Consider the following 56045-nt stretch of genomic DNA (forward strand, 5'->3'; position numbering starts at 1 on the left):
TTGGGGCCGGGCGGGGTCGGCCCGGCCCCCGCGGCGGCGCCCCCCGACGCCGGTCGCCGCCCCGCTCAGTCGGCGGCCCGCCCGGCCAGGGTGCGGTCCAGCCAGTCGTAGATCCGGGCGAAGGCCAGCCGCTGCGCGCCCGCCTGGCAGTGTGCGTCGGCGCCCTCTTCCGCGGTGAAGGTCAGGAGGGTCTTCTCGCAGGTCAGGTGGGAGTACAGGTCCTCCGGCTGCCCCTTGAAGAAGCCGTCGTCCTCGGCGCTGCACACCAGTACCGGGCAGGTGATCCGCTCCGCGATGCCGTCGCGCAGGTGGTAGTCGAGGTAGGCGGCGCAGAACGCGCGCGGGGTGGCCGCGCCCAGCGTGTACATGCCTTGTTCCACACCCCACTTGACGAGGGGGGAGGCGGCCATGGCGGCCTCCAGCGCCGCGTCGATCTCGGGCGCGTACGGGGCCCGCAGGCGCTCCTCGGCCTCCTTGCGGGGCAGCGGGAGGGAGGCGGTGCTGATGTCGCCGAGGTCGTAGACGCCGTCGAGCGCGACGACGGCCGCGATCCGGTGGTCGAAGGCGGCGGCGCGGGGCGCGAGGTAGCCGCCCATGCTGACGCCGAGCACCGCGATGCGCCGCGGGTCCAGCCCGGGCAGCGTCAGGACGTGGTCGAGCACCGGCGTGACGACGTTCTCCCAGTCGGGCCTGAAGGTGAGCCCCTGGCGGTGTCGGGTGCCGGGCTGCCCGGGGCCGTCGAAGACGACGACGGCGTAGCCGCGCTCCACGGCGGCGGCCGCGCCGTAGAAGTGCATCTCCTCGGCGGTGCCGTCGAAGCCGTTGAACATGACGAGGGTGGGCAGCGCGCCGCCCGATCCGTCGGTGCCCGCGGGTCGGTAGAGGTACCCCGGCAGGGTCGTGCCCTCGTACGGGATCTCGATCGGCTCGACGGACGCGGTGAACAGCTCGGCGGCCCGGTGGAAGCACCGGACGGAGGCGTCGTAGGCGTGGCGGATGCGCGGGTCGTCGCCGTTGCCGTGCAGGAAGAACTCCGCGCTGCGGTAGTAGTTCGAGGCGCGCAGGAACGCGTCGCGCGCGCTGACCGCGTGACCGCCTTCGAGAGAGGCGCGGGCTTCGCCGTCGACGCGTTCGGCGGTGGCCAGCCAGTGGTCGTGCCAGCTGTCGTAGTCGCCGGCGGTGATGCGCCCGGCGGTCCCGGCGACCTCGCCGAAGTCGGCTCCGCCGTAGGCGATGTGCCCGAACATCCGCAGGGTTTCGAACCAGAACGTCGGGTGCTCGGGGAAGAAGAGCGGCTTCACGGGGACTCCTAACGCAGTGAATGACTGCTTTTAGAGAACGGTAGGCCCATCCGTCCCCCAAACGCAACCGCTGACTGCGTTAAGCGTTAGGATGGCCGACGTGAACGAGATCGACGCGCCGACCGACCGCGCCCCCGAGCCGGCGTCCCCGGACCGCCCCGCCGCACGCCGCCCCGGCGGGCGCAGCGCCCGGGTCCGCGCCGCCGTCCACCAGGCCGTCACCGACCTCATCGCCGAGCGCGGATACGGCACCTTCGCGGTGGCCGAGGTCGCCGCCCGGGCAGGGGTGGCCGACAGCAGCGTCTACCGCCGCTGGGGAACCCTCGAAGCCCTGCTGATGGACGTGGTCGTCAGCCGCCTGACCGAGCACTCGCCGGTGCCCCGCACCGACAGCCTCGCCGACGACCTGCGCGCCTTCGCGGCCAAGGCCGCCGAGGACGTCTCGGGGCCGGACGGCCTGGCACTCCTGCGGACCGTGGTCACGGTGCTGGCCACCGGCCCGTCCGGCGAGGCCGCCCGCGACCGGTTCCTCGGCGCCCGCGCCGAACAGCTCCAGGCCATGCTCGACCGGGCCCGCGCCCGCGGCGAGGACCCGCCCGAGGTCCTGGACGTGCTCGACGTCGTCCTCGCCCCGATCTACCTGCGCATGCTCTTCGGCGTCGGCCCCCTCACGCCGCAGTACGTCGACACCCTCGTCGACCGCCTGCTCGCGGCGCCCCGACCGCGCTGACCCGGGCCCGTCAGTCCTCGGGAAGGCCCCCAGGAAGGTCCTCGGGGTGCTCCTCGGGGACGACGCGCCCGTCCTCGTCCAGCGTGAGGTGGATGCGGGTGGGCTCCTGGCTGTTGGAGTCGGAGGGCCGCGGCCCCTCCGGCCCGTCGGGCCCCCACCGCAGCAGGCGCCGGGTCCGGGCGATCTGGTAGGCGGTGCCCTGGAACTCCAACCGGTTCACGCGCCCGCCCCGCAGGGCGTCGGCGGCCTGCGCGTACGCGGCCAGCTCCGGCTCCGGCGCACCGGCGGCGACGGCGTCGGCGACCCGGGTCCGCGCGTCCGCGCCCACGTCGGCGTCGACGGGGATGAGCCCCCGCATCCGGGGCCACGCCCAGGTCAGGGTGAAGTCCATCGACTTGCGGGCTTCGTGCGCGCTGACGTGCGGGCCGCTGACCGGCTCCCAGTTACGGGGGCCCGTCTGTTCCACGACGGTGAAGGTCGGCGGCAGCACCAGCACGTCCGGGTGGCTGTCCAGGGCCCGCCGCGAGTCGGCGAGCACGTCCTCGGGGTAGCGCGCCCCGCTGTAGCGCAGGCCGCGCAGGGCCACCTGTTCGAGCGCCCGGGTCGGGGGGACGGGCTCGTCCGGGTCCAGCAGCAGGGCGTCGTCGATGTCCGGCCCCCGGGCGCCCCGGGTCCAGTCGGGCACCAGGGGCTCCGGATCGGTCGGGCGCGGCAGCTCGATCCCGTCCGGCCCCGAGCCCGCGTACTCCTCGGCGCGCACGACCCGGTACCGGGTCCCGCCCGCCTCCAGGTCGTCGACCCGCTCGCGTTCCAACCGGGCCACCGCGGCCAGCAGTTCGCGCCGCTCGGCCCGGTCCTTCGCCTCGTCCTTCGCGCGGAACCAGAGCTTCGAGTTCAGGCTGTCGCGCGCCAACTGGGGACAGGGGTTGATGACCGCGACGACCACCCGCCACCGCGGCCCGTCCTCGGGACCCTGCGCCGCGACCCCGAACAGGGGACCGCGCACGACGACCTCGCCGGCCCGGGCCGCGGCGTCGACCGCATCGGCCTCCACCGCGGCCTCCACCGGCTCCACGGGAACCCGCACCACGATCGGCCGCGCCCCGCCCCGTCCCGCATCCCCATGCTCCATGCCCCCCATCCTGACGACCGGACCCCCGCCCCGCTGCCGATTCCCGGAACCCTCCTCCTCCCGGGTCCGGGGACGGCCGGTTCCGGCCAGAGCGCCGCGCCGCGCGCACGGCCGCGGCCCACGGGTTCAAGCCAACTGCCCGGCACCCCGCCCGACCTGGTCTGGGATGCTGATGCCCGCTCCGGACGCGCTGGAGCGCGCGAGCGGGCGGGGGAGGGAGAGGGACATGACGGTGCTCACGAGCGCGGGCCCGGGCCCGGGCCTTCGCCCGGCAGGTCGGGGAATCGAGGTGACCCGGGTCGGCGTGGCCGGCCGGTGGCGGGTGACCCGGCCCTGGCCCGCCCACCTGCGCCCGATCGTGCACAGCTACGCGGGCTACTGGGAGGGGTCGGTCTCGCCCTTCCGGGTCAGGCTGGTTCCCACGGGCCGGGCCGTCGTCGTGATCAGCCTGGGGGAGCCCTTCGCCCAGATCGGCCGACAGGCGCACGCGAGCCCCTACCACCAGGTGACCGGCTCGCTGGTCGCGGGCCTGGAGAACGGCCCCCGGCTGTGCGACCACCCCGGCGGCCAGGAGGCCATCCGGTTGGAGCTGACCCCCCTGGGCGCGTACCGGCTGTTCGCCCTGCCGATGAGCGAGCTGACCGACCGGGTGGTCGAGCTGGGCGACGTCCTGGGGCCCGAGGCCGCGGTGCTGGTGGAGCGGCTGGCGGCCACCGGCGACTGGGCGACCCGGTTCGACCTGCTGGACCGGGCACTGACGGCCCGGCTGGCGCGCGGCCCGCTGCCCGCACCCGAGGTGAGCCACGCCTGGCACCTGCTGTCCCGCGCGGGCGGCGCGATCCCGGTGGCGCGGATCGCGGCCGAAGTGGGCTGGAGCCAGGGCTACCTCACCCGCCGGTTCACCGAGCAGGTGGGGCTGACGCCCAAGACCTCCGGCCGGGTGCTGCGCTTCCACCGCGCCGTGCGACTGCTCACCCACGAACGCGCCCATCCCGCCGAAGTCAGCGCCGCCTGCGGCTTCTACGACCAGGCCCACCTCAACCGCGAGTTCCGCGTCCTGGGCGGGACCACCCCCGGGCAGCTGGCCGCCGCCCGGGTGACCGAGGGCGCCGTCGCGCTCTGAAGGGGCGCGATCCGCGCGGGCGGCCCAGGTCGGATTCGTCCAAGCCAGGCCCCCCGTGGCTCAGTAGCGTCCCCTGTGTGGCCGACGGGCGCCCCCCGCGGGCGCCCGGGATCCCCTGCCGGCCGTCGCCGGAGGGGACCGAGGGCCACCTGAACCGGTTCCGAAGGGGAGTACTCGATGGAAGACCTGCTGCGCATCCTCGTGTCCGGCGCGCTCACCGGCGGCTTGATCGCCCTGGTGGGGAGCCTCAGCCGACGCAACCGCAGTCGTCGCGAGAACGGAGACCCGAACGGCAGGTGACACAAGTCCCCTCCCGCGGGACGTGTGGCCCTGGAGCATCGGGGTGATCCGGGCTATGTTGGGGGCATGTCTACGTTGTCCCGTCTGTGCTGGTGGCGTTCCTTCTAGGGACGGCCACAGACTGGACACATCCAAGGGCCGTCCATGGGACGGCCCTTTTCGCATGCGCGGTACGTGGCGTGCGGAGCCGGCCGGGTCCCTGGGGAGCGCCCGAAACCGAGCGGCAGGAGCAGACCATGGCAGAAACGACGACGCGGCCGGACCTTCACGAGGAGATCCACGAGATCCGCCGCGACCCCGGCGCGTACCGGGTGTTGACGGGCGACCGGCCGACGGGCCGCCTGCACCTGGGGCACTACTTCGGGACGCTCCGCGGCCGGGTGGAGCTCCAGGACCTCGGGGTGGAGACCTACGTGATCGTCGCCGACTACCAGGTCCTCACCGACCGGGACGTCGCCGAGCGGCTCCAGGAGCACGTGGAGGACCTGGTCCTGGACTACCTCGCGGCGGGGATCGACCCACGGCGCTCCACGATCTTCGCCCACAGCGCGGTCCCGGCCCTCAACCAGCTGCTGCTGCCCTTCCTCTCGCTGGTCTCCGTCGCCGAACTGGGCCGCAACCCCACGGTGAAGGACGAGATCGCGCATTCGAGGCAGGCCGCGGTCAGCGGGTTGATGTTCACCTACCCCGTGCACCAGGCCGCCGACATCCTCTTCTGCAAGGCCAACCTGGTACCGGTCGGCCGCGACCAGCTCCCGCACCTGGAGCTGACCCGGACCGTCGCCCGCCGCTTCAACGACCGCTACGCCACCGTCTTCCCCGAACCGGCGGCGCTGCTGTCGGCCGCGCCGGTCCTGCTGGGAACCGACGGCACCAAGATGAGCAAGTCCCGCGGCAACGCCATCGCCCTGTCCGCCACGGCGGACGAGACCGCCCGGCTGATCAAGGGCGCCAAGACGGACGCGGAACGCCACATCACCTACGACCCCGACGCCCGGCCGGAGGTTTCCAGCCTCCTGCTCCTCGCCGCCCTGTGCCAGGACCGCGCCCCGGAGCAGGTCGCGCAGGAGATCGGCGCCGGCGGATCGGCGGCGTTGAAGCGGACCGTCACCGAGGCCGTGAACGACCACCTCGCACCCATGCGGGCCCGTCGCATCGAACTGTCCCACGATCGCGCACACGTGCGGGCCGTGCTCCGCGAGGGCAACGAACGGGCCCGCGCGCAGGCCGACGCCACCCTCGACGAGGTCCGAAAAGCCATGAATATGGCGTACTGACGGGCTCCGCCGCCCCCGTGCTCGGCCGGATCCATCTGGTCGGTGTCCAGATACCGTCAACGGCGCGCGCAAACCCCCTCCTGGGCAAGATCACTGCATCGAGGTAAATCCCACCGGCTCCGCCGAAGCGGACGGCGGCAGGCCGTTACGGTTCTGAACGGTTCTGGACCCATTGCCGGATATTCATTCCTTTACATCGCTAAGGAAGCCTCGCTGATGACCGTTGACACCGGCCCCGAAGCCCAGGTGGAGCCGCCCCGGCAGTCCAGCCTGGGCACGGCGGCTGCCCGCAACCTCGCCACGACCACCAAGTCCGCCCCGCAGATGCAGGAGATCACCTCCCGCTGGCTGCTGCGGATGCTCCCCTGGGTGGAGACCAAGGGCGGCACGTACCGGGTGAACCGGCGGCTGAGCTACACCGTCGGCGACGGGCGCATCGAGTTCGTCCAGGACGGCGGCAACGTCCGGGTCATCCCCCGCGAGCTGGGCGAACTCGCCCTGCTGCGGGGCTTCGACGACGTGGACGTGCTGACCGCGATCGCCGACCGGTGCGTGCAGCGCGACTTCCGCGCGGGCGAGGTGCTGGCCGAGCGCGGCGCCCCCGCGGAACAGGTCCACCTGATCGCCCACGGCCGGGTCGGTCAGACCTCCGTGGGCCAGTACGGGGACGAGGTGGCCGTCGCGGTACTGGCCGACGGCGAGCAGTTCGGCGAGGCCGCCCTGCTCGACGCGGACGCCGTGTGGGACTCCACCGCCACCGCCGAGACGGCGGGCACCCTGCTCACCCTCTCCCGCGCCGACTTCGCCGCCGTGCTCTCCGTGGCGCCGGCCCTGCAGGCGCACGTACGGCACTTCAGCACGCTCCCCCTGCAACGGCAGAACAAGCACGGCGAGGCCGAGATCGCCATGTCGGCCGGCCACACCGGCGAGGCCGAACTGCCCGGCACCTACGTGGACTACGAACCCCATCCGCGCGAGTACGAACTCTCCCTCGCGCAGACCGTGCTGCGGGTCCACAGCAGGGTCGCCGACCTGTACAACGAGCCGATGAACCAGACCAAGGAGCAACTCCGGCTCACCATCGAGGCGTTGCGGGAGCGCCAGGAGCACGAGCTGCTCAACAACCGGGAGTTCGGCCTGCTCCACAACGCGGCCTTCAAGCAGCGGATCCAGACCCACTCGGGTCCGCCCACCCCGGACGACCTCGACGACCTGCTCTGCCGCCGCCGCGGCTCCAAGTTCTTCCTCGCCCACCCGCGCACGATCGCCGCCATCGGGCGGGAGTGGAACGCGCGCGGGCTCTACCCGGACCACGTGGACCTCGGCGGTCAGCAGGTCCCGGCCTGGCGCGGGGTGCCGATCCTGCCCTGCGGCAAGATCCCGATCACCAAGGAGAACACCAGCTCGATCCTCTGCATGCGCACCGGCGAGGACAACCAGGGCGTCATCGGCCTGCACCAGACGGGCCTGCCGGAGGAGTACGAGCCGGGCCTGTCGGTGCGCTTCATGGGCATCGACGAGCGGTCGATCATCTCCTACCTGGTCACCACCTACTTCTCCGCCGCCATCCTGGTCCCCGACGCCCTCGGCGTCCTGGAGAACGTGCAGATCGCGCGCAGGCGCTAGCCGCGCCGGCCGACCAGTACGACGGAAGCACCCGTCCGACGTCCCCCGAGGGTCGCGGCCGCCCGGGATCCCCGGGCCGCCCCGGACCCTCGCGGGCCGGACCGGCATGCCCGGATCCCGGGCGGCCCCTCCACGTCACCCAAGGAGTTACGGATGCCCGAGCCCGGGCTCTCCCCCCTGCAGTCGAGCCTGCCCGCAGCGGCGGCGCGCTTCGGCGCCCACGTCCTGGCAACCGCCCTGGCGTCCGCGCAGGACCCCCCTGCCGACGCGGTCGACGCGGCGGTCGACGCGCCCGCCGTGCCGACCCCCGCGCAGCCCTCCCTCCCGGGCCCGCCGTCCGTCCCCGGGCTGTTCGCGGGGCCCCCGCCGGTGGACGTACCGGCGCCGGCGCCCGCGGCGGTGTCCGCCCCGGTGGACGTGACCCCGGTCCCGGACGTGCTTGCGGACCCGACCCCGGAGCTCCCCGTGGCCGGACCAGCGGCCGCCCTGGAGCGGCTCCTGCGCGGTCCGAGCGGTCTGGGCACGGCGGGCCTGTACCCGGCGTCGGCGCCGGACGCCCCCGCGCACCCGGAGCCGGTCGCCGGCATCGCGATCCCCGGCCTCTACCACCACCCCGTGCCCGAGCCCGATCCGGCACGCGTGGCGGAGGTCAGCCGCCGGATCAAGGTGTGGGCGCTGGACGAGGTCGACCTCTACCCGGACGAGTGGGAGGACCAGTTCGACGGCTTCTCCGTCGGGCGCTACATGGTCGCCTGCCACCCGGACGCCCCCACGATCGAGCACCTGATGGTCGCCACGCGGCTGATGGTCGCGGAGAACGCGGTCGACGACGTCTACTGCGAGGACCACGGCGGCTCGCCCATCGGCCTCGGCGGCCGGCTCCTGCTGGCCCACACCGCACTCGATCCCCTCCACACGACGAAGGAGTACCAGCCGCAGTGGGCGGACTCCCTCTCGGCGGACGCGCCGCGGCGCGCCTACCGCTCCGCCATGCAGTACCTCCTGGCGCAGTGCACGCCGTCCCAGGCCGACCGGTTCCGGCACGACATGGCCCGGCTGCACATGGGCTACCTCGCCGAGGCGGCCTGGGCCCAGACGGAGCACGTGCCGGAGGTGTGGGAGTACCTGGCGATGCGGCAGTTCAACAACTTCCGCCCCTGTCCGACCATCACGGACACCGTCGGCGGCTACGAACTGCCCGCGGACCTCCATGCGCAGACCGCCATGCAGCGGGTCATCGCACTCGCCGGGAACGCCACCACCATCGTCAACGACCTGTACTCGTACACCAAGGAACTCGCCAGTCCCGGGCGGCACTTGAACCTGCCCGTGGTGATCGCCGACCGCGAGGGCACCTCCGAGCGCGAGGCGTACCTCAAGGCGGTCGAGGTGCACAACGACCTCATGCGCGACTTCGAGTCCGAAGCCGCCGCCCTGGCCGCGGGATGCCCCGCGCCGAGCGTGCTGCGCTTCCTGCGCGGCGTGGCCGCGTGGGTCGACGGCAACCACTACTGGCACCAGACCAACACCTACCGCTACAGCCTGCCCGATTTCTGGTAAGGACGGAACTCTTCATGACCGGTACCGATTTCACCACCGCCACGACCGCGACCTCCGTCAGCGGCTCCGTGTTCATCCCGTCTCCGGCGACCGCCTACCAGGGGGACATCGCCCGTTACTGGGACCACGAGGCCAGGCCCGTGAACCTGCGCCTCGGTGACGTCGACGGCCTGTACCACCACCACTACGGCATCGGCGACGTCGACCACGCCGCCCTCGGGGACACGAGCGACAGCGCGTACGAGAAGCGGCTGATCGCCGAGCTGCACCGGCTGGAGTCGGCGCAGGCCGAGGTCCTGCTGGACAACCTCGGCGCCATCGGTTCCGAGGACACCCTCGTGGACGCCGGCTGCGGCCGCGGCGGCTCGATGGTCATGGCGCACCAACGTTTCGGCTGCAAGGTCGAGGGCGTCACCCTGTCGGCGAAGCAGGCCGAGTTCGGCAACCAGCGCGCCGCCGAACTCGGCATCCAGGACCACGTCCGCGCCCGGGTGTGCAACATGCTCCGCACCCCCTTCGAGACCGGCAGCGCCGCGGCCTCGTGGAACAACGAGTCGAGCATGTACGTCGACCTGGACGACCTCTTCGCCGAGCACTCCCGCGTGCTCCGGGTCGGCGGTCGGTACGTGACGATCACCGGCTGCTGGAACCCGCGCTACGGCCAGCCCTCGAAGTGGGTCTCCCAGATCAACGCCCACTTCGAGTGCAACATCCACTCGCGCCGGGAGTACCTCAAGGCGATGGCCGACAACCGCCTCGTCCCGCAGGCCGTGATCGACCTGACGCCCGAGACCCTCCCGTACTGGGAGCTGCGGGCCACCTCTTCGCTGGTCACCGGCATCGAGGAGGCCTTCATCAACTCCTACCGGGACGGTTCCTTCCAGTACGTCCTGATCGCCGCCGACCGCATCTGAGCGACCCGCGCCCGGCCGGCCGCTCCCGGCCGGGCCACGGCACTAGGCCGTCTCGGCCGGGTGGGCGAGGCGGCCCAGCAGCGTGAGGGCGTCGTCGAGCGGGACCGGGCCGAAGAAGCCCGCGTCCACCTCCTCGACGGCGGCGATCGCGCGCGGCGCCAGTTCGGCGCCGAGGTCGGTCACGTGCAGCCGCTTGGCGCGGCTGTCGGCCGGATCGACCTCGCGGGCGACCAGGTCCTTCTGTTCCAGGGTCCGCAACACCTGCGAGGTCATCTTCACGTCGGTGCCCGCCTGCCGGGCGAGGGCCTGCTGGTTGGGGCGCTCGCCCCGGCCGTTCATCCACCACGTACAGGCGAGCAGCACGAACTGGACGTGCGTCAGGCCCAGCGGAGCCAGGGCCGCCGCGATGCCGCGCTGCCAGCGCAGCGTGGCGTGCCACAGCAGGAAGCCGGGACTCTCGCCGGGCTGCACCGGCCTCAGCCCCGGGCGGCCAGCGCGGTGAGCGCGGCCATCGTCTCGGGCCAGTCGGCGGTGATGCCGGGGCCGATCTGCGGGCCGACCTCGTCGGCGCCCGTACCGGTGATCTCCATCCGGTAGACGATACGGGTCCGCCCCTCGGGGAGCGGAGCGAGGGTGTGGGCCGTGCGCAGGACGAGCCCGCCCACGCGGGCCTCGTCGGTGAAGGACTCGCCGGCGACCAGGTCGGTGACCCGCAGCTCCACGGGACAGTCCCCGGGCGGGGTCATGGTGATCCCGGCCCCGACCGCGAACGGGCCCGCGAAGTCGATCCGCTCTATCCCGCCGTTCCAGGTCCCCCAGTTCGGTACGTCGGCCCAGAGCGCCCAGATCGCTTCGGCGGGGGCGTCGGTGTCCAGGCTGTGCTCGTAGTCCCACATGGGTGTCTCCTCGGACGTCGTCGTGCCGCGTTTTTATCTGTGCACAGACTATCTGCGCGCAGACTATCTGTCGAGAGGTCCGGGCGGTCATCGCGCGGCAGTGGCCGTGACCTGGCCGAACGGCCGATGCGCGGGCACTCGGCGCTCCGGCATCCTCGACGGATCACCCCGTCCCGCCCCCGCCCCGTGAAGGAGGCGCCGTGCTGCACGCCCTCTACCTGCTCGGCATATCCGCCTTCGCGGCCTCCGGCGTGCTGGCCGCGCACCGCGCCAACATGGACCCCTTCGGCGGCTTCGTGCTCGCCTTCGCCGCCAGCATCTCGGGCGGCACCCTACGCGACCTGATCCTCGACCGGCACCCCCTCTACTGGACCCACGACTGGGTGCTCCTCGTACTGATCGCGTCGGTCGCCGCGGCCACCATGCTCTACCTGCGCCGATGGGAACTGCCCCAGCGGACGCTGATGGTGGTCGACGCCGTCGGCCTCGCCGTGGTCACCGTCATCGGGGCGCGCGCCGCCATCGACGCCCACGTCACCCCCGTCGCCGTGCTGATCCTCGCCGTCCTGACCGGGGTCACCGGCGAGGTCGTCCGCGACGTGCTGTGCGGGGAGTTCCCGCCGCTGCTGCTGCGCGAGGAGGTCTACGCGACGGCGGCGCTCGCCGGAGCCGGCTGCTACCTGCTCCTGCACTGGACCGGAGCCTCGGCCACCGTGGCGATCGTGGTCTCGGCGGGCCTGGTCTTCGCGCTCCGGATGGCGGCGGTCTTCGGCGACCTGCACCTGCCCCGCCTCCAGCGCGTCGGCGGCTGATCCGGGCGGCCGATGCGGTCGGCCGATGCGGTCGGCCGCTCCCCGCGGCGGTGACCTCGCCCGCCACGCGGCGTTAGACCCCGTGACGCAGCCACCGATCGAGGGAGAACGCATGCACGAGGCCACCGGCCCCACCCCTGCGCCGACGCGGCGCGCGGCCCTGCGCACGGTCTTCACGGCCGCGGTGGTCGCCGCCACCGCGGCCGCGCTGGCGCCCGTACTGCGCGCGCGGCGCCCGGTGCAGACGGTCACCCCCGCCCCGCTCGCGGAGGAGACGTACCGGGGCCGGCACATCGCGATCGGCCGGACCGGGATCCGGATCGACGGCCGCCCCCTGCACGTCATGCGGCGCGCGGACGGCAGCTACCTCAGCGGGGTCAACCACTTCGAGTCCTTCGCGACGCCCATCGAGTTGGCCCGGGCGGCCGTCGACGAGCTGGGCACCGCCCGGCTGGCGCTCGCGGCCGGCGCCCCGCACCACGGCTGAGACCCGGCACGGCCGGACCGGACGGCCGTACCCGACGGGACCACGGGAAAGGGGAGGACACCGGCGTGTACACCCGGCAGAACCAGAAGAACCTCACCAGCGCGCAGAAGAAGCGGTTCACGGCCGCCGTGCTGGAGCTCAAGCGCAACGGAACCTACGACGCCTTCGTGCGCACCCACGACAAGTACTTCGTGCCGGACCGGGAGCGCAAACTGCGGGTCGGCCACATGTCGCCGTCCTTCTTCCCGTGGCACCGGCGCTACCTGCTGGAGTTCGAGAAGCAGCTGCGGGAGGTGGACTCCGGGGTCTCCATCCCCTACTGGGACTGGACCACCGACACCAGCCCCGTCTCCTCGCTCTGGGCCGAGGACTTCCTCGGCGGCACCGGCCGGGACGGCGACCACCAGGTGATGACCGGCCCCTTCGCCCACGCGGGCGGCAACTGGACGGTCACCGTCGGCGTCACCGAGTCCCGCTTCCTCACCCGCAACCTCGGCCGACCGCAGAACCCCATCACGCTGCCCACCGCCGCCGAACTGAAGACGGCGCTCGACGACCCGGTCTACGACACGGACCCCTGGGACTCCACGGCGCGGGCGGGCGGTTTCCGCAACAAGCTGGAGGGCTGGGCCGCGCCCAAGAGCGAGCGCTGGCGCAACCACAACAAGGTCCACCAGTGGGTCGGCGGGCACATGACCGGCGGCACGGCCCCCAACGACCCGGTGTTCTGGCTGCACCACGCCTTCGTCGACCTGGTCTGGGACCGCTGGCAGCAGCGCCACCCCGGCTCCGGCTACCTGCCCGCGACCCCGCCGCCGGAGTACGACCTCCAGCACGGCCGGGTGATCGCCCTGGACGAGCCGATGCCGCCGTGGGGGATCCCGCCGCGCGAGATGTTGGACCACGTCGGCCTCTACCGCTACGAGGTCTGACCCACCGCCGCGCGTCCCGACACGAAGGAGGGCCCCCGCCTCGGCGGGGGCCCTCCTCACGGCAGTGCCGTCATGCGGTGGCCGGTGATCAGCCGCCGTAGCCGCCCTCGGTGTGGTGGCCGCCGCCCGACGCGTTGACGCAGGTGGAGCCGAACGCCGGGTTCAGCAGGGCGATCACGTTGACGGTGTTGCCGCAGACGTTGACCGGAACGTGGACCGGGACCTGGAGCAGGTTGCCCGAGAGGACACCGGGGGAGCCGACCGCCGCACCGTGCGCTCCGGCATCGGCCGCGGCCAGACCGGCACCGGCGGCCAGGGCGCTACCGGCCGCAGCGGTGACGACGAGTGCCTTCGCGATACGCGACATCAAGATCTCCTACTGAGAAATGGGGTGCCGCAGAATCTGCGGCGTTTGACATGGCGTACAACGCAGCGACCGCCCCGGAGTCACGGCCCGTGCGCCCACCTGGTGGGGTCGGAACTACCCGGACAGCCGTACGGACGCGAAGTAGGCGGTCACGGGCGCGCTCGTCCGGGGCAGGACGTAGGCCACGGGCTGTCCCTTGCAGCCCTCGTCCCGGTACAGCGCGGCCTTCATCCCGGTCTGGTTGACCACGCCCCGCGAACTGCCGCCCTCCGCCGCGTGGCACCCCGCGCGCGCCGGGACCGCATGGGGCTTGTCGTCCTGACCGATGTACTGGAAGTCCGAGCCGGCGGCCTGCGCCGTGCCCGCGGCTCCCGCGGCCGCGGCCAGCAGCAGCACTGGCCCGATGGCCGCCCGGATGGTGTGGTGGATGCGCATGGAGGTCTCGCCCCTCGGGGAACGTCTGGAAACGGGCCGGTGCGGCTGCACCGCACGGGGTCCAACCCGCCCGGACCCCGCCCGGGTCACGCCTTGTCACCCGTAGGTGGCTGTGCGACGGTGCGCCCAGGAGCGGACACAGGAGGACGAGATGAGCGCAGCAGGAGCCCGCCCCAGGGCCACGACCAGGCACGGAGTGGTCGAAGGACGGGCGCGGGGCCGCGTCTTCGCCTTCAAGGGCATCCCCTACGCGGCCGCGCCCGTCGGCGCCCTGCGGTTCGCCGCGCCCGCGCCCCCGGACGCGTGGGACGGCGTGCGCGACGCGGGTGCCCACGGACCGACCGCGCCCAAGGTCCCCTACCCGCAGCGGTTCGCCGCGCTGCTCCCGGATCCCGACGTCCCCGGCGACGACTGCCTGAACCTCAACGTCTGGACGCCCGGGGCGGGGCCCGGCGACCGGCTGCCCGTCATGGTGTGGTTCCACGGCGGCGCCCTGACCCGCGGTTCCACCGCCGTGCCGGTCTACGACGGCTCCGCCTTCGCCCGCGACGGCGTGGTCCTGGTCTCGGCCAACTACCGGCTCGGCGTCCTCGGCTACGGGCTCTTCCCCGACGCCCCCGCCAACCGCGGGCTGCTGGACCAGATCGCCGCCCTGGAATGGGTGCGGGACAACATCGGGGCCTTCGGCGGGGACCCGGACCGGGTGACCGTCTTCGGCGAGTCGGCGGGGGCGATCAGCGTCGGGGCCCTGCTCGCCGCGCCCCGCGCCGAGGGGCTCTTCGCCCGGGCGGTGCTGCAGAGCGGCGCCCCCGAGGTCTACCCCCGCGACCGGGTCCGCCCGATGGTGCGCCGGATGGCCTCCCTGCTCAAGGTGCCCGCCACCGCCGCGGCCTTCACCGCGGTGGAGCCGGACGCCCTGCTCGCCGCCCAGGCCGCGGTGCTGCGCCGCTCCGGGCCGCTGCTGGGCGGGCCCGCCTTCGCCCTGGTCACCGACCCGGGGTCGCTGCCCGAGGACCCGCTCGACGCCGTCGCGGACGGCGCGGCCGCGCGGGAGATACCCCTGCTGGTGGGCTGGACCGCGCAGGAGCACCGGCTGTGGCTGGCCCCCAGCGGGGCGATGCGGCTCTTCGACCAGCTGGGTCCGCTGGCGGTGGCGCTGGCCCGGCACCGCAGCGGCAAGGACCGGCTCGCGGTGCGGGAGCTGCGGGAGAACCTGCCCGGGGTGAGTCCGGCCGACCTGGTGGGCCGGCTGCTCACCGACCAGCTGCTGCGCGATCCGCTGCGGCGCCTGGCCGGGGCCCGCCGACAGGCGCCCAGCTACCTGTACGAGTTCGCCTGGCCGTCCGGCCTGCCGGGGCTCGGCGCCTGCCACGCGCTGGAGCTGGGCTTCGTCTTCGACACCCTCGCCGTGCCCGAGAGCACGTGGCTGGCCGGCCCGGACGCGCCGCAGGCCCTGGCCGACGAGATGCACGCGGCCTGGGTGCGCTTCGCGGTCACCGGCAGCCCGGGCTGGGAGCCCTGGGACGGCAACGGCCCGCCGAGGACGTTCGGCGGGCCGGAGCGCGAGGGCGCGGACGAAGGCGCGGCAGGGGACGCGGGGGAGGTGCGGCGGGAGGCCGCTACTCCACTGGTCCTTCCATGACCTTGCTGATGTACTGGATCGGACCCTCGCCCATGTTGGGCACGTAGGTCTTGGCGTTGTGCTGGCCGCCCGGGATGACGCGCAGGCTCGTGTGGATCGGACCCTTGGTGTAGGTCGCGATGAACTTCTGCACGTCCGGCAGGGTCTTCTTGTTGCTCTCGTTGTCGCCCACCTGGAAGGCCAGGTAGACGTCCGGGCCCTTCTTGGCGATGAGTTCCTTGGCGAGGAGTTCCGGGTTGTTCGCGGCCTTCTCCTGCTCGTGCCCCTTCCAGAGCAGCGAGTCGGGAACGATGTCCGGGCCGGAGGCGATCACGGCCTTGAACTTCTCCGGGTACTTCAGCACGGCCTTGAGGCCCGCGAAGCCTCCGGTGGAGGACCCCATGAAGGCCCAGCCGTCGCGCGACTTGATGGTGCGGAAGTTCTCCCGCATCAGGTCCGGGACGTCGTCGGTGAGCCAGGTGCCCATCTTGGGCTGACCCGGAATGTCGGATCCGTCCCAGTAGGTACCGTTGTCATCGGGCGCCGGGTTCAGCACGGGCATGGCGAGGATGAAGGGCTTGCCCTTGCCCTCCTCGTACCACTTGCTGATGCTCTTCTGGAGGCCGAGGTCGGTGCCCATCCAGTAGTTGTTCGGGAATCCGGCGCCGCCCGGCAGGGCGATCATCACGGGGAAGCCGCTCTTGGCGAACTTCGGGTCGTTGTACTCCTTCGGAGCCCAGACCCAGACCTTGCCCTTGAAGCCGGACTTCTTGCCCGTGATGGTGGTGACGGCCACGTGCGTGCCGTCCGGCAGGGTCATCGAGTTCGCGAAGTCGGCCTTGGGGCCCGTGGGCATCAGTGCCTTGGAGTTGGCCGCCTGCGGGGCGTCGCCGCCCTTGCCGGCGCCCGGGGCGTCCCCGAAGGACACCGCGCTGCCCTTGTCCGTGAACGGCGGTATCTCGAAGTAGGTCATCGCGGCCGCCGCGATGCCCGCGAGCGCGAGCACCGTGCCACCGGCGATCAGCCAGCGCTTGACCTTCGAGGGGCGGCGTTCGGGCTCGGCCTCCGGGGCCACGTGCCCGCAGGTCGGGCACAGTTCGCCGGGCGCCACGCCCTGGTGGCGGTCCTGGCGCCGGTCCTGCTGCTGCCCCTGGTACGGGCCCTGCTGCTGGGCCTGGCCGTACTGGTCCCCGTACTGCTCCTGGCGCGGGTACTGCTGTCGCGGCAACGGCTGGGTGTGCTGTGCCTGCTGGTAGGGCCCGTCGGGTCGCTGGCCCTCGGGCGGGTACGGCTGGTACGGCTGGTACTGCCCGTCGGGCGAATACGACATGTGCGGAGCTCTCCGGCTTTGATGGCTGTTATGGGCCCCGCGCGTGGCGGGAACGGTCCTCTTCCGTTCGAAGGATGAACGACAGAGCCCCCAGGTTCCTAATTTTTCACTTTCTTGATCTCACCTAGGGCACTTCCTTACCCGGCCCCCAGCGTGCAGCGCGCGTTCTTTTTCCGTTGGCCCACGGTCTCTGGCCCCTGCACATGCCCGTCGGTATGGTGCGTCCGCGCCGCCCCCAGAACCCCCTCAGCCGGAGGTACATCCCGTGTTCGGCCTGCCCTTGTCACGGCCCCGCCGCACCACCGCCCTCGCGTCCGCGATCGGCCTCACCGCTGCCTTCGCCGCTCTGTGGACCTCGCTCGGCGCGGCCCAGCCCGCGCACGCGGCCTCGCTGCCGGCCCCGGACCACGTCGTCGTCGTGGTGTTCGAGAACCACGCCTACAACCAGGTCATCGGCAGCTCCAGCGCCCCCTACATCAACTCGCTCAAGACGGGCGGTGCCAACCTCACCCAGTCGTTCGGCGTCACCCACCCGAGCCAGCCCAACTACATGCAGCTCTTCTCGGGCTCCAACCAGGGCGTCACCGACGACAGCTGCTACACCCCCGGCTTCAGCTCCGCGCCCAACCTGGCCTCCGAGCTGATAGCCGCGGGCAAGACCTGGGGCAGCTACAACGAGACCCTGCCCAGCCAGGGCTCCACCACCTGTAGCAGCGGCAAGTACGCCCGCAAGCACAACCCCTGGTTCGGCTTCTCCAACGTCCCGACGAACACGGCCAGGACGATGGCCCAGTTCCCGACGGACTTCACCACCCTGCCCAAGGTCTCCTTCGTCGTCCCGAACCTGTGCAGCGACATGCACGACTGCTCGGTCGGCACCGGGGACACCTGGCTCAAGACCAACCTCAAGGCCTACGCGGACTGGGCCAAGACCCACAACAGCCTGCTCGTCGTCACCTTCGACGAGGACAACCGGCTCGCGGGCAACAAGATCCCGACGGTGCTCTACGGCCAGCCGGTGACCCCCGGCTCCTCCTCCGCCACCACCTACAACCACTACGACGTGCTGCGCACCCTGGAGGGCCTGGCGGGCCTGACCACCCACGCGGGGAACGCCGCCACCGCCCACGACATCACGGGGATCTGGGCGAGCTGACGATGTACGTTGCGGACAGCCGCGGTACCCCCGCGCCCGCCGTGACCACCGAACCGGCCGTCGCCCCGGGCATCCGCCCGGGGCGGCGCGCCGCGCTCGCCCCCACGGTCCTCGCCCTCGGCACGGTCAGCCTGATCACCGACGTCTCCTCCGAGATGGTCACGGCCGTCCTGCCGCTCTACCTCGTCGCCGGACTCGGACTCTCCCCGCTCGGGTTCGGCCTGCTCGACGGCCTCTACAACGGGGTCAGCGCCCTCGTCCGGCTCACCGGCGGCCACCTCGGCGACCGCTGGGGCCGCCACAAACTGCTCGCCGGACTCGGCTACGGGCTCTCCGCGCTCTGCAAGCCGCTGCTGCTGCTCGCGCACACCCTCCCCGCCATCGGCGCGGTGCTCGCGCTCGACCGCACCGGCAAGGGCCTGCGCACCGCCCCGCGCGACGCGCTGATCTCGCTGGCCAGCACCCCCGAGGACCGCGGCCGGTCCTTCGGCGCCCACCGGGCCATGGACACCGCGGGCGCGTTGATCGGACCGGTCCTCGCCTTCGTGATCCTGCGCGGCGCCGCCGACGGCTACGACGCCGTCTTCACCGTCAGCTCCTGCGTGGCCGCCCTCGGCGTCCTCGTCCTGGTGCTGTTCGTGCCCCGCCGCACCGAGGCCGGGCCCGGCGCCGCCGCGGACACCGCCCCGGCGAACGGCGCGGGCGCGCGGCCCCGGCTGCGCGCCTCCCTGTACCTGCTGCGCCGACCCGCGCTGCGCCGGATCAGCCTCTGCGCGCTGCTGCTGGGCCTGTGCACGGTCAGCGACGCCTTCGTCTTCCTGCTGCTCCAGCGCACCACCGGCATCGCCGACCGCTGGTTCGCGCTGCTGCCGCTGGGCACCGCCGCCGCGTTCTTCCTGCTCGCCCTGCCGCTCGGCCGGCTCGCCGACCGGATCGGCCGCCGCCGCGTCTTCCTCGGCGGCCACCTGGCGCTGCTGCTGGCCTACGGGCTCCTGCTGACCGGGGCCGAACAGCCCGCCCTGCCCTACGCCGTCCTGCTGCTGCACGGCGCGTTCTACGCCGCCACCGACGGCGTGCTGATGGCCGCGGCCGCCGACACCGTCCCCGAGGAACACCGCGGCGCGGGCCTGGCCCTCGTCCAGACCGGCCAGGCGCTGGCCCGCTTCGTCTGCTCCCTCGCCTTCGGCGCGGCCTGGACCGCCTGGGGCGCCCGGCCCGCGCTGATCGCCGCCGCCGTCCTGCTCGCCGCCGCCACCGCCGTCTGCGCCCGCCTGCGCCCCGACGACGCCGAAACCGCCGCCGCCACGGCCACCCGCTGACGCGTCCCCACCCGAAAGGCCCCCACCCATGACCCTCCAGCGCCGGATCCTGATCCTGCTCACCGCCGTGCTCGTCCTCGCGGGAGTGGGGATCGTCGCCGTCGTGCGCGCCTCCTCCCGCGCCGACGAGAGGAACCAGGAACAGGCGGGCGGACCGCGGATCACCCCGGGACCGCTCTCGCTGGCCCCGGGCGGCGGGCGGCGGATCGTCTTCCGCAACATGGCCTGGGGGCCGCACCGCGACGAGCTGGCCAGCGTGCCCGCCGACCGGCCGGAGGGCGAGCGCACCGCCTCCGGGGTCTCCTGCCTGCGCTTCTACGCCGCCGCGGGCACCGGGGTCTGCCTGCGCTCCGTCAAGGGCGGGGTCCAGGACAGCTACCGGGCGGTGGTGCTCGACGCCCGCCTCAAGGAGGTCTCCAGCCACCCGCTGGCCGGGATACCGACCCGCGCCCGGGTCTCGCCCGGGGGACACCTGGTGGCCTGGACCGTCTTCGTCGGCGGGGACTCGTACGCCGGGACCAAGTTCTCCACCCGGACCTCGGTCCTCGACACCCGCACCGGGAAGTACGACGCCTCCCTGGAGGACTTCGCCGTCGTCAAGGACGGACACCCCTACCGGGCCGCCGACGTGAACTTCTGGGGCGTGACCTTCGCGGCCGACGAGCGGACCTTCTACGCGACCCTCGCCACCGGCGGCAAGACCTACCTGGTCCGCGGCGACCTCGCCGAGCGCACCCTCACCACGGTCCGCGAGAACGTGGAGTGCCCCTCGCTCTCGCCCGACGGCACCCGGATCGTCTTCAAGAAGCGCGTGCCGGGAGCCCCCGCCGACGCGCCCTGGCGGCTCTACGCCCTCGACCTCGCCTCCGGGGCCGAGACCCCGCTCGCCGAGGCCCGCAGCGTCGACGACCAGGCCGTGTGGACCGACGACCGCACGGTCGCCTACTCCCTGCCCGGAGACTTCGGCTCCGACCTGTACTCCGTGCCCGCCGACGGCAGCGGCGCGCCCGTCCGGTTCATGCCCTCGGCCCTCGCCCCGGCCTACCTCGGCTGACGTACGGCCGGGAGGCGGGGCGAGGGCCGGGGGCGCGGAGCCCCGTGCCGGTCTACGCCGGGATCAGGGATCCGGCGGGGCGCCGGGACCGGCGCGGCCGCCGGCCCGAGATCCGCAGCTCGATGACGGAGCGCACGGCCGGCCACTCCTCGTCGAGCACCGAGTAGAAGGCGGTGCTGCGCACGGCCCCGTCCAGCCCCCGGGAATGGGCCCGGCGGACCCCTTCACAGGTCAGCCCGAGCCGCTCCATGGCCGCGCGGGAGCGGGTGTTGCGGGCGTCGGCGCGCAGTGAGATCCGGCGGACCCCCCAGGTCTCGAAGGCATGGCGGAGCATGAGCAGCTTCGCCTCGGTGTTGATGCCGGTTCCCTGGGCACCCGGCGAGAGCCAGGTGTTCCCGATCTCCGCGGCATCGGGGATCGATGTGGCCGGGTCGCCGTACGGGACTCCCGGCACGGCGGGCCACACCAGGGGCCCCTGCCAGTAGTCGAGTTCCAGGAACCGGGTCGATCCGACCACCCGTCCGTCGGTGGCTCTGACCACCGCGAAGGGGAGCGATCGACCCGCTGCCTGATCAGCGAGGGCACGGTCGATGTACTCGTGGGACGCCTGCAGCCCGTGGGGTACGGGCGTGAAGGCGTAAGTCGTACGATCCTCGGCCCCGGCCAGGGCCAGGGCCTCGGTGTGGTGGGGGGCGAGGGGCTCGAGCCGCACGGTGCGGCCGGCGAGGAGTACGGGTACGGGCACGGAGCCTTCGGTCCTTCTGGGCGGTGGGGTGGTGGCACAGTCTGCGCTCCTGACGTCACCCCCCGCGCAAAACGCGAGTGAAAGGCAACGGGCTGTCAGGTGAACGCGAGTGGCTCAATGTAGCTCCTAGAAGTCCCCATATGAACCCCCCTTTTGGCAACGGCGCGAGACTGTTTTCCGACGGCCCGGGAAGAGGCCCCGAAGGGCCCGGTCCACGGCCCGGAAGGCGCCCGTTCCACCCCAAACCGACGGAGCTGTTGGCGTGGGCAAGCGGCCCACCGGGCCTACGGTCAGACACACCCTCCACGCGGGCCGAAAGCCTGTTCAAATGGTCGGATGAGGATACGGATCCTGCCGCCGCCGGGCGCGCCGCGCCGCCTGGCCGCCGCCCAGCTGAGCAATTCCGTCGGTGACGGTGCCTACTACGTGTGTTCGGCGCTCTACTTCACCCGAGTGGTCGGTCTCTCGCCCGCCCAGATCGGCCTCGGTCTCACCGTCGCCTGGGCCATCGGGTCCGTGGCCGGGGTGCCCATCGGCGCCCTCGCCGACCGGCGGGGCCCCCGGGGGACCTCGGTCCTGCTCGCCCTGGCGACCGCCGCCGCGGTCGCCTCGTTCCTGCTGATCTCCTCGTTCTGGCCGTTCCTGCTGGCCGCCTGCGTGTACGCCACCGCCCAGTGCGGGCTCGCCGCGGCCCGGCAGGCCCTGCTCGCCGGTCTGGTGCCCCCGGGGGAGCGCACCGCGGTGCTGGCCCACCTCCAGTCGATGCTGAACGGCGGGCTGGCCCTGGGCGCGGCCGTCGGCGGGCTCGCGCTCAGCGCGGACACCGGCGAGGCCTACCGGCTGGTCTTCGTGCTGGACGCGGCGAGCTTCCTGGTCTGCGCCGGGGTGCTGCTGCGGCTGCCGGCGGTGGCCCCGCTGCCCGGCCGGGGCGCCGGCGAGCCGCGCCTGGCGGTGCTCCGCGACCGCCCGTACGCCCTGGTCACGCTGCTGAACGCGATCCTGCTGCTGCGGATGCCGCTGCTGAGCCTGGCCATCCCGCTGTGGATCGTGGAGCGCACGCACGCTCCGGGCTGGCTGGTGTCGGCGCTCTTCGTGCTGAACACGGTGGCCGTGATGCTCTTCCAGGTCCGGATGGCCCGCCCGGTGGCCGATCTGGGCAGCGCGCGGGCCGCGGTGCGCAGCTCGGGCCTGGTGATGGCCGCCTCCTGCGTGGCCTTCGCGCTCTCGGCGCTGCCCTCCGGTGCCTGGCCGGCCGCCGCCCTGCTCGTGCTCGGCGCCGTGCTCCAGGTGCACGCCGAGATGCGCCAGTCCGCCGGGTCCTGGCAGATCAGCTTCTCGCTGGCGCCGCCCGAGCGGATCGGGCAGTACCAGGGCTTCTTCGGTACGGGGGTACCGGTGGCGCGCACCCTGGGGCCGCTGCTGCTGACCTCGCTGCTGCTGTTGTGGGGGATCCCGGGCTGGCTGCTCCTGGCCGCCGTGCTGCTGGCGGCGTCCTGGGCGATGGGTCCGGCGGTGCGCTGGGCCGAGGCCGCGGCCGGGCGGGTCGACGCGGGCGCGCGGGCCGTCGTACGGGCGGGCTGAGGCGCCGCCCGCCCGCGGGTCGGGCCTTTCGTCGCCGGGGCGGGGGACCGATGCCGACCACCGGACCCGTGCGCGCGTGTCAGTCTGTCTGGAGGGTCGTGCGCAGCCGGTAGCGGTCCCCGCTGTACTCCACCGTGGACAGCAGGAGCGGCCGCTGGTCCCGCGCGTACACCGTCTGGTCGAGGACGAGTACGGGCGCGCCCTCGGCGATGCCCAGGTGCCCGGCGAGCTCCGCGTCCGCCGTGCGCGCCTCGATGGTCGCCTCCGCCCGCTCGGGCTCGACGCCCCAGCGGCGCAGTTCCTCGAAGAGGGAGGCGCCGCGGAAGTCGGTCCGGGTCAGGTCCGGTGCGAGGTCGGCGACCAGCAGGGTGCGGTCGAGGGCGATCCGTACGTCGTTGAGCAGTCGGACCCGCTCCAGGCGCATCAGCGGGGTGCCCGCGGGCACGTCGAGCCGGTCCGCGTCGTCGAGCGAGGCGGTGACGGTGTCGTGGCGCAGCACCAGTGAACTCGGACGCATGTGCTTGCGGCGGGCGGTGGCGGTGAAGGACTCCAGGTCCTTGGGCCACTCGCGGGCGGGCGCGGGCGCCTGCTGGGCGGCCACGAACCAGCCGCGTCCGTGCGAGGAGGTGACCAGCTCCTGTTCCACCAGGTGGTGCAGGGCGCGCCGGAGGGTGACCCGTGAGACGTCCAGCCGGGTGCACAGTTCGCGCTCGGGCGGCAGCTTGCTGCCCGCGGTCAGCCCGCGGCGCGCGATCTCCTCGCGGATGCGGTCCGCCGCCCGGGACCACAGGGGGTCGGCTTCTTGGGTCATGGGCGAAACCATACCACTTGCTACCACTTGGTGCCCCCTTGTGGCCTGCCGGGACAGAGGACCTTCGACCTGACTCCGGCTTTATTTACAAGACCAGAGCAGACCACTATTGACCAGTGGGAAACCACTGATTACCTTCGGTCTCGTCCCCACCCCCCCCGCTCGACGAGGAGTACCGCCATGAGTACGGCCACCGCCCCGGCCGCCACCGGGAAGAAGCCAAAGGCCGCAGGCAGGGTCATGCCGGTGATGCAGCGCATCGGCCGCAGCCTGATGCTGCCCGTGGCGACCCTCCCGGCCGCCGCCCTGATGACCCGGCTCGGCAAGGAGGACCTGCTCGGCAGCGACGGGCTGCCGGTCCTCGTGCAGAAGCTCGGCATGGTGCTGGCGGCCGGCGGCGACACGGTCCTCGCGAACCTGCCGCTCCTCTTCGCCGTGGGCGTGGCCATCGGCTTCGCGAAGAAGGCCGACGGCTCGACCGGCCTGGCCGCCGTGGTGGGATACCTCGTCTTCAAGGCCGTGCTCGCCAGCCCCGCCTTCCCCAAGGGCGTCGACGGCGAACCGCTCGACGCCAAGGTCATCGGCGGCATCCTGATGGGCCTCGTCGTCGCCTACCTCTACCAGCGCTTCAGCCGCACCAAGCTGCCCGAGTGGCTCGGCTTCTTCGGCGGCCGCCGCCTGGTCCCGATCCTCAGCGCCTTCGCGGGCGTCGGGCTCGGCGTGGTCTTCGGCTTCATATGGCCCGCGGTCGGCAGCTGGTTCCACCACTTCGGCGAGTGGCTCGTCGGCACCGGGGCGATGGGCGCCGGCATCTTCGGGGTGGTCGTCCGCGCCCTCATCCCGATCGGGATGCACCACTTCTTCTCGTTCTTCCCCTGGTTCGAGGCGGGCTCCTTCACCAACCCCGACACCGGCGCCGTGGTCCACGGCGACATCGCCCGCTTCCTCGCCGGCGACCCGAACGCGGGCCAGTTCATGACCGGCGGCTTCGCGATCTACATGTTCGCCCTCCCGGCCGCGGCGCTCGCCATCGCGCACACCGCCCGCCCCGAGAACCGCACCATGATCAAGGGCATGATGATCTCGGTGGCCCTGACCTCCTTCATCACCGGAGTCACCGAGCCCATCGAGTTCAGCTTCATGTTCGTCGCGCCGCTGCTCTACGCGGTCCACGCCGTGCTCTTCGGCGCCTCGATGGCCCTGTGCTACGCCCTCGGCATCCGTGACGGCTTCGGCTTCTCCTCCGGCGCCATCGACTACGTCGTCAACTACGGCATCGCCACCAAGCCGTGGATGATCATCCCGATCGGATTGTGCTTCGCAGCGGTCTACTACGTGCTCTTCCGCTGGGCCATCGTCAAGTTCGACCTGCCCACCCCGGGCCGGGAACGGGATCCGGAAGCGGACGCCGCACCCGCCGGGGAAGCGCCCGGGCAGGCCGCACCTGCCAAGACCGACGCCTGACCGGCCCCACGACACCACGACGAAGCGGAGACACACCATGTCCGGATCCCGTATCACCTTCCTCCAGGGCCAGGCCGACCAGGGCGCCGCGCTCGCACGCGTCGCGGAGCGCGTCCGCGGCCAGCTGGCCGACCCCGCACTGGCCGCCCTGAGCACCGCCCGCCGCCCGCTCTTCACCGGGATCGGGGCCTCGTACGCGGCCCTCGCCGTCCCGGTCCAGCAGCTGCGCGCCGCCGGAGTGGTCACCCAGCGCGTGCTCTCCAGCGAGATCGAGACCGGCACCACCGGCTTCGACACCGACTGCCTGATCGCGGTCTCCCAGGGCGGCCGCAGCTCCGAGACGCTCGCCGCCTTCCAGTGCGCCGCCCCCGGCATCACGAAGACCGCCCTGCTCAATGTCGTGCCGTCCCCGCTGGGCGACCTCGCCGACCTCACCGTGGACCTCGGCAACGAGCCCGACTCCTACGCCTCGACCATCGGATACACCGGAACCGTCGTCGCCCTCGACCTGATCGCGGGAGCCATCGCCGGGCGGCCCGCGGCCGAGGACCCCTGGGAGCGGATCGCCGAGCAGACCACTGCGGTCCACGAGCAGGCCACCGGCGTCATCGCGGGTCTGCGCGAGCGCGGAGCCCGCTGCATCGCCTCCGACGGGGTGGCCGCGGGAGCCTCCCGGGCGTCCGCCGAGGAGGGCGCGCTGCTGCTGCGCGAGGTCGTGCGGATGACCGCGGCCGCCTCGGCGACCCGCAACTACCTGCACGGCGAGATGGAATCGGCGGGCAACACCCTCCACCTCGTCTTCGGCGACGGGCGCGAGATCGAGCTGGCCCGCTCCCTCTCCGACGCCGGTCACCTGACCCTGCTGATCACCACCGCCGAGGTCGGGGCGGCCGAGCACCTGGCCGTCGTCCGGCTGCCGCGGTGCGCGGACGCGGTCCGGGTGGTCCTGGAGACCGTGGTCCTGCAGGAACTGGTGGCCCAGCTCAGCGACGAACGCGGCGTGCCGATCGAGTCCTTCGTCTTCGCCAACGACGACACCAAGGAAGGCGGACTGGACATGTCCGACTTCGAGGTGGCCGCCCACACCCCGGCGGGCTGAGCCCTCGGCCCGGGGGCGGACCCCGCCCCCGGGCGCCGGTCGCGACCTTGAGATCATCGGGCCATGGACCTGGAGGACGTACTGCGGCGACTGGCCCCGGTGGGGCCGTTCTTCACCGTGCCGTGCGCGGCGCGGCCGCCCGGGCCGGGATTCCGTCCGCTGAGCGAGCTGTACGGCGACCGGCTCGCGGAGTACGTCGGCGAGGTGGGCCGGCGCATGGGCACCGGCCCGGGCCGGGTGGCCGCCTCCACCGCGCAGTTCGGCATCGCCTCCCGCCTCTGGTCCCTCGGGCTCGGCTGCGCGGCGCTGTCCGGGCGGGTGCCGGACCTGGCCCCCGACCGGGTGTGGTGGCGACTGCCGGACGCGGGGTCGCTGGAACTGTGGCTGCCCGGGCCGGTGGACCTGCCCGGGCAGGAACTCGGGGCCACCGTGCTCGGGAACCTCGCCGTGCTGGAGGCGGGGTTGCGGGTCCGGTACGCGCTGTCGCCGCAGGTGCTCCGCGGGAACGCCGCCTCCGGACTGGTCGGCAGCCTGCGGGTGCTGCTCGACCGGGTGCCGGGAGGCGACGCGGTCGCCCTGACCGCGGCGCTGCTGGCCGATGACGGACCGCTGGGCGCCACCGGCACCTTCGTCCACGAGGAGGGGCTCGGGGTGGCCTTCGTACGGCGCAGCTGCTGCCTCTACTACAAGGCCCCGGGCGGCGGCCTGTGCGGGGACTGCGTGCTGCGGACCCGGTAGGGGCGGCGCGGGGCGGGCGGCGGCGTCCGCCGGGCGGGTCCGTTCGGAGCAGTGGCGGGTGTGGCGCCGGGCGACCCGCCGTAGCGGCCTCCTACCGTCCCGAGCATGACGCACCGTCGCACCACCCCGCACCAGCCGCCGCCCGCGCCGCTGCCCCCGTCCGCCCTCTCCCGCCGCGCGGCGCTGGCCGGGATCGCCGCGGGGGCCGGGGCCCTCGCCACCGGCGGTGGCGTCGGGGCCGCGGCCGCTGCCCCGGCCCGGGCCGCCGCGCGGCCGGGCTCGGCGGTCGATCCGGACCCGGCGCCCGGTGCCATGAAGCTCTTCACCGACCCCGGCTTCAACTTCGCCGCCCTGTTCGCCCTCGGCGCCGCCGGGATGCGGGCCTCCGAGGTCGGCGAGGTGCTGACCGCCGTCAACTCCGTCAACGCCGCCGGGGCGTCCGAGCAGACCTTCAGCGACACCTTCCGCGGCTGGGGCGAGAAGCTCGCGGCGCCCCCGCCCGCCGGGCGCCACGGCCACGAACCGCCCTCCCAGACCCGCCGCTTCCGGGCGCTGCGGGCCTCGCAGTACTTCGCCCAGAGCCTCTTCTACGTCCTGGGCACGGCGAAGCCGGCCGACGAGAAGGCGGTGTACCTGGCCGGTGCGGCGGCCTGGGACACCTTCGCCTCGCTGTGCTCACCGGCCGCCGAGCGCGCGCGGGTCCCGTACGAGAAGACCCACCTGCCGGTGTGGTTCTTCCGCCCCGAGGGCCCGGAGCGGCCGCGTCCGACGGTCATCCTCACCAACGGCAGCGACGGCCAGAACGTCGACATGTGGACCTACGGCGTCAGCGCGGCACTCGACCGGGGGTGGAACGCGCTGGTCTACGACGGCCCCGGCCAGGGCCGGTTGCTGTTCGTCGAGGAGATGCCCTTCACCACCCGCTGGGAAGGGGTGGTCGCCCCGCTCATCGACTGGCTGGACCGCCGCAAGGACGTGGACAGCGGTCGGATCGCGCTGACCGGCATGAGCATGGGCGGCAACCTGGTGGCCCGCGCGGCGGCCTTCGAGCACCGGCTGGCGGCCCTGGTGTGCATGCCGGGCTGCGTCAGCCCCTGGCTCGGCTTCGACAAGACGCTGCGGGACGTGGTCACCGCGGACAAGGAGGAGACGAACCGGAACTGGAACGAGCAGGTGGTCCCGGACCTCTCCCCGCAGCTGGCCTACCTCGTGAAGAAGCGGTTCGAGATCTTCTCCCGGGAGGCCCTGCGCGAGGCCCGGGCCGGTCGGGTGTTCAAGGACCTGTGGACCCCGGCCCAGCGGGCGATCGGCCTCGACGTCACCGCTCTGGTGCCGAGGATCAAGACGCCGACCCTGGTCCTGGACTACGAGGCCGAGCAGTTCTACCCGGGGCAGCCCCGGCAGATGTACGACCTGCTGCGGGCCCGGCGCGAGTACGTGAAGCTGACCGGGGCCACCGGGGCGCAGTTGCACTGCTCCCCGATGGCCCCGCAACAGCACTGCGATGTCGTCTTCGACTGGCTCGCCGACATCCTGCGGCGCTAGGGCGCGGGCGGGTCCGCCCGGCCCGTCACCCCTAGAAGGTGAGGTTCCAGGCGTCGATCTTGCCCGTGTCGGAGTTGGCGTTGTCGTTCACGCGGAGCTTCCAGACGCCGTTCGCGACCTCCGAGGAGGCGTTGACGGTGAAGGTCTGGACGATGTTGTCCGTGCTGCCGCCGGTCCGGTTGGACAGGGTGTAGACGCTGCCGTCGGGTGCGACGAGGTCGACCTTCAGGTCACCGATGTAGGTGTGCTTGATGTCCACGCCCACCTTGAGGGTGGCGGGCGCGTTGCCGGTCACCCCGCTGACGGTGATGGGGCTCTCCACGGTCGCGTTGTCGTTGATCGCGAAGTCGGCGGTGTTCTCGAAGTACTTGCCGGCCGGCGGGGTGGATCCGCCCACCGCCTTCAGGGCGTCGACCTGGCCCTCGCCGAAGAAGGAGTTGTTGGCGGCGGTCCCGGTGCAGCGGTTGTCCGACGGGCAGGCGATGTCGTTGGCCTGGGTGGCCAGCTTGTCGCGCAGCTGCGCCGGAGTGATGCCGGGGTTGGCGCTCGCGAGGAGCGCGGCCACGCCCACGACGTGCGGAGTGGCCATCGAGGTACCGCTCTTGGTGCCGTACTTGCCGCCCGGGAGGGTGGAGTAGACGTCGCTGCCCGGGGCCGCCACGTCGATGACGCCCGCGCCGAAGTTGGAGAACGAGGCCTTCGTGGTGCCGGTGCCGTTCGCCGCGACGGTGACCACGCCCGGGAGCTCGGTCGGGATGTCGAGGCAGGCGTTGGTGATGGTCCGGGTGACCGGCGTCGAGTCGTTCGGGCTCGCCGAGTCCGTGGTCTTGTGGGCGAGGTCGTAGTTCTCGTTGCCCGCCGCGGCGACCTGGAGCGAACCCTTGCCCTCCGCGTACTCCTGGGCGCGCTTGACGCCCTCGATGATGGCGGCCTGGTCGATGTTGTCCGGGCAGTTGAACTGCCACGGGTCCGTGTAGTAGCTGTTGTTGGTGACCTTGAAGCCGTGGTCGCCCGCCCAGACGAAACCGCAGATGGTGTTCTCGGCGAAGAAGAACGAGTTGCCCGGCTCGGCGACCCGGACCGCGGAGATCTTCACGCTCGGGGCCACGCCGACGACGCCCTTGCCGTTCTTGGCGGCGGCGATGGTGCCCGCGACGTGCGTGCCGTGGGTGTCCACGTCGCGCCAGGCGCCGGCGCGGGTGTCCGGCTTGCCGTAGGCGCAGGAGACCGAGTCGGCCGCGTTGAAGTTCGGGGCCAGGTCCTGGTGCTGGTCGTCCACACCGGTGTCCAGGATGCCGACCTTCACGGAGGACGAACCGGTGGTGACGGCCCAGGCCTGGTCCGCCTTGATCTGGCTCATGTCCGCGCGGACCGGCTCTCCCGCGGCGGTCGTGGACTGCGCCGGGTTGGCGGGCAGCGCCGGGTTGTAGGCGTCGGCCGGAACGTCCGAGGTACGGGTGGCGCCGACCTGCTGGACCCCGCTGACCCCGCGCATCGTCGAGGCGAAGGAAGCGGAGGCCGAGTGGGCGACGATCACGCCGATGGCGTCGAAGTTCGAGAAGACCGTGCCGCCGTTGGCCGTGACGGCCGAGCGGACGGCGGAGCTGTCACCGGGAGCGGTGATCACGAGGTAGGCACGGGTTCCGGCAGCCCAGGTCGCACTCTGGGAAGCCGGGGCCGCGGCCCGGGGAGCCGGGGTGGGGGCCCCGGACGGTGCCACGGGGGCGGTGCCGGCGAGCGCGGCGGGTGCCCCGAAGGTCAGTGCGGCGCCAAGGGCGGCGGCCAGCACGAGGGTACGTCGAGGTCGGCTGGATATGTGGGGTATCAATGCGTCCTCCGAAGGGCCCGGTGGTGCTGGTGGTACCTACCGGGCCGTACGAAACGAGTGGTGGACGCAAGATGTCAGAAGCGTGCCCCTATATGGAAGTACCTTTTACCGCACGCCGGTTATCGGATGGTTGGCTGAAAATCGCCCCTGGCTGGGGGTGTCGGCGCCGACCGGGCTGGGCACCGTGGGGGGAGAGCCCTGCCCGGCCGGTCCGACGTGCGTACCGGGAGGCGCCGCTCTATACCGGTACGCCGTCTTTGCCCGCGGCCGGCTGGCCGGGTACCGGGGTGGACGCCGCGTCGTCGCGCGCGTGGTCCCGGTCCTCCGCGTGCTCGCCGTCGTTCAGGCTCGCCTCGTCGAAGGGCAGGCGCCCCGCGAGGACTTCGGTGGCCCGGTCGCGGTCGAACTCCTTGGTCCAGGTCCCGATCAGCACGGTCGCCACCGCGTTCCCGGCGAAGTTCGTCAGCGCCCGCGCCTCGCTCATGAAGCGGTCGATGCCCACGATCAGACCGACGCCGTCGACCAGTTCGGGCCGGTGCGACTGGAGTCCGCCCGCCAGGGTGGCGAGGCCCGCGCCGGTCACCCCGGCGGCGCCCTTGGACGCGATGATCATGAACAGCAGCAGCGAGATCTGCTCACCGAGGGCCAGGGGCTTGCCCATCGCCTCGGCGATGAAGAGCGAGGACATCGTCAGGTAGATCGCGGTGCCGTCGAGGTTGAAGGAGTACCCCGTCGGGACCGTGATCCCGACCACCGGCCGGGACACGCCCAGGTGCTCCATCTTCGCGATCAGTCGCGGCAGCGCCGACTCGGAGGAGGAGGTGGACAGGATCAGCAGGAACTCGCGGCCCAGGTAGCGCAGCAGCGCGAAGACGCTGACGCCCGTGCACACCCGCAGGAGCGTCCCGAGCACCACGAGGACGAAGAGCAGGCAGGTGGTGTAGAAGCCGATCATGATGACCGCGAGGGACTTGAGCGCGTCGATGCCGGTCGCGCCGACCACCGCCGCCATCGCCCCGAAGGCGCCCACCGGCGCCGCCCACATGATCATCGCGAGCACCCGGAAGACCAGCTTCTGCAGGTGCCCGATCCCGCGCAGCACCGGCTCGCCCGCCGACCCCAGGGCCTGGAGCGCGAATCCGCACAGGAGCGCCACCAGGAGGGTCTGGAGCACCTCGCCCCCGGTGAAGGCCGACACCATCGTCTTGGGGATGATCCCCAGCAGGAAGTCGGGGGTGCTCTGCGCCCCGCCCGCCTTCGCCTGGGCCTCGCCCGCGCCGCGCACGGCCTCGGTGAGGTGCAGCCCGCTGCCCGGCTCCAGCAGGTTGCCCACGAGCAGCCCGATGCCGAGCGCGACCGTGGACATCACCATGAAGTAGCCGAGCGCGAGCCCGCCCACCGCGCCCACCTTGGCGGCCTTGCGCACCGAACCGATGCCCAGCACGATCGTGCAGAAGATCACCGGCGAGATCATCATCTTGATCAGATTCACGAAGCCCGTCCCGAGGGGCTTCAGCTCGACGGCCGTGCCGGGCGCGGCCAGGCCCGTCGCGATGCCGAGCAGCACCGCGACGATCACCGCGATGTAGAGATAGTGCGTTCTGTCGCGCCTGGCGGCCACGTCGCCTCCTGAAGATGAATACGTCCCGCGCCGACCATGGCCCACCCTGTGACCCCGGTCACCCTTGCGTTCATTGAGTTCACGGCCGGGTGCACACTGAGCGCCATGTTCCGTTTCCCCCGTCCGCGCAGCCTCGCGGGCCAGCTCTTCGCCATGCAGGTGGTGCTGGTCGCCCTGGTCGTCGCCGGCTGCGCGGTCTTCGCGTACGCCACCGCGCGCCGCCAGGCCGAGGAGGCGGCCGAACGCCAGGCGGGCGCCGCCGCCCGCGCCGTGGCGGACTCGCCCTCCGTGCGGGAGGCGGTCCACGGCCCCGACCCCTCCGCCGCGCTCCAGCCCTACGCGGAGCGGGTGCGGACCGACACGGGCGTGGACTTCGTGACGATCATGGCCCCCGACGGGCGCCGCTGGACCCACCCCGACCCGCACCGGATCGGCGAGCGCTTCCTCGGCAACACCGCCCGCGCCCTGCGCGGCGAGACCTTCAGCGAGACCTACACCGGCACCCTCGGCCCCTCGATCCGGGTGGTCACCCCGGTCGTCGACGACGGCCGGGTGACCGCCCTGGTCAGTTCCGGCATCACGGTCCGCGCCATCAGCGACCGGCTCGGCGGGCAGCTGGCCGCGCTCGCCTGGGTCGCGGCGGCCGCCCTGGCACTGGGCGGCGCGGGAACGTACGTCGTCAACGCCCGGCTGCGCCGGCACACGCACGGGATGAACGCCGCCGAACTGAGCCGGATCCACGACTACCACCAGGCGGTCCTGCACGCCGTCCGGGAGGGCCTGCTGATGCTCGACGGGCAGCGCAGGGTCACCCTCATCAACGACGCGGGCCGCGAACTGCTCGGGCTGAGCGGGGAGGTGCGGGGCCGGGGCGTGGCCGAGCTGGGCCTACCGGCGCCGCTCACCGGCGCGCTGCTCGCCGACCGCCCCCGGGTGGACGAGGTGCACCTGAGCGCCGACCGGGTCCTGGTCGTCAACAGCTCGCCGGTGGCGGGCGGCGGCCGGCACGGCACGGTCGTCACCCTGCGCGACCACACCGAACTCCAGTCCCTGACGGGGGAGTTGGATCACGAGCGGGGCTTCACCGAAGCGCTGCGCTCGCAGGCCCACGAAGCGGCCAACCGGCTGCACACCGTGGTGTCCCTGATCGAACTCGGGCGCGCGCAGGAGGCGGTGGACTTCGCGACCGCCGAACTGGAGCTGGCCCAGGCGCTCACCGACGAGGTGGTCACCGCCGTCGGCGAGCCCGTCCTGGTCGCCCTGCTGCTCGGCAAGGCGGCCCAGGCGCACGAACGCGGGGTGGAGCTCGTGGTCACCCCCGACAGCGGGCCGCTCGCCGCGGCGGACGCCGCGCCCCCGGCCCGCGACCTGGTCACGGTGCTGGGCAACCTCATCGACAACGCGGTGGACGCGCTCACGGGCACCCCCGGCGGGCGGGTCCGGGTGACGGTGCGCCCCGGCGGCGGGGAACTGCTGCTGCGGGTGGCCGACAACGGGCCCGGGCTGCCCGCCGGGGCGGACGTCTTCCTGCGCGGCTGGTCCGGCAAGGGGGCCGGGCGCGGACTCGGCCTCGCCCTGGTGCGCCAGGCCGCGCAGCGGCACGGCGGCAGCGTGAGCGCCGCCGAAGCGCCGGGCGGGGGCGCGGAGTTCACCGTACGACTGCCGCTCGCCGCCGGGGCGCGGACGTGAGCGGCGGGGCGTCGCCGGTGCGGGTGCTGGTGGTCGAGGACGACCCCGTCGCCGCCGCCGCGCACGCGCTCTACGTCGGCCGGGTCCCCGGCTTCACCGCCGTCGCGGCGGTGCACTCCCTCGCCGAGGCGACCCGGGCCCTGGAACGGACCCCGGTCGACCTGCTGCTCCTCGATCTCGGCCTGCCCGACGGCAACGGGCTCCGCTTCGCCCGCGGGCTGCGCGCCGCCGGGCATCCGGTGGACGTGATCGTGGTGACCTCGGCGCGCGACCTGGCGGTGGTCCGCGAGAGCGTCTCGGTGGGCGTCGTGCAGTACGTGCTCAAGCCCTTCGCCTTCCCGACGCTGCGCGAACGGCTGCTGCGCTACGCCGAGTTCCGCGCCGCCGCCGGAGAGGCGGCGGGCCAGGACGACGTGGACCGGGCGCTCGCCACGCTCAGGCCGCCCCGGCCCGCCGAACTGCCCAAGGGGCTGAGCGCGCCCACCCTGGACCGCCTGGCCGCGCTGCTGCGGGCGGCCCCCGAAGGGCTCACGGCGGCGGGGGCCGCCGGGGCGGCGGGCACCTCCCGGATCACCGCCCGGCGCTACCTGGAGCACCTGGTGGACACCGGCCGGGCCGCCCGCGCGCCCCGGTACGGCCAGGTCGGCCGCCCCGAGCTGCACTACCGCTGGCTGGCCGCCGGCGATCAGACCGAGGCGGGCTCGGTGTCGAAGGTGTAGAACTTGCGGTGGTCGAGCATGTCCGCCGGGGTCACGTCGTTCCACGGCCGCATCGTGTCGTGCAGGTCCACCACGTCGGGGGTGCCCGCGGCGGGCAGGTACGGCGACTGCGGGTGCTTGGCCTGCCACTCGGCCCAGAGCTTGTCGACGTAGGCGTGGTGCATCCAGAACACCGGGTCGTTGGGCGAGACGCCCGTACCCATCTGGCCGCCCACCCAGACGTGCACGCGGTTGTGCAGGTTCACGCCGCGCCAGCCCTCCAGGTTGTTGCGGAAGCCGTTGGAGGCGCTGTTCCAGGGGGCCGCGTCGTAGACGGACATGGCGAGGACGGAGTCGACCTCGGCCTTCGTCGGCAGCTCGGCGACCCCGGTGCCGAGCGCGCGGCGCAGGTAGGAGCGGCCGTCGACGCGGACGTTCACCGGCCACTTCCCACCGGCGTAGGCGAACGGTCCGTCCATGACCTGGCCGTCGCGCGCCCGCCCGGTGCCGCCGAGGAAGTCGGCCGCCCACAAGGAGGAGCGGGAGGTGCGGTCGGCCGTCCAGTCCCAGTAGGGCAGGGCCACGGTCGGGTCGATTCTCTGGAGCGCCGTCTCGAACTCGATGAGGAAGCGGCGGTGCCAGGGCAGGAAGGAGGGGGAGCGGTGGCCCACCCGGTCACTGCTGTCCGTGTCGGACATGATGAAGCCGTTGTGCGTGGTGACGAACCGGTCGTAGCCGCCGGTCCGCTTGAGCTCCACCAGCGCCGAGGTGAAGGCGCGCTTCTCGGCGGGGGTCAGGGTCGCCTGGTTCTTGCGCACGGTCATCACATGCCGCCCATCGGGACGAGGACGGCGCCCTGGAGCTCGCGCACGGCGGCGCGGGCGAGGGAGGGCAGGTCGGCGAAGGTCTCGTAGTGGTTGACCACGCTGATCCAGGTGGTGTCGGCGTTGCGCATCACGTGCAGTTCGGCGCCGTCTATGCGGACGGTCGGGGTGCCGGGGGAGTGGTGGCCGCCGTGGTGGCCACCGCCCTGCGCGGGGGATATCCGTATCCGGCGGCCCATGTAGACCTCGTCGAGGGTGTCGCCCGTGCGGGGTGCGGGCACGGTCGCGGTGGCGGGGAGGGTGGCCGCGTGCGCGGTGGCGGCGATGCCGAGGACGCTGAGTGCGCCGGCGGTGGTCCCGAGGGCACGGCGGCGGGTGATCTGGTTCATGGGAGGAGGATGATCATCCCGGTCCGCCCGTTCAACCGACGGGATCCGATCCGGACATCTGCGGATATGTTGCACACAGAACCAGTTTGGTGATCTTCCCGTTCGCACCGTCTCCAGTGGCCCGAACGGGAAGATCACGTGTCGTAACCCTACGCGACAGTAATATCTCCGGCCGCACGGGGTAGCTATGTGAAGGGTCACACTGCGGAGTCGACCGGAAGACGTAGGGTGAAACGCCCCCGAGGCCCCGCCCCGCCACGGCCGCCGCCGAAGAATCCCGAAGCCGCCTCAGGGGAGCCGGGTCGGGGCGCCGTGCGCCCCTATAGTCCCGATATGGCACTTCATGAGATGAAGGAAGCAACCGCCGCAACCGCCCCCGCCCGGGACGAACGCATCGACGACGCCACGGACGTGTTCGCGTCCCCGCTCAGCGGCGAGGTACTGCCCAAGTACCGGATGCCGGCGGACCACTCGCCCACCGAGGTCGTCTACTCGCTGCTCCACAACGAACTGCTGCTCGACGGCAACGCGGCCCAGAACCTGGCCACCTTCTGCACCACCTGGTCCGACGACGGCGCCCGCCGCCTGATGGACGAGTGCATCGACAAGAACATGATCGACAAGGACGAGTACCCGCAGACCGCCGAGATCGAGTCGCGCTGCGTGAACATCCTCGCCGACCTCTGGAACGCCCCGCCCGGCGGCGCCGCGACCGGCTGCTCCACCACCGGTTCCAGCGAGGCCGCGATGCTCGGCGGCCTCGCCCTCAAATGGCGCTGGCGGGCCCGCCGCAAGGCCGAGGGCAAGCCCGCCGACCGCCCCAACCTGGTCTGCGGCCCCGTGCAGATCTGCTGGGAGAAGTTCGCCCGGTACTTCGACGTGGAACTGCGCCAGATCCCCCTGGAGCCCGGCGCCACCGGACTGCGCCCCCACCAGCTCGCCCCGTACGTCGACGAGAACACCATCGGGGTCGTCGCGATCCTCGGCGTCACCTACACCTGTGACTACGAGCCGGTCGCCGACCTCGCCGCCGCGCTCGACCGGATCCAGGCCGAAAGCGGCTGGGACGTCCCGATCCACGTGGACGCGGCCAGCGGCGGCTTCGTCGCCCCCTTCCTGCACCCCGACGTGGTCTGGGACTTCCGGCTCCCCCGGGTCGCCTCCGTCAACACCTCGGGCCACAAGTACGGGCTCGCGCCCCTGGGCGTCGGCTGGATCGTCTGGCGCACCGCCGACCTGCTGCCCGAGGAACTCGTCTTCACGGTGGACTACCTCGGCGGCAACATGCCGACCTTCGCCCTGAACTTCTCCCGCCCCGGCGGCGAGATCATCGCCCAGTACTACCTGTTCCTGCGGCTGGGGCGGGGCGGATACCGGCGCGTGCACCAGGCCTGCGCCGACACCGCGGCGTACCTGGCCCGGGAGATCCAGGGCATGGGCCCCTTCACCCTCCTGTACGATGGCCAGGGCGGCCTCCCCGCCGTCTGCTACACCCTCACCGACCCCGCGGCGAGCGGCTTCACCCTGTACGACCTCTCCGACCGACTGCGGATGAGGGGCTGGCAGGTGCCCTCCTACCCGCTGCCCCCGGACCGGGCCGAGACCGTCGTCCAGCGCGTCCTGATCCGGCACGGGGTGACCCTCGATCAGATCGCCCTGCTGGTCGGCGACCTGCGCCGGGCCGTGGACCACCTGACGAAGGCGCCCCCGACCGCCGTGGCCGACCCGCAGCCGGGCTTCCACCACTGACCGCGGCACCGGCGCACGGATGAACTTGGCCGCCGCCCGGCGCGGGCTGCCCGGGCGGCGGGGGCGGCGCACGGACCGTGGGGGGCATGTCCCGAACCCGCGCGAGCGCCCTCGCCCCCCTCGTCGCCTCCCTCCTCGCCGCCCTCGTACTGTCCGGTCCGGGGGCGGCCCCGGCCGCGGCCCGCGGGGGTCCGGGGCCGTCCCCGGGGCCCGCCGCGCAGCGGGGGATCACCCCGCGGGTGCTGCCCGACCACGGACCGCCCAGCCAGGCCCCCGAGGTGTTCCGGGGCGAGGGCTTCGACGCCTGCGCGGCTCCCTCGCTCGCGGCCATGCGGGCCTGGCGGGACCACTCGCCGTACGGGGCGGTCGGCATCTACACCAGCGGCGGCCAGCGGCACTGCGCGCAGCCGAGGCTCACCGCCGAGTGGGTCCGCCGGGTCCAGGCCATGGGGTGGCGGCTGGTACCGGTCCACGTCGGACGGCAGGCACCCTGCACGTCGTACGCGCACAAGCCCGGCAGGATCGATCCCGCACGGGCGGTCGAGCAGGGCCGCGAGGAGGCCGCCGAGGCGCTGGCCGGGCTCCGGGCGCTGGGCCTCGGCGCCGGCACCCCGGTCTACCTGGACATCGAGGCGTACCCCTCCGCCGAGCCGCGGTGCGCGCAGGCCGTCGTCGACTTCACGAGCGGCTGGACGCAGCGGCTGCACCGGGCCGGGTACCGCGCGGGCTACTACTCCAGCCTCGGCTCCGGGCTGGCCGACCTGGCCGCCGCCGCCCGGGCGGGCACCGCGCCGCTGCCGGACGCGGTCTGGTACGCCCGCTGGGACCGGCGGGCGGACACCGCCGACAACGGCGCGCTGGCCGCGGGGCTCTGGCAGGGCCACCGCCGGATCCACCAGTACCGGGGCAACGTGCGGGAGACCCACGGCGGGGTGACCCTCACCATCGACCGCAACCTCGTCGACGCCCCGGTCGCGGTCCGATCCGCCCCCTAGGCCGTGTCAGGACGCCCAGCGCATGCCCAGCTCCGACAGGGCGGCCCGGCGCTCCGGAGCCAGGCCGGACGCGCGGGAACGCTGGTTGGCGATCCAGGAACCCAGCCGCAGCTCCTCCCCGCCCAGCGGCTCGACGTGGGTGCGCGGTACCCGGAGGTGCCCCTCCCGGGCCTGGAAGCGGCGGGCCGCGGCCAGGTTCGCGGCCCAGGCGTCGGCGTGCGCCCGGCGCGGCCGGGGGCGTTCGGACTCCGGGGCCGGACCCGTCCCCAGGCCCTGCTCCAGCAGCCACCGCTGCGCCGGGGTCAGCCGCTCCCACCCCAGGCGCTGCGCCCGCAGCCACTGGCCCAGGTCCTCGCCCTGCACGTACACCTCCCCGGGACCGGGCGGCAGCGCGCCACCGGCCTCCAGCCGCGCCCGGGTCAGCCGGTAGGCCCGCTGCCAGGAGATGTCCCACTCCGGGCACCAGCCGGGGTCGATGTCGTCCAGGGCCGCGTGGCGCTCCGCCGACAGCGCTCCCGGACCCTCGCGGCGGGCGGCGGCGCGCTGGTTCTTGGCCCAGATGCCGACCGGGTGGCCCTCCCAGGTGGACTCCACCGGCGGCAGCAGGTGCCCGTGCGCCCGTGCCCACGCGCGGGCCGCCGTCAGCCCCTCCTCGAAGGCCACGTCGAAGGCGCTCCACACCATCCCGAGCGCGTCCAGCTCCGCGGTCCGCCGCCTGCCGAGGGATCCCCGGCGGTGGGCGCGCCGCGCGTCCGAGATCCACTGCCCGAGCGGGAAGCGGGCGAGCCCGGGCGGCCAACCGTCCCCGCCCGCGGGCGCCTTGAACCCGAAGGGCACCTTCAGGTCCCCGGCCCCGGCGGCGTAGTGCGCGGACGCGGCGAGCCCGCGCCGCCAGTGCTCGTGCTCGGGGTGCAGCACCCGCAGCCGGATGAAGGCGGCGAGCAGCGCCGGATCGCGGGGGGTCGAGAAGCTGAGCAGCCCCGCGGCCCCGCGCCCCGGCGAGCCGCCCGCACCGGCCGTCCTCGCGGGCCCGGGCGCACCCGGACGTTGCGGCTCGGCCAGCGACTCCACGAGCCTGCTGTCGTGCGCCCGCAGCGCCTCCAGCAGCCGCGCCAGGCTCCCGTACGCCCGGGAGGTCAGCATCGTCTCCGGGGTCTCGCCCGGGCCCAGCAGCACCGGCACCACGAGGGAGGCGACCTTCCCCTCGCCGGGGCGGATCCGCAGGGCCCGGCCCACGGCCTGCACCAGGTCCGGCATCGAGTCGCGGACGTCCGCCCAGAACACGGAGTCGCACTCCTTGGTGTCCACCCCCTCGCCGAGCACCCGGACGCTGCCGAGGAAGGCCTTCTCCGCGATCCGGTCGGCGGCGAAGGCGTCCAGCACCCGCCGCCGGTGCGCCGCCGGGTGCTGCCCGCCCAACCAGTCCGCCCACACGGTCCGCGGGTACACCGGGCGCGGGGCCCGGCTGGTCAGCCGCAGCCGCGCCGCCACCGCGGGCAGCCCCGCCGCGAACGCCTCGGCCTCCCGGGTCAGGTGGTGGAAGACCAGGGTGCGCCGGAAGCCCTGGTCGGCCGCCGCCTTGACCAGCGCGGTCTGCAGCGCGGCGAGCCGGGCCCCGCGCACCTCGTCCGAGCGCCCCTGCGGGCCCAGCAGCACCGCCGCCTGGAACTCCGGATCGCTGACGTCCACGCACACCACCCGGTACGGCGCGCAGATGCCCCGGTCGATGGCCTCGGAGAGGGACAGGGTGTGGCAGCGGGCGCCGAACGGTCCGTCCGGATCGTCCTCCATCGAGGCGACCAGCACCCCGCCGGGCACCCGGACCCCGGTGCGGTCGCCGCCGGTGGGGCCGCCGGTGGGGCCGTCCTCCTGCGTGGTCTCGGGGTCCTGCCAGACCCGGGGCGTGGCGGTCATGTACAGCCTGCGGACGGCGGGGATCCGGGTGTTGTCGTGCACCACCGCCCAGGGCTTGCCGATCCGCCCGGACGTGCGGTGGGCCTCGTCGACCACGATCAGGTCCCACCCCGGCGACCCGGCGCGGTGCGCCCCCTCGACGATGCCGAGGCCGAGGGAGGCGTAGGTGGCGAACACCGTGACCTGGGGCACCGGTCGGCACCACTGCGCGATCCGCTCCGGATCGGTGGTGCTGGGCACGCCCACCTCCGTGCCGCGCAGCGAGCACACGGCGAGGAAGCGCCCGGTGCGACCGCCCTCGCGCCAGGCGGCGACGGTCTGCGTCAGCAGGTCGAGCGAGGGCACCAGGACCAGTACCCGCCCGGCCCCGAGGGCCTCGGCGGAACGGACCGCCACCAGGGACTTCCCGGACCCCGTGGCCATGATCACCTGGGTGCGCAGCCCGGCCGCGGGCAGCTGCCCGCCCACGGGCAGCTCCAGCGCCCGCACGACGGCGTCGACGGCCTCGCGCTGGTGCGGGCGCAGGATCCTCCGTGCCATCCGTCGTACTCCGCTCGCCCCGTCTGATCAGCCCGTTCGGCTCCAGTCACTATCCTGCCCCGAAATTGAAGCATCCAGTGACCGCGCGGTCCGGTGTCGTCGAGCGACCTGCGAGCGGAAGGCGTCCCTCCCTCAGCCGGGGGCGCCCGCGGGCGCCCCCTCGACCGGGGTCACATGCGGGCACCGAAGTTCTGGGTCCACCAGGGGCCGCCGGACCCGTTGTGGATGCCCACACCGATGTCCTTGAAGGAGCAGTTGAGGATGTTGGCGCGGTGGCCCGGGCTGTTCATCCAGGAGTCCATGACCGCGGCGGGCGTCGCCTGGCCCCGCGCGATGTTCTCGCCGTACGTCGACCAGCGGTACCCGGCGGCGGTGATCCGCTTGCCCGGGTCGGCGCCGTCGGGGTTGGTGTGGTCGAAGAAGCCCCGGTCCGCCATGTCGTCCGACTGGCCCTGGGCGGCGGCGCGCAGCTGGGCGTCGTCCTTGAGCGGTCCGCAACCGGCCGCCGAACGCTCCTGGTTGACCAGCGCGATCACCTGGGCCACGGCGCCCTGCGGCGCGGCGAGCGCCGGACGCGGGGCCGAGGGGCGCGGGGCGGGCGTCGCGCTCCCGCTCCCGGAGGCCGAGGCGGAAGCGGAAGCGGAGGCGGAAGCGGAGGCCGAAGCGGAAGCCGAGGCCGAGGCCGAAGGAGACGCGGAGGCGGACGCCGAGGGGGAGGCGGAGGCGGACGCCGAAGGCGTCGACCCGGTGGTGGAGAGCGCGGCCAACGGCACACCGGGAGCCGCGGCGGTCGTCCCCTCCTCACCCGATCCCGGCAGGGCGCCACCGAGGTACAGGGCCCCACCACCGGCCATGCACGCGACGACCACGCCGCCCGCGATGACCCTCCGGCGCGTGCGGCGCCGCTTGCGCGACGCCCCCCGGCCCACGTCAGCGCGCCCCCCGGCCGCGTGGGCTCCGGAGCCCTTGGCGGCGCCGGAGGAGTGGGCGACGTACGAAGGAGCGGTGTCCGGGGAAGCGGCGAAGGAGAAGGCGGCCGGCACCGCGGTGGCCTCGTGGACCGAGGCCACGAGGGCCGCCGCGACGGGGACCAGGGCCAGCCCGGCCAGCAGACCCTCGGCCGGGACCAGGCCGTTCCACAGACCCGCGCAGCGCAGGCACTCGCGCGCGTGCCGGGCTATTCGCTTGCGCCACAGCGCGGACGGGAGCCCGTCCCAGCCGCCGGCCACCGCCCGCAGCGCGTCGCACGGCGGCTGGGCGTCCAGCGCCCGCTCGACCACGCGCGCGGACTCCAGCTGCGCCTTCATCCGCTGCACGCGCACGGCGGTGTGCTGCGGGGACAGCTCCAGGGCGGCCGCGACCTCGGCCCGGGTCAGTTCCCCGGCGCACTCCAACCACCACAGGGACAGCAACGCCCGGTCGTCGGGCTCCAGCCAGCGGGTGGCCCGGGCGGTCTCGCGCCGCTGCCCGGTCAGGTTCAGCTGTACGACGGTCAGGTCCACGAAGTCGGCGCCCGGGTCGGCGAGCTCCCGGGCCGCGTCCAGCCCGCTCGCGTCGGGGCCGGTGCTGCGCGCCTGCCAGTGCGCCCGTACCCGGTTCATCGCGATCGCCACCAGCCACGACCGGAAGCTGTCGTCGGACCGCAGCCCGCCCAGACCGTCGAGGGCCCGCAGCATGGTGTCCTGGACCACGTCGTCCACGTCGACGGACCCGTTCAGGGCCCGGCCGACGATGTTGTAGACGAGCGGCAGGTGGGCGCCGACGAGTTCGTCCTGCGCCCCCGGATCGCCCGCCCGTGCGGCCGACACCAGCGCTGCGGTGTGCTGAGTACTCATGTGATGATCCCTGTCCGTACCGGCGGTCGATGGTGCCCAATACATGGGAGACCGCCGAGCGGGGCCCCGATAACACTTATCGGTGAGCACTCTCTCGCACAAGGGCGCGTGGGGCGCACCGGGGTACGGGTTCGGTTCCTCACAAGCCGGGAAACCCGGGCTCCGAAGGCTTCGCGGCGCGCGTCAGCCGCGCGGGTCCTCGTAGCGGAGGGGCTCGTTCACCCAGCCCGCCGCGAGCACGAGGCGGCAGGAGCGGTCCACCGCGAGGAACCCGAAGGGCCGCCGGAAGCTGACTTCGGCGCGACGGACCCGGTAGCGGGTCGTCGGCACGCCCCCGCCCATCCGCATGGACACCGCGGTGAGCGCCGCAGCCTCGAACCCCGTCGCGTGGAAGCGGGCCATCGCGGACTGCCGCGCCGAGCCGACGGCCAGCGGGGCGGAGCTGATCCCCGGGAAGTGGCCGAAGGCGTCGTCGGACGCCGCGTCGAGCCCGAACAGCCGGGCATCGTCGAGGAGGTCGTGCTCGGCCCGGAGGTCGAAGGCCACGGTCTTCTCGATCAGGTGGGAACCGGGCGAGAACGACTCGACCGTCCGCACGTCCAGTCCCGGCCCGGGGGTCCCTTCGGGCAGGGTGCTCGCACCCTCGGCGGGCGCGCTCCCGGTGACGGCGGCGATCCCCGCGCCCAGCACCTGCCCGGGAGCGGCGTCGGGGGCGCCGAGCAGCAGGTGGACGTCGACGCCCGTGGTCCCCTCGACCTCCAGGAGCGTGACCGGTCCGGCGGGCGACCGCGTCACCCGGACCCGGTCCAGCTCGGGGGTGGTCCGTTGCAGGGCGAGGAAGCGCCGCCCGGACCACGGGCCGTCGTCGGTCCCGGTCGGGAACGCGTCGAAGGGCCGTTGCCAGGTCACCCGCAGCGCGAGCGCCGAGGCGAGGACCATGAGCACCTCAGGGCCCACGGGCACCGGCATGTGCTCGATCAGGCCGTCCGTGCGCTCGGCCGCCCACCCGTCCAGCACCGGCCGGTCGACGCCCGCGTCCCCCGTCAGCGTCCCGCGCGCGCCGTCCGGCAGGGCGTCGGTCCAACGCTTCTCCAGCGGGAGGTCGGCCCTGGTCCACAGGCCGGTCGCCGCCACCAGGCCGGGGACCCGACCGAGCCCGTCCAGCAGCTCGCGGGCCGCGGCCGCGGCCCCCTCGGCGGGTATGCCGAGGGACCGTGCCAGCTCCTCGCGCGCGGGGCCGCCCGCGCCGTCGGCGAGGAGGGCCAGCAGCGGCCAGACCCCGGCCGCGGTGAAGACCGTGCCCCCGGCGTCGGGCCGGACCGCCGCGGCCCAGCGTTCGGTGAGCCGGTTGACCGCGCGAATCGTCGTGATGTCCATGCGCGGAGGCTACGGGCCGGGGCGCCTCCCGTGCCGGTGGATTTCGCCGCGGGCCGCGGGGACCGGGGACCGGGGGCGCCCCGGTGGATCAGTGGCCGCGCAGCCCCTGGTCCACGGCCGTCATTAGTTCGCCGTCCGCGGTGTCCCCGTCCAGGGACCAGAACATGGCGCCGCCCAGGCCGTGCTCACGGATGTACGCCGTCTTCGTGCGCAGCACCTGCGGGTCGTCGTAGGTCCACAGGGTGGTCCCGTCGAACAGCCAGGCGCTGCCTGCCCGCCGGTCCCGGTGCAGTGTGTACGCGCCCGAATCGGCCAGCTTCTTGAGCGCCTTGTAGTCCTCGTACCCGGCGGACCAGGTCGCGGGCGCCGGCGCCGTCGCGGGCTTGCCCATGCCGTTGCCGCCGCCGGTGACCCCGGTCCAGCCCTGGCCGTAGAAGGGCATGCCCATCACGAGCTTGCCCGCGGGCGCCCCGCGCCGCAGCCAGGCGTCCACCGTGCCGTCGACGCTGAAGTCGCCCCGTGCGTACAGGGCCGACTGCTGGGCGGTGGTCTTCTCGCCGGAGACGTGGAAGTCGTAGCCCTGGAGCGTGACGAAGTCCAGGTCCCGCATGATCTTCCGGACCTCGAAGCCCGCGTCGATCTTGGCGGGGGCGGTCGGAACGAAGGCGGTCAGTTGGTACTTCTTCTTCTGCGTCCGGCCGTAGGCGTCGAGCTGGGTGCGGAACTCCTGCACCAGCGCGGTGAAGTTCCGCTTGTCCTCGGGCCGGTAGGTGGTGTCGGTGTCCCCGGGCGATCCGGGCCACTCCCAGTCGAGGTCGATCCCGTCGAAGAGGCCGGCGGCCGCACCGGCGCCGCCGCGGGTGCCGTCCTGGGGCAGGTTCCCCTTGATGTAGAGGTCGATGCAGGACTGGACGAGCGCCTTGCGCGAGGCGGGGGTCCGGGCCGCGTCCGAGAAGTACGTGGACCAGCTCCAACCGCCTAGCGATATCTGGGCCTTGAGGCCCGGGTGCTTGGCCTTGAGCTCGCGCAACTGGTTGAAGTTCCCGGCGAGCGGCTGGTCCCAGGTGTCGGCCACCCCGTCCACCGAGCCCGCGGCGTCGAGCGGACGGGCGTAGTCGGCCCAGGCGTCGGCCTCGCCGGGGACGTTGCCGGTGAAGCACTTGCCGTCCGCCCCGATGTTGCCGAAGGCGTAGTTGATGTGGGTGAGCTTGGCGGCGGCGCCGCTGGTCTCCAGGTTCTTGACCTGGAAGTCGCGCCCGTAGACGCCCCATTGGGTGAAGTAGCCGACGCGGTTGTACGTGCGCCCGTGACCGTAGTCGCCGTCGGCGCGGTCGGTGGCGGCTCCCGCGGCGGGCGCGAAGGCCGCCAGGAGGGAGAAGGAACAGGCGGCGACGGCCAGCCTGCCGAGCGTGCTGCGGCGCATGGGCTTCCTTTGCGGATGCGGGGAGTGGTGCTCCTGAGCCGTGCTGTGCGCGTGCTGTGCATCCCGGAAGGTATTGGTCTGGACCAGAGTGGTCAAGGGGGCGGCGGGAGTTCGGGTTCCCCACGGGGTCGCGTTCGGCGGACGGGCGGGCTCGGGGGACGGGCGCGTGCAGGGGACGGGCGGGCTCGGAGGACAGGTGGGCTCAGGAGAGGGGCCACTGGCCGATGTCGTCGGCCGTCCCGCCGTCCAGCGCGAACTGCACCGCCGACGGGCGGGCGTCGCGGGGGAGCTCGAAGGTGACGCTGCCGGTGGACCGCTCGCCGGGCGCGAGGGACAGCCCCTCCGGGAATTCCGTTCCGGCCGTCGTGGCCCTGGCCACACCGGAGTACCGCTTGCCGCTCAGGTCCAGGAGGTACGAGCCGTCGCGCGGGGCGTCGGTGTAGCGGGCCGTCCCGGTGTTGACCAGGCGGAACTCCACGGAGACGAGCCGCCGCGCCGGATCCGGCGCGGGATCCGCGGTGCGCGGGGTCGCCGGATCGGTCACGGTGACGAGGGTGACGTCGAGCAGCTCGCCGGGCCGATTGCCGCGCAGCGAGATCGTCTCCCCGGTGGGCCCCGCGGGGAGCCGTCCCCGCGCCTGCGCGGTGCCGGGTCCGAGGAGGGTCGGCGCGGCGAGGGCGAGCGCGAGGGCGAGGGTGAGGGCGGGCGCGGCGGAGGAGGGTCGCAGACGGCGCATGGCTGAACCTCCTCGGGCGTGGGGCCACCTCCCACCATCCCCCTCGGTGCCCGGCCCCGCCACCTGCGACGCTTCCCGTCGCGGCCGGGGGGCGCCCGCTGGTCCCGTCCGGTGACCACATGCTGGAAACGATTGGATCATCCGCGTGCCCCGTGCGAAGCTAAGGCCGTCGAAGGGGCGTAGCTCAGTTGGTAGAGCGTTGGTCTCCAAAACCAAATGTCGTAGGTTCGAGTCCTGCCGCCCCTGCAAGAACCCTTCGAAGCCCAGGTCGAACGCGCCGCGTTCACCCTGGGCTTCGGGCGTTCGGGTGGGTGCGCGGGGGCGCCCGGATCAGGTGTTGGGGACCTGTCGGATCAGGTGTTGGGGACCTGGAGGAGATCCCAGGTGGTGCGGCCGGGGGGCCAGGTGGCGGCGGTCCCGGTGAAGCCGCACGTGCGCTGCCACGCCTCGTAGCTCCTCTTGTCACCGGCGCCGATGACGTCCTTGTCGCGGCTCGACTCGTACCGGTCGCAGCCGACGGCGACCAGGCGGTCGTGCATGGCCGCCACGATCGGCGAGCGGCGGCCCGTGGTGAACCAGCCCGCGCCCGGGAACGGCTCGAACGTGGGCGCGGTGACGGGTGGCGCCCACCGCCAGGAGGTGATGGCGGTCCCGCCGCGGGGGTCGTGGGGGTCGGCGGTCGGCGGGCACTCGCCGTCCGGATAGCGGGGGGCGAAGTAGCCGGTGAGGTAGTTGCTGCGGCGGGGGTTGGAGTGCGACCAGACGCCGTTGCCCTGCCCGTGGTCCGCGGCCCCGGCCCGGATGGAGTTGCCGCCCTTGGTGTACACCGTGTCCGCGTCGAAGCCGGTGACCATCTCGGTGTGCGCGCCGTTGCCGAAGTTCACCCACGCTCCGGCGCTCGGGTACTCGGACCACTGGCCGCGGCGCTGCGCCCAGTCGGTGAACGCCGAGACGTTGTCGACCTTGGGCACGATCGCGTCGAGACCGACGTCGTGGTAGGTGCACCAGTCGAAGATGACGCACCACGCGACTCCGTCCTCGCCGAACTCGCGTCCCCACCGCGTGTAGTTGTCCCAGCCGACCGTGCTGTTCCAGCCCTCGTAGACCTGTTCGGGCACGGACATCAGGTGGTCGGTGAGCTGCCGCCACTGGGGTGAGGTGGTCATGGGGGTCCTCCAGGTGTGACAGGTGTGACGGGTGTGGCGTGGTGCAGGGGGCGGATTGCAGAGGAGGTGCAGAGGGGTGTGCAGAGGGGTGTGCGGAGGGGTGCGGTCGGGGTCGCGGGAGGCGACGATTTCCCAAGTGGTCCCCAGGAATGTGACGGCCAATGCGCCCCTGAGCTGCTGTATCGATTCAGCTCGGTCGGCGCCCCCCGGGGCGCCGCGGCCGGTGCGCCGACGTCGGGGCGCGGGTGGTCTGGCAGAATTGTCCGGGTTACCCCCGGGCGGCGCGTACCAGGAAACCGGTGTGAAACCGGTACGGTCCCGCCACTGTGACCGGGCCCTCGCGGGTCCGGGAGTCAGACACTGACGTGCCGCCTCTTCCTTTCGACTTCCTTTCGACCAGGGGACGAGGATCCCCCGGAGAGGCCCTGCCATGTCGCGTTTCCGTGCCGCCCTGCGCGCGCTCGCCCCGCTCGCCCCCCTGACGCTCCTGATACCGCTCGTCGCCTGCGGCGCCGCCGAGGAGGGAGCGACGGGCGACGGCGCGGCGCGGCCGACGTCCGGCGCCGCGGGCGCGGGGTTCCCGTACACCGTGACCAACTGCGGTGTGACCACGACGTACCGGGAACCGCCCCGGCGCGCCGTCGCCATGAACCAGCACGCCACCGAGGTGCTGCTCGCCCTCGGCCTCGGCGACCGGATGGCCGGCACCGCCTACCTCGACGACGCCGTCCTGCCCGCCTACCGGCCCGCCTACGACAAGATCAAGGTGTTGGCGAAGGAGTACCCGTCGAAGGAACTGCTCCTCGGCGCCAACCCCGACTTCGTCTACGGCGGTTACTCCAGCGCCTTCGACAAGTCCCAGGGGCGCGACCGCGAGACGCTGGGGAAGAGCGGTATCAACACCCGTCTCAGCGTGGAGTACTGCACCCAGGGCCCGGTCCGCTTCGAGCAGCTCAAGACCGAGATCACCGAGGTGGCCCGCACCTTCGGGGTGCCCGACCGGGGCGCGCGCCTGATCGAGGACGAGCAGCGCCGCATCGACGCCGTCGCGGCACGCGTGAAGGACAAGCCGCGCCCGAACGTCTTCGTCTACGACTCCGGGGAGACGGCGGCCTTCACCTCGGGCGGCAACGGCATCGGCAACGAGATCGTCTCCCTGGCGGGCGGGACGAACGCCTTCGCCGACCTGAAGGACACCTTCGGGGACGTGTCCTGGGAGAAGGTCATCGAGCGCAAGCCGGACACCGTGCTGATCTACGACTACGGCGGGACCGGCGTCGAAGCCAAGAAGCAGCGCCTGTTGAACGACCCGGCCCTCGCCCAGGTTCCCGCGATCAGGGACCGGCGGTTCGTCGTCCTGCCGCTGTCCTCGGCCGTCCTCGGGGTGCGCGTCGCCGACGCCGTCGAATCCCTCGCCGGTCAACTGCACCCCGACGCCCCGTGAGGGCGGACCGCCGCCGCACCCCGCTCGTCCTCGTCCTCCTCGCCCTGGCGCTCGCCGCCGGTGCGGTGGCGGGACTGGCCCTGGGGCCGGTGCGGATCCCCGCCGGCCAGGTGCTGGAGATCGTCGCGGACGGACCGCGCCCCGGTGCCTTCGCCTCCATCGTGTGGGACGTCCGGATGCCGCGCGTGCTGCTGGCGGCCGTGGTCGGCGCCGGACTGGCCGTGACGGGCGCCGTGCTGCAGGCCCTCGTGCGCAACCAGCTCGCCGACCCGTTCCTGCTCGGCGCGTCCTCCGGAGCCTCCGCGGGCGCCGTGGCCGTCATCGTGCTCGGCCTCGGCGCGGGCGTCGCGACCAGCGTCACCCTGCCCCTGGCCGCCTTCGTCGGCTCGCTCGGCGCGTTGGTCACCGTGTACGCCCTGGCCCGGCGCGGCGGGACCATGACCACCGGGCGGCTGATCCTCGCCGGGGTCGCCGTCCAGTACATCCTGTCCGCGCTCACCAGCCTGGTGCTGGTCCTCTCGGCGCGGGCCGAGGAGGTCCGCTCCATCCTCTTCTGGACGCTCGGGGGCCTCGGCGGGGCGCGGTGGGACGAACTGGCCCTGCCCGCGGCCGTCCTGGCCGTGGGGACCGGGCTGCTGCTCGGCCTCGCCCGGCCGCTGGACCTGCTGCTCGCCGGTGAGGAGGACGCGCGGACCCTCGGACTCGACACCGGTCGCTTCCGGGCCGCCGTCTTCGTGCTGACCTCCCTGGTCATCGGGGTGCTGGTGGCGTTCAGCGGTGCGATCGGTTTCGTCGGGCTGATGGTTCCCCATGCCGCCCGGATGGTCGTCGGCGCCGGGCACCGGGCGCTCCTGCCGGTGGCCGCGCTGGGCGGGGCGGTCTTCCTGATGCTGACCGACCTGGTCGCCCGTACCGCGGCGGCGCCCGAGGAGATTCCGGTCGGCGTCGTCACCGCCCTGGTCGGCGGGCCGTTCTTCCTGTGGATGCTGCGGCGCTCCAGCCGCAGCGAGGGGGTGACCGGATGACCGCGTCGCCCCCCTCGCGAGCGCTGGAACTGCGCGCCGAGGCCGTGCGTTACGAGGTGGACGGCAAGCCGCTGCTGCACGGCGTCGACCTCACCGCGCACCCCGGCGAGACGATCGGCGCGGTCGGTCCGAACGGCAGTGGCAAGACCACCTTGCTGCGCTGCGTGTACGGCACCCTGCGGCCCACCGGCGGGCGGGTCGTGCTCGACGGTGTGGACGCGGCCTCGCTGGGCGTCAAGGAACGGGCCCGCCGGGTCGCGGTCGTGCCGCAGGACGCGAGCGGCACCTTCGGGCTGACCGTGCGCGAGGTGGTGGCCATGGGGCGCAGTCCGCACAAACGGTTCTGGGAGCAGGACGGACCGGCCGACGCCCTGCGCGTCGCCGGCGCACTGGAGACGGTGGGCGCCGGGGAGCTGGCCGCCCGCCGCTTCGACGAACTGTCCGGCGGCGAGCGCCAGCGCGCGCTCGTGGCCCGGGCCCTCGTCCAGGAACCGGGCCTGCTCGCGCTCGACGAGCCGACCAACCACCTCGACATCCGCTACCAGCTGGACGTCCTCGGCCTGGTCCGGGACCTGCCCGCCACGGCCCTGCTGGTCCTGCACGACCTCAACCTCGCCGCGTCCTTCTGCGACCGGCTCTACGTCCTGGACGCCGGACGGGCGGTGGCCTCCGGGCCACCGGGAGAGGTCCTGACGGAGGAACTCCTGGCCGAGGTGTACGGCGTGCGCACACGGATCACCGCCCACCCCACCACGGGCGCGCCGAACATCGTCTACCTGCCCTGAGCGGACGGCGAGGGGGCGGCGCCCGGTACGCGCGGCGCCGCCCCCCCCTTGAACCGCCCCCCGACTACGGGGTGGTCGTGTCTTCGGCGCCGCTCCCGTAGGGGCGGGTGATGATCTCCATCCCGTGCCCGGACGGGTCCAGGAAGTACAGGCCCCGGCCCCCGTCGTGGTGGTTGATCGCGCCCGGCTGCTTCTGCATCGGATCGGCGAAGTACGTGATGCCCTTCGCCCGGATCCGGGCGAAGGACGCGTCGAACTCCGCCTCGGAGATGAGGAAGGCGTAGTGCTGGGGGGTGATGGTCCCGGACGGGACGGTGGCGAAGTCCAACTGGACGCCGTTGGCGGTGTCGACGGGGACGAAGGGGCCCCACGCGCGACCGACTTCGAGTCCGAGGACGTGCGCCAGGAACTCGGCCGACTCCCGGTTGTCGCGGGAGTGGATGATCGTGTGGTTCAACTCGACTGACATGGGTGAATGCCTCCGCAAGGCACCTCACGGCCACCTCCATGCCTCACCCGGACGGTGACCGGCACGCGATGACGTGTAGGTGATCTTAAACGCCCGTTCCGGCCCCTGGCCACTGCTTTTGGTCAGGAACCGCCGTACACCGCCTTGACGTTGTCCTGGGCGGGGCGGGTACGTCCGGCCGGTCCCGCCGCGAAGGCGCGCAACACGTTCTCCGTCACCCGGGTCGTCAGCGCTCCGGCGCGCGCGTCGAGGCCGTGGTTGGCGCCGCCGCGTCCGTCCCCGGTGGCGTCCAGTGCCTCGACCCAGCGCATGGTTCCGGTGGCGAACACCCCGGCGCCGCTCGGCGTCGTGTAGTAGGCGGTGTCCTGGTGACTGGGCCGGCCCTCGCACACCACGGGGGAGTGGGCCAGTATCTCGATCGGTCGCGGGGTCGGGAAGCCGGTGTTGACCTTGTCGTACTCCACGCCCACCAGGTGCGGGAAGCGGTCGGTCGCCCGCACGCCCGTGCCTTCGAAGAGCCAGTGGCCCGGGTTGGTCACCACGTACGGAGCGTCCACGGGGTAGCCGTCGTAGATCACGCCGAGCAGTGAACTCTCCGGGTCCGCTCCGGGGGCCGTGCGGAAGTCCACGGTCGCCGGGTGACCCCGCTTGAAGCCCGGGTCCTGCTCGTAGGACGTCTTGTAGCAGACGACCGTACGGTCCTGGCCCAGGTCGCTCGCCTCCAGGCGGATGCGGCGGTAGCAGCAGTTCGCGCCCAGTATCGCGACGTTGCTCCCCGCGTCCCGGGCGGCGGTGATGTGCGCGCGCTGCTCGGGCGACCAGTACTCGTCGTGCCCGAGCGAGACGACGGTCGCGGCCCCCTCCAGCAGCCTCTTCTCACGGGCCACATCGGTCGTCGTGGTGTAGGCGAGGGGTATGCCGAGCCGCTCGGCCAAGGCGATCAGCGGGGCCTCGTAGACCAGGAACAACCCCGCGCCGTCGTCGTACTCGTACGGTCGGTCGAAGGTCACCGACAGGGAGCGCGAGGCGAAACCACCGCTCGGGCCGTCGTAACTGCTGTACCCGCCCCACTTGTTGTAGGCCTGCCACGTCGCCACCGCGTTCACGATGACGGTACGGCCCTTGGTGGCCGCGGACCGCACGGTGACCGGGACGAACCGCTGGCCCTCGCCGCCCTGCGCGTCCAGGCGCAGCAGGTAGCTGCCCTCCGGCCAGTCCTTCGTCTCCACGGTGGTGGTCCGGGCCCAACGGGCCCGCACCATCCGCGTCCCCTGTTCCACCGCGGCCTCGGGCTGGCGGGCGCCGTTGATCGCCTGGGAGCGCCACACCAGGCGGGCCCGCGCCCCGCCGTACCAGCCCATCCGGTAGGCGGAGACGGTGAACCGCGGCGCGGTGGTGGACACGTGCAGGCCGAAGGACTCGCCCGGCAGGACGCTCACCCGGTCGGCGAAACCCTCGATCGCCCGCGCGGGCCCGGCCTTGGCCACGCCCCAGTCGGCGTTGCCCGGCCGTGCGTTCTCGGCCTTGACGTCGAAGGCGCGCGGTCCGGTCGGATCGCCGGACCCGGCGGAACCGGACGGCTTCGGAGCGCCGCTCGGTGCGCGGCCCGCGCCCGCGCCGTCGGCGGAACCCGAGCCGTCCGCGCAGCCCGCGACCGCCCCGAGCCCGGCCACCGTGGCCGCACCCGTCGCGATCGCGAGGAACCGCCGCCTGGCCGCTCCTCCACCGTCCCCTGCCCTGTGCGTCTGATCCATGAAGGGCACGGTATGTCACCCGTTCGGATCTGTTCGAACCGGGCGCGGCCCCGTGCGTCAGCCCAGGCGCACCACCACTTCCTGGGCCGCCCCGGCCGCTCCGGTGAGGTCGGCGAACCCCAACCGCAGGACGGCGCCGGGGACGGCCGACACCACCCCGGCGGAGCGGCCGACGACCTCGGCGACGGGCCGGTGCCACACCACGGAGAGTGCGGTCTGCGTCCGCGACGGATCGCTGACGCGGACCGTGGCCGTCCCGTCGGGCCGCTCCCGGACGGTCACCGAGCAGGGCCCGCCCGCCTCGAGCGGACCGGCCGTCCCGGCCTGCCAGAGGTTGACCCCGGTGAACCCCAGGGACGGGACGGTGACGCCCTGGGCCGCCTCCGAGTTGGCCAGCACGGTCAGCCACCCCGGAGCGGCGGCCCGGGCGGCGGTCCGGGCCGCCGTGGCGCCGGGGAGCACCTGATGGACATACGACCCCGCGGTGGGATCGGTGCCGTGGTCGTACCAGAGCGTCACGTAGCGGCGGGTCAGCGCCGTGGTGGAGCCGCTCCGGTTGATGGCGCTCCAGCGTCCCGTGCGCTCCTCCCGCAGGGCCTTGAACCCGCCCGCCCCCGACATGACGTACCCGCCGAACCCCGCGAGGTGTGCCCAACCGGGGGAGGAGAAGGCGGCCGACCAGCCCGGGGCGGTCGGCTGGAGCGCGCCGCCGACGGTCAGCGCGTGCGTACCGGCGGCCCCCAGATTGCGGTTGTCGATGACCGACTCGACCACGGCGCCGTCCGTGGACCGGATGCCCGCGCCCAGGCACACGATCGTGTCGGCGAGGAAGAACCAGGACTTGCGGGCCGTGAGGGTGCTGGACAGGCCGCGCAGGTGCTGCCCCACCGAGGCGAACTCCCCGTCCGTGCTCCCGCCCACCCACACGGCGTCGGGCCGCGAGGCTCCCCAGTCGCCTCCCGCGCCGTCGGCCAGCACCTTGCGCGAGACGGTGGTGCCGGGCAGTCGGTAGGGGTCGACCGTCGGCCAGAAGGCGTCCGCGTACTGCCCGTTGCCGTAGGTCGCGCCCCACCAGCAGAGCATCCCGCTGCCGGTGTGCCAGCCCCGCAGGTTCTCCCCGTTGCCCGTCTCGTAGTGGGTGATGCGGCGCGAGGCCATGGCCAGGGAGGCCGCCCAGTCGGGCCGCCGGTGCGTGGCCCGGTCCATCGCGCCGAACAGGCGGTGGCCGACCGGCTCGGGGGCCGCCGGCACGGCGGGATCGCCCTCCACCTGGGCCAGCCGGGCCAGCGCCGAGAGGGGCAGGGACTCGTCGGTGAGCGGGCGCCTGTAGTAGTCCCGCGCCATCCAGCCCTTCACCAGGGCCCGCCATCGGGCCCGCTCCGCGGCGCTCGCCCCCTCCCCGAGCAGCAGGATCCCGGCGAGCAGTGCGTGGCCCCGGGCGTGGTCGTCCTGCGGCACCTGCCGGACGTCCGCCGCGGCCAGCCCCCGGCTGATGGCCCGGCCGCTGACGCAGTCCATGGCCAGACCGTTGAAGAGGAAGGGGGCCCAGGCTCCCTCCACCGCATCGAAGACGACCTGCGCGCCGGGATCGACGACGGCCCAGGGCGTCCCCTTGAGCAGCCCCGACAGCAGGCCCAACCCACCGAGCAGCACCGCGCCGTAGGTGCCCGAATAGGGCACCCACGTGTGCTGGACGAAGGACCCGTCGCGGTAGAGGCCGTCTCCCGCCGTGACGTAGGGGAAGACCGGCGCGAGGGCGTCACGAGCCAGGGCGATCTTCGCCGACTGCTTGCCGACCACCCCGCGCACCGCCAGGACCCGGCACAGGTCCACCCGGTTCGCACCGGTACTGGTCCCGGTGTAGGAGCCGACCACGGAGTCCGGCACGAAGTGGTCCACGGCCGCGCAGGACTGCGTCAGCCGCGTCGGTGACAGCTGGTCGTACAGCAGCACGCAGAGGTCCAGCAGCGCCTGCGGCGCACCGATCTGCCAGCAGTACCAGTTGCCGTAGGGCGCCTGCCCCGCGTGGTAGGCCCGCGCGTGCAGGTGGTCCAGCCCGGTGAGCAGGGCCGAGAGCAGCGCCCCCGAGCCGGTGGTCCCCGTCCCGGGCCGGACGTAGGCCTCCGCCATCGTCCGCAGCCGGTAGTAGCTCTGCATCAGCATCTCGGGATCGGTGGAGAACACCAGGTCGGGCCAGAGCGAACCGGCGGCCGGTGCCATGGCCGCCATCCAGCCCCCGGCCATGTCGCCCAGTGCGGCCAGCCGCGAGCGGAACGGCTCCGTCCCGGTGGGCAGATCACCGCCCAGGACGAGATCGCGCCACACCGCCCGCATCCCGTCGTGGACGTCCCCCGCGGCCTGCGCGGCCGCCTGCCCGGGGGGTGCCGCGAGGAAGAGCGCACTCCCGCCCGCGGTGGAGAGGAAGGCCCGCCGACTCCATACTTCCGTCATCGCCAACTCCTTTCGCCCCGTGGATCCATCGACGCTCCAGGGGCCATCGACCGATCGGTCATTCGACGTGTTCGCGGTAGCGCTCGATCACCTCCCGCAGCACGTCCGCGCCGTCCCGGGCCCACAGACCCGGCTGGAAGATCTCCACCTCGACCGGCCCCGCGTACCCGGCGGCGTCGGCCAACTCCCGAAAGGCCCGCAGATCGATGCTGCCGTCGCCGAGCTGCCCCCGGCCCAGCAGCACCCCTGCGGGGAGCGGAGTGACCCAGTCGGCCACCTGGACGGACACGATCCGCCCACCCTCACCGGCCCTGCGCAGGTCCACGGGGAGCCGCTCGTCCCACCACACGTGGTAGGAGTCGGCCACCACCCCGACCTGTTCGGCCGGGAACTGCTCGGCCAGGTCGAGCGCCTGGCCGAGGGTGGACACCACGCACCGGTCCGAGGCGAACATCGGATGCAGCGGCTCGATGCCCAGGCGCACCCCGTGCATCGCCGCCCAGGGGGCCAGCTCGCCGAGGACCGAGGCGATCCGCAGCCGCGCCCCGACCAGGTCCCGGTCCCCGGGGGGCAACCCGCCCGAGACCAGCACCAGCGTGTCGGCGCCCAGCTCCGCGGCCTCGACCACGGCCCGCCGGTTGTCGTCGAGCGCGGCCGCGCGGCCCCGGGGGTCGTCCGCGGTGAAGAAGCCGCCTCGGCACAGCGAACTGACCCGGATCCCCGCCTCCGCGACGAGCTTCGCGGTGTCCCGCACCCCGAAGGCCCGCACCGGATCGCGCCACAGCCCGACGGCCGTCACCCCGGCGGCCGCGCATCCGCTCACCAACTCCGGCACGGACCACTGCCGGACGGTCTCCTGATTGAGGCTCAGCCGGGCCGGTGCCCCGGTCACGGCGCCACCCCGTGTACCGCGAGGAGGTGGCGCATCCGCTGCTCCGCCCGCTCCGGATCGGGGAAGAGGCCCAGCAGGTCGGCGTG

At 73.3% G+C, this 56045-nt stretch carries 50 protein-coding genes, 1 tRNA gene and 1 riboswitch (1 of these 52 running past the window's edge); of the genes, 27 read left to right on the plus strand and 24 right to left on the minus strand.

What is annotated here, in order from left to right; translation table 11 throughout:
- Positions 1-65 precede the first annotated feature (65 nt).
- Complete coding sequence (locus tag ACFWAR_RS22045; protein WP_385779627.1) at positions 66-1301, minus strand: alpha/beta hydrolase family protein; 1236 nt, start codon at positions 1299-1301, stop codon at positions 66-68.
- Positions 1302-1401: 100 nt separating this feature from the next.
- Between ACFWAR_RS22045 and ACFWAR_RS22050 the strand changes: the two genes are divergently transcribed.
- Positions 1402-2031 carry a TetR/AcrR family transcriptional regulator gene (locus tag ACFWAR_RS22050; protein WP_385779629.1) on the plus strand — a complete coding sequence of 210 codons (630 nt, stop codon included), beginning with the start codon at positions 1402-1404 and terminating at the stop codon, positions 2029-2031.
- 10 nt (positions 2032-2041) lie between these two features.
- On the opposite strand, the gene ACFWAR_RS22055 is transcribed toward ACFWAR_RS22050, so the two are convergent.
- Entirely contained in the window at positions 2042-3163 is a 1122-nt protein-coding gene (locus tag ACFWAR_RS22055; RefSeq protein WP_385779631.1) for a DUF5954 family protein, read from the minus strand.
- Between the two features lie 226 nt (positions 3164-3389).
- On the opposite strand from ACFWAR_RS22055, the gene ACFWAR_RS22060 reads away from it, so the two are divergent.
- The 6 genes from ACFWAR_RS22060 to ACFWAR_RS22085 all read left to right on the plus strand — a co-directional run bounded on the left by ACFWAR_RS22060 (position 3390) and on the right by ACFWAR_RS22085 (position 9963).
- Positions 3390-4286 carry a helix-turn-helix domain-containing protein gene (locus ACFWAR_RS22060; RefSeq protein WP_385779633.1) on the plus strand — a complete coding sequence of 299 codons (897 nt, stop codon included), beginning with the start codon at positions 3390-3392 and terminating at the stop codon, positions 4284-4286.
- Between the two features lie 177 nt (positions 4287-4463).
- Positions 4464-4586 carry a hypothetical protein gene (locus ACFWAR_RS22065; protein WP_385779635.1) on the plus strand — a complete coding sequence of 41 codons (123 nt, stop codon included), beginning with the start codon at positions 4464-4466 and terminating at the stop codon, positions 4584-4586.
- A gap of 236 nt (positions 4587-4822) precedes the next feature.
- Positions 4823-5863, plus strand: a complete 1041-nt coding sequence (gene trpS / locus ACFWAR_RS22070) for a tryptophan--tRNA ligase (RefSeq protein WP_385779637.1) — start codon at positions 4823-4825, stop codon at positions 5861-5863.
- A gap of 216 nt (positions 5864-6079) precedes the next feature.
- A complete protein-coding gene (locus tag ACFWAR_RS22075; protein ID WP_385779639.1) occupies positions 6080-7489 on the plus strand; it encodes a family 2B encapsulin nanocompartment shell protein in 1410 nt (469 codons plus the stop codon).
- Positions 7490-7642: 153 nt separating this feature from the next.
- Positions 7643-9049: a family 2 encapsulin nanocompartment cargo protein terpene cyclase gene (locus ACFWAR_RS22080; RefSeq protein WP_385779641.1), complete on the plus strand. Its 1407-nt coding sequence runs from the start codon at positions 7643-7645 to the stop codon at positions 9047-9049.
- Between the two features lie 14 nt (positions 9050-9063).
- Entirely contained in the window at positions 9064-9963 is a 900-nt protein-coding gene (locus tag ACFWAR_RS22085; protein ID WP_385779643.1) for a geranyl diphosphate 2-C-methyltransferase, read from the plus strand.
- A 42-nt stretch (positions 9964-10005) separates the two neighbouring features.
- On the opposite strand, the gene ACFWAR_RS22090 is transcribed toward ACFWAR_RS22085, so the two are convergent.
- Both ACFWAR_RS22090 and ACFWAR_RS22095 read right to left on the minus strand, forming a co-directional pair.
- A complete protein-coding gene (locus tag ACFWAR_RS22090; protein ID WP_385779646.1) occupies positions 10006-10434 on the minus strand; it encodes a MarR family winged helix-turn-helix transcriptional regulator in 429 nt (142 codons plus the stop codon).
- Between the two features lie 5 nt (positions 10435-10439).
- Entirely contained in the window at positions 10440-10859 is a 420-nt protein-coding gene (locus ACFWAR_RS22095) for an SRPBCC family protein (RefSeq protein WP_385779648.1), read from the minus strand.
- A gap of 200 nt (positions 10860-11059) precedes the next feature.
- Between ACFWAR_RS22095 and ACFWAR_RS22100 the strand changes: the two genes are divergently transcribed.
- The 3 genes from ACFWAR_RS22100 to ACFWAR_RS22110 all read left to right on the plus strand — a co-directional run bounded on the left by ACFWAR_RS22100 (position 11060) and on the right by ACFWAR_RS22110 (position 13090).
- Positions 11060-11671 (plus strand): trimeric intracellular cation channel family protein, encoded by a 612-nt coding sequence (locus ACFWAR_RS22100; protein ID WP_385779650.1) that lies wholly within the window; start codon positions 11060-11062, stop codon positions 11669-11671.
- Positions 11672-11783: 112 nt separating this feature from the next.
- Entirely contained in the window at positions 11784-12158 is a 375-nt protein-coding gene (locus ACFWAR_RS22105) for a tyrosinase family oxidase copper chaperone (protein ID WP_385779652.1), read from the plus strand.
- Positions 12159-12223: 65 nt separating this feature from the next.
- On the plus strand, positions 12224-13090 hold the full coding sequence (locus ACFWAR_RS22110) for a tyrosinase family protein (RefSeq protein WP_385779654.1): 867 nt from the start codon (positions 12224-12226) through the stop codon (positions 13088-13090).
- Positions 13091-13178: 88 nt separating this feature from the next.
- Here the strand turns inward: ACFWAR_RS22110 and ACFWAR_RS22115 are convergent, their stop codons facing one another.
- Positions 13179-13457 (minus strand): chaplin, encoded by a 279-nt coding sequence (locus tag ACFWAR_RS22115; RefSeq protein ID WP_385779656.1) that lies wholly within the window; start codon positions 13455-13457, stop codon positions 13179-13181.
- A gap of 114 nt (positions 13458-13571) precedes the next feature.
- Complete coding sequence (locus ACFWAR_RS22120) at positions 13572-13892, minus strand: hypothetical protein (protein ID WP_385779658.1); 321 nt, start codon at positions 13890-13892, stop codon at positions 13572-13574.
- A gap of 151 nt (positions 13893-14043) precedes the next feature.
- Between ACFWAR_RS22120 and ACFWAR_RS22125 the strand changes: the two genes are divergently transcribed.
- The gene (locus ACFWAR_RS22125; protein WP_385779660.1) at positions 14044-15534 is read left to right on the plus strand and encodes a carboxylesterase/lipase family protein; all 1491 of its coding nucleotides are present in this window, start codon (positions 14044-14046) and stop codon (positions 15532-15534) included.
- Here the strand turns inward: ACFWAR_RS22125 and ACFWAR_RS22130 are convergent.
- Positions 15512-16843: an alpha/beta hydrolase gene (locus ACFWAR_RS22130; RefSeq protein ID WP_385779662.1), complete on the minus strand. Its 1332-nt coding sequence runs from the start codon at positions 16841-16843 to the stop codon at positions 15512-15514. The two genes, ACFWAR_RS22125 and ACFWAR_RS22130, sit on opposite strands and share 23 nt — an antisense overlap.
- 265 nt (positions 16844-17108) lie before the next feature.
- Between ACFWAR_RS22130 and ACFWAR_RS22135 the strand changes: the two genes are divergently transcribed.
- Genes ACFWAR_RS22135 through ACFWAR_RS22145 form a run of 3 tightly spaced genes read left to right on the plus strand, consistent with a single transcriptional unit; the run spans position 17109 to position 20372 of the window.
- Positions 17109-17999: an alkaline phosphatase family protein gene (locus tag ACFWAR_RS22135; RefSeq protein WP_385779664.1), complete on the plus strand. Its 891-nt coding sequence runs from the start codon at positions 17109-17111 to the stop codon at positions 17997-17999.
- A gap of 2 nt (positions 18000-18001) precedes the next feature.
- Positions 18002-19318, plus strand: a complete 1317-nt coding sequence (locus ACFWAR_RS22140; protein WP_385779666.1) for an MFS transporter — start codon at positions 18002-18004, stop codon at positions 19316-19318.
- A gap of 28 nt (positions 19319-19346) precedes the next feature.
- Positions 19347-20372, plus strand: coding sequence for a TolB family protein (locus tag ACFWAR_RS22145; RefSeq protein WP_385779668.1), 1026 nt, complete (start codon positions 19347-19349; stop codon positions 20370-20372).
- A 52-nt stretch (positions 20373-20424) separates the two neighbouring features.
- Here ACFWAR_RS22145 and ACFWAR_RS22150 read toward each other — a convergent pair whose 3' ends face one another.
- Positions 20425-21117 carry a GNAT family N-acetyltransferase gene (locus ACFWAR_RS22150; RefSeq protein WP_385779670.1) on the minus strand — a complete coding sequence of 231 codons (693 nt, stop codon included), beginning with the start codon at positions 21115-21117 and terminating at the stop codon, positions 20425-20427.
- Positions 21118-21453: 336 nt separating this feature from the next.
- Here ACFWAR_RS22150 and ACFWAR_RS22155 point away from each other — a divergent pair, with 336 nt between their 5' ends.
- The gene (locus tag ACFWAR_RS22155; protein WP_385779672.1) at positions 21454-22698 is read left to right on the plus strand and encodes an MFS transporter; all 1245 of its coding nucleotides are present in this window, start codon (positions 21454-21456) and stop codon (positions 22696-22698) included.
- 79 nt (positions 22699-22777) lie between these two features.
- Here ACFWAR_RS22155 and ACFWAR_RS22160 read toward each other — a convergent pair whose 3' ends face one another.
- Entirely contained in the window at positions 22778-23509 is a 732-nt protein-coding gene (locus ACFWAR_RS22160; protein WP_385779674.1) for a GntR family transcriptional regulator, read from the minus strand.
- 180 nt (positions 23510-23689) lie between these two features.
- Between ACFWAR_RS22160 and ACFWAR_RS22165 the strand changes: the two genes are divergently transcribed.
- The 4 genes from ACFWAR_RS22165 (at position 23690) to ACFWAR_RS22180 (ending at position 28355) form a co-directional block, all read left to right on the plus strand.
- Positions 23690-24973, plus strand: coding sequence for a PTS transporter subunit EIIC (locus ACFWAR_RS22165; protein WP_385779676.1), 1284 nt, complete (start codon positions 23690-23692; stop codon positions 24971-24973).
- 37 nt (positions 24974-25010) lie between these two features.
- A complete protein-coding gene (locus ACFWAR_RS22170) occupies positions 25011-26072 on the plus strand; it encodes an SIS domain-containing protein (protein WP_385779678.1) in 1062 nt (353 codons plus the stop codon).
- 63 nt (positions 26073-26135) lie between these two features.
- Positions 26136-26810 (plus strand): (2Fe-2S)-binding protein, encoded by a 675-nt coding sequence (locus tag ACFWAR_RS22175; protein ID WP_385779680.1) that lies wholly within the window; start codon positions 26136-26138, stop codon positions 26808-26810.
- A gap of 105 nt (positions 26811-26915) precedes the next feature.
- Entirely contained in the window at positions 26916-28355 is a 1440-nt protein-coding gene (locus tag ACFWAR_RS22180; RefSeq protein ID WP_385779682.1) for an alpha/beta hydrolase family protein, read from the plus strand.
- Positions 28356-28386: 31 nt separating this feature from the next.
- Here ACFWAR_RS22180 and ACFWAR_RS22185 read toward each other — a convergent pair whose 3' ends face one another.
- Positions 28387-30144: a S8 family serine peptidase gene (locus ACFWAR_RS22185; protein WP_385779684.1), complete on the minus strand. Its 1758-nt coding sequence runs from the start codon at positions 30142-30144 to the stop codon at positions 28387-28389.
- A 277-nt stretch (positions 30145-30421) separates the two neighbouring features.
- Positions 30422-31804 (minus strand): cation:dicarboxylate symporter family transporter, encoded by a 1383-nt coding sequence (locus ACFWAR_RS22190; RefSeq protein ID WP_385779686.1) that lies wholly within the window; start codon positions 31802-31804, stop codon positions 30422-30424.
- Between the two features lie 105 nt (positions 31805-31909).
- On the opposite strand from ACFWAR_RS22190, the gene ACFWAR_RS22195 reads away from it, so the two are divergent.
- Together ACFWAR_RS22195 and ACFWAR_RS22200 are read left to right on the plus strand one after the other, a co-directional pair.
- Positions 31910-33493 (plus strand): ATP-binding protein, encoded by a 1584-nt coding sequence (locus ACFWAR_RS22195; protein WP_385779688.1) that lies wholly within the window; start codon positions 31910-31912, stop codon positions 33491-33493.
- Positions 33490-34212, plus strand: a complete 723-nt coding sequence (locus tag ACFWAR_RS22200) for a response regulator (protein WP_385779690.1) — start codon at positions 33490-33492, stop codon at positions 34210-34212. Before ACFWAR_RS22195 ends, ACFWAR_RS22200 begins: the two co-directional genes overlap by 4 nt.
- Here the strand turns inward: ACFWAR_RS22200 and ACFWAR_RS22205 are convergent.
- Both ACFWAR_RS22205 and ACFWAR_RS22210 read right to left on the minus strand, forming a co-directional pair.
- Positions 34179-35015 (minus strand): tyrosinase family protein, encoded by an 837-nt coding sequence (locus tag ACFWAR_RS22205; protein WP_385779692.1) that lies wholly within the window; start codon positions 35013-35015, stop codon positions 34179-34181. The two genes, ACFWAR_RS22200 and ACFWAR_RS22205, sit on opposite strands and share 34 nt — an antisense overlap.
- Entirely contained in the window at positions 35015-35404 is a 390-nt protein-coding gene (locus ACFWAR_RS22210) for a tyrosinase family oxidase copper chaperone (RefSeq protein ID WP_385779694.1), read from the minus strand. Before ACFWAR_RS22210 ends, ACFWAR_RS22205 begins: the two co-directional genes overlap by 1 nt.
- 333 nt (positions 35405-35737) lie before the next feature.
- Here ACFWAR_RS22210 and ACFWAR_RS22215 point away from each other — a divergent pair, with 333 nt between their 5' ends.
- Together ACFWAR_RS22215 and ACFWAR_RS22220 are read left to right on the plus strand one after the other, a co-directional pair.
- The gene (locus ACFWAR_RS22215; protein WP_385779696.1) at positions 35738-37153 is read left to right on the plus strand and encodes a glutamate decarboxylase; all 1416 of its coding nucleotides are present in this window, start codon (positions 35738-35740) and stop codon (positions 37151-37153) included.
- Positions 37154-37239: 86 nt separating this feature from the next.
- Complete coding sequence (locus ACFWAR_RS22220) at positions 37240-38148, plus strand: DUF1906 domain-containing protein (RefSeq protein ID WP_385779698.1); 909 nt, start codon at positions 37240-37242, stop codon at positions 38146-38148.
- Between the two features lie 6 nt (positions 38149-38154).
- On the opposite strand, the gene ACFWAR_RS22225 is transcribed toward ACFWAR_RS22220, so the two are convergent.
- The 5 genes from ACFWAR_RS22225 to ACFWAR_RS22245 all read right to left on the minus strand — a co-directional run bounded on the left by ACFWAR_RS22225 (position 38155) and on the right by ACFWAR_RS22245 (position 45973).
- The gene (locus ACFWAR_RS22225) at positions 38155-40602 is read right to left on the minus strand and encodes a Helicase associated domain protein (RefSeq protein ID WP_385779700.1); all 2448 of its coding nucleotides are present in this window, start codon (positions 40600-40602) and stop codon (positions 38155-38157) included.
- A gap of 170 nt (positions 40603-40772) precedes the next feature.
- Positions 40773-42437: a sigma-70 family RNA polymerase sigma factor gene (locus tag ACFWAR_RS22230; protein ID WP_385779702.1), complete on the minus strand. Its 1665-nt coding sequence runs from the start codon at positions 42435-42437 to the stop codon at positions 40773-40775.
- A gap of 183 nt (positions 42438-42620) precedes the next feature.
- Positions 42621-43814, minus strand: coding sequence for a serpin family protein (locus ACFWAR_RS22235; protein WP_385779704.1), 1194 nt, complete (start codon positions 43812-43814; stop codon positions 42621-42623).
- Positions 43815-43902: 88 nt separating this feature from the next.
- Positions 43903-45237, minus strand: coding sequence for a glycoside hydrolase family 18 protein (locus tag ACFWAR_RS22240; RefSeq protein ID WP_385779706.1), 1335 nt, complete (start codon positions 45235-45237; stop codon positions 43903-43905).
- A 202-nt stretch (positions 45238-45439) separates the two neighbouring features.
- A complete protein-coding gene (locus tag ACFWAR_RS22245; RefSeq protein WP_385779708.1) occupies positions 45440-45973 on the minus strand; it encodes a hypothetical protein in 534 nt (177 codons plus the stop codon).
- A 173-nt stretch (positions 45974-46146) separates the two neighbouring features.
- On the opposite strand from ACFWAR_RS22245, the gene ACFWAR_RS22250 reads away from it, so the two are divergent.
- A tRNA-Trp gene (locus ACFWAR_RS22250) sits at positions 46147-46219 on the plus strand.
- 107 nt (positions 46220-46326) lie between these two features.
- On the opposite strand, the gene ACFWAR_RS22255 is transcribed toward ACFWAR_RS22250, so the two are convergent.
- Positions 46327-47139, minus strand: a complete 813-nt coding sequence (locus tag ACFWAR_RS22255) for a peptidoglycan-binding protein (protein WP_385779711.1) — start codon at positions 47137-47139, stop codon at positions 46327-46329.
- 248 nt (positions 47140-47387) lie between these two features.
- A riboswitch (cobalamin riboswitch) is annotated at positions 47388-47523 on the plus strand.
- Positions 47524-47569: 46 nt separating this feature from the next.
- Between ACFWAR_RS22255 and ACFWAR_RS22260 the strand changes: the two genes are divergently transcribed.
- Genes ACFWAR_RS22260 through ACFWAR_RS22270 form a run of 3 tightly spaced genes read left to right on the plus strand, consistent with a single transcriptional unit; the run spans position 47570 to position 50393 of the window.
- Positions 47570-48583 (plus strand): ABC transporter substrate-binding protein, encoded by a 1014-nt coding sequence (locus tag ACFWAR_RS22260; RefSeq protein ID WP_385779714.1) that lies wholly within the window; start codon positions 47570-47572, stop codon positions 48581-48583.
- A complete protein-coding gene (locus ACFWAR_RS22265; protein ID WP_385779778.1) occupies positions 48547-49608 on the plus strand; it encodes a FecCD family ABC transporter permease in 1062 nt (353 codons plus the stop codon). The genes ACFWAR_RS22260 and ACFWAR_RS22265 overlap by 37 nt, the downstream gene beginning before the upstream one ends.
- On the plus strand, positions 49605-50393 hold the full coding sequence (locus ACFWAR_RS22270; protein ID WP_385779717.1) for an ABC transporter ATP-binding protein: 789 nt from the start codon (positions 49605-49607) through the stop codon (positions 50391-50393). The genes ACFWAR_RS22265 and ACFWAR_RS22270 overlap by 4 nt, the downstream gene beginning before the upstream one ends.
- Before the next feature lie 64 nt (positions 50394-50457).
- On the opposite strand, the gene ACFWAR_RS22275 is transcribed toward ACFWAR_RS22270, so the two are convergent.
- From ACFWAR_RS22275 to ACFWAR_RS22295, 5 genes are all read right to left on the minus strand, one after another.
- Positions 50458-50862 (minus strand): VOC family protein, encoded by a 405-nt coding sequence (locus ACFWAR_RS22275; RefSeq protein WP_385779720.1) that lies wholly within the window; start codon positions 50860-50862, stop codon positions 50458-50460.
- A 122-nt stretch (positions 50863-50984) separates the two neighbouring features.
- Entirely contained in the window at positions 50985-52616 is a 1632-nt protein-coding gene (locus ACFWAR_RS22280) for a N,N-dimethylformamidase beta subunit family domain-containing protein (protein ID WP_385779723.1), read from the minus strand.
- A gap of 57 nt (positions 52617-52673) precedes the next feature.
- The gene (locus ACFWAR_RS22285) at positions 52674-55067 is read right to left on the minus strand and encodes a polysaccharide lyase 8 family protein (protein ID WP_385779725.1); all 2394 of its coding nucleotides are present in this window, start codon (positions 55065-55067) and stop codon (positions 52674-52676) included.
- 58 nt (positions 55068-55125) lie between these two features.
- A complete protein-coding gene (locus tag ACFWAR_RS22290) occupies positions 55126-55959 on the minus strand; it encodes a sugar phosphate isomerase/epimerase family protein (protein WP_385779728.1) in 834 nt (277 codons plus the stop codon).
- Positions 55956-56045 carry the 3' portion of a dihydrodipicolinate synthase family protein gene (locus ACFWAR_RS22295; RefSeq protein ID WP_385779731.1) on the minus strand. Its footprint extends 1065 nt past the window's final position, so only the last 90 of its 1155 coding nucleotides appear in the window; its start codon lies beyond the right edge, outside the window; the stop codon is at positions 55956-55958. The genes ACFWAR_RS22290 and ACFWAR_RS22295 overlap by 4 nt, the downstream gene beginning before the upstream one ends.

It is taken from the genome of Streptomyces sp. NPDC059917 (assembly GCF_042730635.1).
GTDB lineage: Bacteria > Actinomycetota > Actinomycetes > Streptomycetales > Streptomycetaceae > Streptomyces.

Bases quoted from the DNA above. Each gene is read 5' to 3' on its own strand.
- ACFWAR_RS22115 (WP_385779656.1), bottom strand. From the start codon at position 13,457: ATGTCGCGTATCGCGAAGGCACTCGTCGTCACCGCTGCGGCCGGTAGC.
- ACFWAR_RS22175 (WP_385779680.1), top strand. From the start codon at position 26,136: ATGGACCTGGAGGACGTACTGCGGCGACTGGCCCCGGTGGGGCCGTTC.
- ACFWAR_RS22140 (WP_385779666.1), top strand. From the start codon at position 18,002: ATGTACGTTGCGGACAGCCGCGGTACCCCCGCGCCCGCCGTGACCACC.
- ACFWAR_RS22155 (WP_385779672.1), top strand. From the start codon at position 21,454: ATGAGGATACGGATCCTGCCGCCGCCGGGCGCGCCGCGCCGCCTGGCC.
- ACFWAR_RS22170 (WP_385779678.1), top strand. From the start codon at position 25,011: ATGTCCGGATCCCGTATCACCTTCCTCCAGGGCCAGGCCGACCAGGGC.
- ACFWAR_RS22060 (WP_385779633.1), top strand. From the start codon at position 3,390: ATGACGGTGCTCACGAGCGCGGGCCCGGGCCCGGGCCTTCGCCCGGCA.
- ACFWAR_RS22095 (WP_385779648.1), bottom strand. From the start codon at position 10,859: ATGTGGGACTACGAGCACAGCCTGGACACCGACGCCCCCGCCGAAGCG.
- ACFWAR_RS22075 (WP_385779639.1), top strand. From the start codon at position 6,080: ATGACCGTTGACACCGGCCCCGAAGCCCAGGTGGAGCCGCCCCGGCAG.
- ACFWAR_RS22280 (WP_385779723.1), bottom strand. From the start codon at position 52,616: ATGGATCAGACGCACAGGGCAGGGGACGGTGGAGGAGCGGCCAGGCGG.
- ACFWAR_RS22225 (WP_385779700.1), bottom strand. From the start codon at position 40,602: ATGGCACGGAGGATCCTGCGCCCGCACCAGCGCGAGGCCGTCGACGCC.
- ACFWAR_RS22260 (WP_385779714.1), top strand. From the start codon at position 47,570: ATGTCGCGTTTCCGTGCCGCCCTGCGCGCGCTCGCCCCGCTCGCCCCC.
- ACFWAR_RS22285 (WP_385779725.1), bottom strand. From the start codon at position 55,067: ATGACGGAAGTATGGAGTCGGCGGGCCTTCCTCTCCACCGCGGGCGGG.
- ACFWAR_RS22235 (WP_385779704.1), bottom strand. From the start codon at position 43,814: ATGGACATCACGACGATTCGCGCGGTCAACCGGCTCACCGAACGCTGG.
- ACFWAR_RS22215 (WP_385779696.1), top strand. From the start codon at position 35,738: ATGGCACTTCATGAGATGAAGGAAGCAACCGCCGCAACCGCCCCCGCC.
- ACFWAR_RS22220 (WP_385779698.1), top strand. From the start codon at position 37,240: ATGTCCCGAACCCGCGCGAGCGCCCTCGCCCCCCTCGTCGCCTCCCTC.
- ACFWAR_RS22165 (WP_385779676.1), top strand. From the start codon at position 23,690: ATGAGTACGGCCACCGCCCCGGCCGCCACCGGGAAGAAGCCAAAGGCC.
- ACFWAR_RS22205 (WP_385779692.1), bottom strand. From the start codon at position 35,015: ATGACCGTGCGCAAGAACCAGGCGACCCTGACCCCCGCCGAGAAGCGC.
- ACFWAR_RS22080 (WP_385779641.1), top strand. From the start codon at position 7,643: ATGCCCGAGCCCGGGCTCTCCCCCCTGCAGTCGAGCCTGCCCGCAGCG.
- ACFWAR_RS22085 (WP_385779643.1), top strand. From the start codon at position 9,064: ATGACCGGTACCGATTTCACCACCGCCACGACCGCGACCTCCGTCAGC.
- ACFWAR_RS22195 (WP_385779688.1), top strand. From the start codon at position 31,910: ATGTTCCGTTTCCCCCGTCCGCGCAGCCTCGCGGGCCAGCTCTTCGCC.
- ACFWAR_RS22210 (WP_385779694.1), bottom strand. From the start codon at position 35,404: ATGAACCAGATCACCCGCCGCCGTGCCCTCGGGACCACCGCCGGCGCA.
- ACFWAR_RS22180 (WP_385779682.1), top strand. From the start codon at position 26,916: ATGACGCACCGTCGCACCACCCCGCACCAGCCGCCGCCCGCGCCGCTG.
- ACFWAR_RS22065 (WP_385779635.1), top strand. From the start codon at position 4,464: ATGGAAGACCTGCTGCGCATCCTCGTGTCCGGCGCGCTCACCGGCGGC.
- ACFWAR_RS22055 (WP_385779631.1), bottom strand. From the start codon at position 3,163: ATGGAGCATGGGGATGCGGGACGGGGCGGGGCGCGGCCGATCGTGGTG.
- ACFWAR_RS22105 (WP_385779652.1), top strand. From the start codon at position 11,784: ATGCACGAGGCCACCGGCCCCACCCCTGCGCCGACGCGGCGCGCGGCC.
- ACFWAR_RS22275 (WP_385779720.1), bottom strand. From the start codon at position 50,862: ATGTCAGTCGAGTTGAACCACACGATCATCCACTCCCGCGACAACCGG.
- trpS (WP_385779637.1), top strand. From the start codon at position 4,823: ATGGCAGAAACGACGACGCGGCCGGACCTTCACGAGGAGATCCACGAG.
- ACFWAR_RS22255 (WP_385779711.1), bottom strand. From the start codon at position 47,139: ATGACCACCTCACCCCAGTGGCGGCAGCTCACCGACCACCTGATGTCC.
- ACFWAR_RS22125 (WP_385779660.1), top strand. From the start codon at position 14,044: ATGAGCGCAGCAGGAGCCCGCCCCAGGGCCACGACCAGGCACGGAGTG.
- ACFWAR_RS22120 (WP_385779658.1), bottom strand. From the start codon at position 13,892: ATGCGCATCCACCACACCATCCGGGCGGCCATCGGGCCAGTGCTGCTG.
- ACFWAR_RS22145 (WP_385779668.1), top strand. From the start codon at position 19,347: ATGACCCTCCAGCGCCGGATCCTGATCCTGCTCACCGCCGTGCTCGTC.
- ACFWAR_RS22160 (WP_385779674.1), bottom strand. From the start codon at position 23,509: ATGACCCAAGAAGCCGACCCCCTGTGGTCCCGGGCGGCGGACCGCATC.
- ACFWAR_RS22245 (WP_385779708.1), bottom strand. From the start codon at position 45,973: ATGCGCCGTCTGCGACCCTCCTCCGCCGCGCCCGCCCTCACCCTCGCC.
- ACFWAR_RS22240 (WP_385779706.1), bottom strand. From the start codon at position 45,237: ATGCGCCGCAGCACGCTCGGCAGGCTGGCCGTCGCCGCCTGTTCCTTC.
- ACFWAR_RS22270 (WP_385779717.1), top strand. From the start codon at position 49,605: ATGACCGCGTCGCCCCCCTCGCGAGCGCTGGAACTGCGCGCCGAGGCC.
- ACFWAR_RS22130 (WP_385779662.1), bottom strand. From the start codon at position 16,843: ATGTCGTATTCGCCCGACGGGCAGTACCAGCCGTACCAGCCGTACCCG.
- ACFWAR_RS22230 (WP_385779702.1), bottom strand. From the start codon at position 42,437: ATGAGTACTCAGCACACCGCAGCGCTGGTGTCGGCCGCACGGGCGGGC.